Source organism: Motilibacter aurantiacus (genome assembly GCF_011250645.1).
Lineage (GTDB): Bacteria > Actinomycetota > Actinomycetes > Motilibacterales > Motilibacteraceae > Motilibacter_A > Motilibacter_A aurantiacus.
In genome coordinates this window covers 283,003-338,929 of record NZ_JAANNO010000003.1, presented here as the reverse complement: position 1 = coordinate 338,929, position 55,927 = coordinate 283,003, and the positions used below count along the sequence as shown (strand labels likewise).

Sequence of the window (55,927 nt, the reverse complement as noted above, 5' to 3'; positions counted from 1 at the left end):
GGCGTTCGTGCAGGCCGGGCCGTCCGTCGAGGCCGCGCTCGAGCGGTGCCGCCGGCTGGGCGCGGAGCGCGCGGTCGTCGTGCCGTACTCCCTCTTCACGCCGCTCGGGCCGATGCCGACCTCCGGGCTCGCCGACGTCCGGGCCGCTGCCCCGGTGGGCGACTGCGACGGGCTGGCCGACCTCGTGCTCGAGCGCTACGCCGAGGTGCTGGACGGGGACCTCAGGTCGAACTGCAATTCCTGTTTCTACCGTCCGAAGTTCACCGCGCATGCCCACTGACGTCGACCTGGGACACCACGGCGACAGGGACGTCGCCCCGGGGCTCGTCGACCTCGCGGTGAACGTCCGGGCCGGCGCCCCGCCGTCCTGGCTGCTCGCCCGGCTCACCGGCGCGCTCGGGCGGCTCGCGGCGTACCCGGACCAGAGCTCGGCCCGGGCGGCGGTCGCGGCCAGGCACGGGCGTCCGGCCGGGTCCGTGCTCCTCACCGCGGGCGCGGCCGAGGGGTTCGTGCTGCTGGCCCGCACGCTGCGCCCCCGCCGTGCGGTGGTCGTCCACCCGCAGTTCACGGAGCCGGAGGCGGCCCTGCGCGCCGCCGGTCATGAGGTGGAGCGCGTGGTGCTGGCGCCGCCCTTCAGGGTGGGCCCCGGCCTCGTCCCCGAGGACGCGGACCTCGTCGTCGTCGGCAACCCGACGAACCCGACCTCCGTCCTGCACCCCGCGTCGACGCTCTCCGCGCTCTGCCGCCCGGGGCGGGTCGTCGTCGTCGACGAGGCCTTCATGGACGCCGTGCCCGGGGAGGCGGAGTCCCTGGCCGGCCGCTCGGACCTGCCGGGGCTCGTCGTCGTCCGCAGCCTCACCAAGACGTGGGGGCTGGCCGGGCTGCGCGTCGGCTACCTGCTCGCCGACCCCGCGCTGGTGGCCCGGCTGCAGCAGGCGCAGCCGCTCTGGCCGCTGTCGGCACCCGCGTTGGTCGCCGTCGAGGCGTGCAGTGCCCCTTCCGCGGTCGAGGAGTCGGCGACGTGGGCCCGGGGCATCGTGGCCCACCGCGAGCACCTGGCGGAGGCGCTCGCGGGCGTGCCCGGCGTCGACGTCGTCCCGGATGCCCGGGGGCCGTTCCTGCTCCTGCGCACCCCCGTCGACGTCCGCAGCGCATTGCGTGACGTCGGCTTCGCCGTACGCCGCGGTGACACCTTCCCCGGCCTCGGGCCGGAGTGGGCCCGTGTGGCGGTCCGGGACCCGGACACGTCCGACGCCTTCGTCCGGGCCTTGCGCGGCGCGCTCGGGCAGCCCGCACCGGCCGGTGACGGCGGGCGCCCGGTCGGCTCGGTCGCCCTCGTCGGCGGCGGGCCCGGCGACCCGGCCCTGCTGACCGTGCGCGGCCTGCAGTTGCTCGCCGCCGCGGACGTCGTGGTCGCCGACCGGCTCGGCCCGACCACCGTGCTCGACGGGCTGGCCCCGGGGGTGAAGGTCGTGGACGCCTCGAAGACCCCGGGCGGTCGGACCGTTCCCCAGGAGGAGACCAACGCCCGCCTCGTCTCGCTGGCTCGCGAGGGCAAGCGGGTCGTCCGCCTCAAGGGTGGTGACCCGTACGTCTTCGCCCGCGGCTGGGAGGAGCTGGCGGCCTGCCGGGCGGCCGGCGTACCCGTCGAGGTGGTGCCCGGGGTCACCAGCGCGCTGGGCGCCCCGGCCGCCGCGGACGTGCCGGTCACCCACCGCGAGCTGGCCCAGGAGTTCGTCGTCGTCTCCGGCCACGTGCCGCCCGGGGACCCGCGCTCGACGGTCGACTGGGACGCGCTCGCCCGGCTGAACGGCACGCTGGTCCTGCTCATGGCGGTCGACCGGCTGCCCGCGATCAGCGCGGCCCTCGTCGCCGGGGGCCGGGGCGGGGACACACCGGTCGCGGTCGTGCAGCAGGGGACGCTGGAGGGCCAGCGCGTCCTGCGCACCACGCTCGCGGCGGCCGGGGACGACTGCGCCCGCGCGGGCGTACGGCCTCCGGCGGTCGTCGTCGTCGGCGCCGTGGCCGGGCTCGTCGCCGGCTGAGCAGCCCGGTCTGTGTCCGGTGTGAAAACTCTTCGCCCGCCGTGCCGCGCGGTCGCTTCCCGGCATTGACAGCAGTTCCGGGCGGCAACAGGATACGCGTGCTTCGTCCGGTTCGGCGGGATCGTGTGGCGCTTCTCCCGCAGGGCCGGGCTTTCCTCTGTGCCGACCCGCAGGGAGTTCCGCGTTGTCCCCGAGCACTCCGAACCCACCGGCTGCGCGGCGCTCACTGCGCCGGCTGCCGCTGGCCCTGGCCGCCGCTCTCGTCCTCACCCTGCTGACGCCGTTCGCCGGGGACCGGAGCGCGCAGGCCGCGGGCGGCACGTCGCTGCCGAGCGGCCGGACGGCCTACCGCACGCTGGACGACTTCAACGCGGAGATGTCCGCCCTCGCCGCCTCGCACCGCACGACGGTCAAGCACTTCACGCTGCCCTACCGCTCCAGCCAGGGCCGCCCCGTCCACGGCATCGAGGTCACGCACGGGGCGCACAGCACGTCCGACGGCAAGCCGGTGCTCTTCATGATGGGCGCCATCCACGGCAACGAGAAGCCCTCGGCCGAGCACACGTTCGAGTTCGCGCTCGACCTGGTGCAGAACGACGGCGTCGACCCCACGATCACCCGTCTGCTGGACGAGGTGCGGGTCGTCTTCGTGCCGATCGTGAACGTCGACGGCTACGCGCTCAACAAGCGGCAGAGCTGCCCGGCGCTGCCCGCGGAGTGCACCGCACGCAACGGCTACGACCTCAACCGGAACTACCCGTTCGGCTGGGGCGGGCAGCCGGCGGCCGCGGGGCCCGCGCCCGGCTCGGAGCCGGAGAACAAGAACGTCATGTGGCTGATCAGCAACCGGCAGGTCACGTCGTTCGCGACCAACCACACCTCCGGCCACATCCTGCTGCGCCCGGTGCTCGAGACGCGCGCCGGCTACGCGCCCGACGAGGAGCTCTACGCCGCGCTCAGCAAGGAGCTCGGCGACCTCAACGGCTACGTCCCCGGCGTCTCCGCCTACGACTACCAGACCACCGGGGAGACGATCGACTGGTCGTACTTCGCGACCCGCGGCTTCGCGTACACCTTCGAGATCGTGACCGGCGGGTCGGCACCGGCCTTCCAGCGGGTCGTCGACGACTACCTCGGCATCGGCCAGTACGCCGGCGGGTCGAACCGCGCGGCATTCCTCAAGCTCCTCGAGCAGACGGCGCGCACCAGCCTGCACTCGATCATCGAGGGCGACGCCCCGCGCGGCGCGACCGTACGGATCACCAAGGACTTCGACCTCTGGACCGCCCCCGAGGCGAACGCCGGAACTCCGCTTCGCGTGCCGACGCATCTCGAGTCCGCGCTGTTCGCCGCCCGCGGCTCGTTCCGCTGGCACGTCAACCCGTCGGTGCGGCCGCGCCCGGCGTACACCGGGACCGGGGTCGTCGCCACCGGCCCCGGTCAGTTCCTCCAGGAGCGCTGGACTCTGACCTGCGCGACACCGGACGGCGAGGTGCTGCAGTCCACGTCCGTCCTCGTCGACCTCGGCCGGCAGGCGGACGTCGACCTGTCCGAGTGCCGCTCGGAGTTCCCCTCCTACGAGGAGCTCGCCGCGACGATCCGGTCCTACGCCGACGCGGGGAGCTTCGGCGCGTCGACGGAGGCCGGCCTGCTCGAACGACTGCAGAAGGCTTCGGCCATGGCGGGCGCGGGCCGGGAGGAGCCGGCCATCGGCTACACCGGTCAGCTCATCGCCCGCGCCAAGAACCAGATCCGGCACGACACCGCGGCCCGCGACGCCATCGTCGCCGCGGCCGAGGAGCTCGTGCGGGTGCAGCAGGCGCTGGAGGACGAGGAGCTGCGCGTCTCCTGACCCCGGAGCAGACTCCGGAGCGCATGCGCACGGCCCCTCGGGTGCCTACCCGGGGGCCGCGCCGTGCCCTGCTGCACTGCGAGCGTCCCCTATAGGGTCCGGCCCGTGACGTGGCCCGCGCCTGCCGCCCTTCCCGTCGAGGCGTACGCGGCCACGCGGCGCGCGTGCTACACCGGCTACGTCACCCAGGCCATCGTGAACAACCTGGCACCGCTGCTCTTCATCGTCTTCCAGACGCGCTACGACGTGCCGCTGGAGATGCTCGGCCGGCTCGTGCTGCTCAACTTCGGCGTGCAGCTGCTGACCGACGTCGTCGCGGTCCGGTTCGTCGGCCGGGTCGGCTACCGGCGGCCGCTGGTCCTGGCCCACGTCCTCAGCGTCGCGGGCCTCGTCCTGCTCGCCGCCGCGCCCGCGCTCGCGCCGTCGGCGTACGCCGGGCTGGCCGTCGCGGTCGTGGTCTACGCGATCGGGGGTGGGCTGCTCGAGGTGCTGGTCAGCCCGGTCGTCGACGCGCTGCCCAGCCCCGCCGCGCGCAAGGCCGCCCAGATGAGCCTGCTCCACTCGTTCTACTGCTGGGGCCAGGTCGCGGTCGTGGCCGGCACGACGCTGCTGCTGGCCGTCGTGGGGGAGCGGGCCTGGCACGTGCTGCCGCTGCTGTGGGCGGCGGTCCCGCTGGTCAACCTGGTCGCGTTCCTGCGGGTGCCCATGCCGCCGACCGTGCCCGAGGAGCACCGCACCCCGCTGCGCTCGCTGTTCTCCGCGCCTGCGTTCCTGACCCTGACGCTGCTGATGCTGTGCGCCGGGGCGGCCGAGCTGACGATGGCGCAGTGGTCCTCGCTCTTCGCCGAGCAGGGGCTGGGGGTGTCGAAGGTCTGGGGCGACCTGGCCGGGCCGTGCCTGTTCGCCGTGCTGATGGGCGCGGGGCGGTTCGCGTACGGGCTCTGGGGCGAGCGCGTCCCGCTCGCGCCGGCGCTCGTCGGCTGCGGGGCGCTGGCCACCGCGTGCTACCTGCTCGCCGTGCTCTCGTCCGCCCCGGCGCTCAGCCTCGTCGGGTGTGCGGTCTGCGGGCTGGCCGTCAGCCTGCTCTGGCCCGGCACCTTCAGCCTGGCGTCCGCGCGCTTCCCGCTGGGCGGGGCCGCGATGTTCGGCGTGCTCGCGGTGTTCGGCGATGCCGGCGGGTCGGTCGGCCCCTGGCTGGCGGGCGCCGTCGGCGACGCGGCCGCCGGCGGGAGCGGGACGTTGGCAGCGCTGCGGGACGCGCTTCCCGTGCCCGACGCCTCCGGGCTGCGCGTCGGCCTGCTGGTCGGCACGGTGTTCCCCGTCCTGCTCGTCGTCGCCGGGGCCTGGTACGTCGTGGTGACCCGCCGCGCCGCCGCTGCCGCACCGCCCGCCGGCTGACCGTCCACAGGCCGTCGGCCGTCCCCAGATCCGCTCCGGCCGTCCCCGCCGCCCGCTCCCGGCCGCCATCGTCGGAGCCACGCCACCACGGTTCCGCGTGACCTGGCGCGACGAGGAGGAGACAGCGATGAACGACACGACGGTGACGTTGCGCGGCAACGTCGCAACCGACCCCCGGGCCGGCACGACGGACAAGGGGACGCCGGCGGCCGACTTCCGGCTGGCGGCCAACGAGCGCCGGCAGGCACCGGACGGCACCTGGGTCGACGGCGAGACCAGCTACTACACGGTCCGGTGCTTCCGCGCCCTCGCGCTGAACGCCGCGGCCTGCCTGGCCAAGGGCGACCCGGTCGTGGTGACCGGGACGCTGCGCGTGCGGCAGTGGTCCAGCGGCGAGCGCAGCGGGACGGCGGTGGAGATCGACGCGACGTCGCTCGGCCACGACCTGGTCCGCGGGACCAGCACGTTCGCCCGCACCGCGCGCGCGGCCCGCGACGAGGCCGGCGCTGTGCCTGCTGCCGCTGCGTCGGCCGGGGGCGAGGCCTCGGCGGGGGAGGGCGTGCAGCGCGAGCTGGCCGCGGCCGGCGCGGCGTAGGGCGAGCACGCGCCCGCCGCCCGGGGCCCCGGCGCTCGGGTGGCGGGCGGGACCCACCCTTCCCCGTAGGCTGGGGGGTATGGCGGAGTTCATCTACACGATGCGCAAGGCGCGCAAGGCGCACGGCGACAAGGTCATCCTCGACGACGTGACGCTCTCGTTCCTGCCCGGCGCGAAGATCGGCGTCGTCGGCCCGAACGGCGCCGGCAAGTCGAGCGTCCTCAAGATCATGGCGGGCCTCGACCAGCCGTCGAACGGCGACGCCTTCCTCTCGCCCGGCTACTCCGTCGGGATCCTGCTCCAAGAGCCCCCGCTCAACGAGGAGAAGGACGTCCTCGGCAACGTGCAGGAGGGTGTCGCCGAGACCAAGGCGATGCTCGACCGGTTCAACGAGATCGCCGAGCTCATGGCGACCGACTACAGCGACGAGCTGCTCGAGGAGATGGGCAAGCTCCAGGAGCAGCTCGACCACCGCAACGCGTGGGACCTCGACGCGCAGCTCGAGCAGGCCATGGACGCGCTGCGCTGCCCGCCGCCGGACGCGGACGTGACGGTCCTGTCCGGTGGTGAGCGGCGCCGCGTCGCGCTCTGCAAGCTGCTGCTCGAGGCGCCGGACCTGCTGCTGCTCGACGAGCCGACCAACCACCTCGACGCCGAGAGCGTGCTCTGGCTCGAGCAGCACCTGGCCAAGTACGCCGGCACCGTCGTCGCGGTCACCCACGACCGGTACTTCCTCGACAACGTCGCCCAGTGGATCCTCGAGCTCGACCGCGGGCGGGCCTACCCCTACGAGGGCAACTACTCGACCTACCTCGAGACCAAGGCGACCCGGCTCAAGATCGAGGGGCAGAAGGACGCCAAGCGCGCCAAGCGGCTCAAGGAGGAGCTCGACTGGGTGCGCTCCAACGCCAAGGGCCGCCAGGCCAAGCAGAAGGCCCGCCTCGCGCGCTACGAGGAGATGGCGGCCGAGGCGGACCGCATGCGCAAGCTCGACTTCGAGGAGATCCAGATCCCGCCGGGGCCGCGCCTCGGCTCGGTCGTGATCGAGGTCTCCAAGCTCACGAAGAGCTTCGGCGACCGCACCCTGATCCGCGATCTCTCCTTCACCCTTCCGCCGAACGGCATCGTCGGCATCGTCGGCCCCAACGGCGTCGGAAAGACCACGCTGTTCAAGATGCTCATCGGCGACGAGCAGCCCGACAGCGGCACGATCAAGGTCGGCGAGACCGTCAAGATCAGCTACGTCGAGCAGTCCCGCAGCGGCATCGACCCGAAGAAGACGCTGTGGGAGGTCGTCTCCGACGGCCTGGACTACATCAACGTCGGCCAGGTCGAGATGCCGTCCCGGGCGTACGTCAGCGCGTTCGGCTTCAAGGGCCCGGACCAGCAGAAGCCGGCGGGCGTCCTCTCGGGCGGTGAGCGCAACCGGCTGAACCTCGCGCTCACCCTCAAGCAGGGCGGCAACCTGCTGCTGCTCGACGAGCCGACCAACGACCTCGACGTCGAGACGCTCGGCTCGCTGGAGAACGCGCTGCTCGAGTTCCCCGGCTGCGCCGTGGTCGTCTCCCACGACCGATGGTTCCTCGACCGCGTCGCCACCCACATCCTCGCCTACGAGGGCACCGAGGAGGACCCGGCGAGCTGGTTCTGGTTCGAGGGCAACTTCGAGTCCTACGAGAAGAACAAGGTCGACCGGCTCGGCGCCGACGCGGCCCGCCCGCACCGGGTGACGTACCGCAAGCTCACCCGCGACTGACGAGCTCAGGCTCCGCCCCGAGGCGGCGGCCCCTCCCCGGGGCCGCCGCCTCGCGTCGTCCCGGTCGCCGGTACGGTCGCGCGCATGCCGCGCCACCGCGTACGCGTCCCCATGCGCTGGGGCGACATGGACGCCTTCCAGCACGTCAACAACGTCGCCTACCTCGGCTACCTGGAGGAGGCGCGCGTCGACATGCTGTTCGTCCTCGGCGAGGAGTCGGGCGTCGCGGCGCTGCGCGACGGGGTCGTGGTGGCCCGGCACGAGATCGACTACGTCTCGCCGCTGGTCTGGCACCCCCGCGGGATCGACATCGACGTCTGGGTCGAGCGGGTCGGCGGCGCGTCCTTCGAGCTCGCCTACGTCGTGCAGGACGAGGACCGGGTGTACGCCCGAGCACGCTCGACGCTCGTCGCGTTCGACCTCGCCGCCGGTCGGGCGCGCCGGCTGACCGCCGAGGAGCGCACGTTCCTGGAGCGTTTCGCCGACGCCCCGCTCCGCTGACCCGCCCCGCTGACCCGCCCCGCTGCCCCGCCCCCGCCGCGCCCCCTGGGGAGATGAACGCCGCACTCAGGCGTACCTAGCGCCTGAATGTGACGTTCACCCAGCAGAGGCTCGCCTCGATGCCACATTCACCCAGCGCGGCACGGGCCAGAGCCGCGGCCTCCACTCGCTGGACCCGTGCACGTGAATGCCGCATCCACGCGCACCTATCGCATGGATGCGGCATCCAGCCAGCCGGACTCATCTGGAAGGGGCATTCACCCAGCGGACTTGCCCGCATGCAGCATTCACCCAGCGGACTTGCCCGTGTGCAGCATTCAGCCAGCCGGACTCGTCTGGATGCGGCATTCACCCAGTCCCGCTCGCCTGAGTGCCGCATCCATGCGGCAACGCGCGGGCGCGCCGGAGGCGTGGTGCGCTGCAGCCGGGGACGCCGCCGGACTAGAACTCCCCCGCCTCTTTCTGCTCGAGCCGCGCCTCGGTGTCGCCGTCGCCGCCGCGGCCGAGGTTGTCCGCGTCGTCGATGGAGACGTACTCGCTGGGCGCGTCCGCCACCGGGGCGGGGGCGCTGTCCCCGCCGAACACCGCGCCGCTGCGCTCCTGGAACTCGTCGTCCGGGCCGGCGGTGACGCCGTACGGCTCGGCGTAGCCAGACTGGGGGGCCGTGCTGTCGGCGTCGCTGCCGCTGCCCTGCCGCTCGCTGGACCCGCGGATGGACGCGGGGCCGATGTCGCCGCCCATGTCCTGCACGTCGCCGTGCAGCCCCTCGCGGTCGCGCTCGGGAAGGTCTTCTCGCTGGTCGCTCATGCCCCCGACCCTGCCCGGTGTCGGTCTCGGTCATGCGCGTCACGCCGCGGGGAGCAGGCCCATCAGCTGGCGGGCGTTGACCTGGGCGTAGTTGCGGTAGCAGTTGTTCATCAGCACGTGCACCGTGTCGGCCTGCTCGGCCAGCCCCGCGACCCGCGGCGCCCACTCGCGCAGCTCGTCCTCGGCGTACTCGTAGCCGAACCGCTCGTAGATGTCCTTGCTCTCCCACTTGTCGCTGTGGCCGTGGAACCGGACGACCGCGAGGTCGGCAGTGGCCGCGACGACGGGCGGGATCGAGGAGGTGTGGCCCTGCGGCATGTCGACGCAGACGTAGGGGAGGGCGTACGAGCGCAGGAAGTCGAGCGTGTGCTCGCGGCTCTCCTCCGACATCCACGTCCGGTTGCGGAACTCGACGCAGACCCGGTACGGCGCGCACCGCTCCTTGACCTGCAGGAGGTACTCGCGGTTGCGGCTGCCGATGGGGAACCACTGCGGGAACTGGAACAGGATGGGTCCGAGCTTGCCGGCGTCCGACAGCGGGGCGAGGGCGGCCAGGAACCGCGCCCAGACCTCGTCGACGACGGCCGGCTCGAGGTCCTTGAGGTAGACGTTGCGCTTCGTCGTCTGCGGGCGCAGCTCCTTGTAGATCGCGCTGACCTTGGTGGGGTGCTCGGTCAGCAGCGAGAACGCCTTGATGTTGAAGGTGAAGCCAGCAGGCGTACGCTCCGCCCACGCCACGCTGTTCCGCTCGCTCGGCGGGGTGTAGTAGGTCGAGTCGACCTCCACCAGCGGGAACTGCGAGGCGTAGTACGCCAACCGTGCTTCAGCCGTCTTCGCGTCGGGCGGGTACCAGCCCGAGGCGAGCAGCGTCTTGTCCGTCCAGGACGCGGTGCCGACCAGGATCCTGCCCATGGGGGACAGCATGCCCCGGACCTGCCCCGGTCGGAACCGGACGCCGCTCGCCGACGGGAAGGTCAGGCGACAGGCACGGGGAGCTTCACGACCGCCTGGACGGGGAGGTGGTCGCTCGGGAACTGCCCGCTCTTGGAGAAGATGTTGATCGCCGCCGCCCGGGTGGTCACGCCCGCGCTGGTGAGGATCCAGTCGATGCGCGCGCCGTTGGCGGTCAGCGGGCGGTAGTTGTGGAACGTGCCGTAGACCGGGCTGCGCTCGGCCGCGTTGACCCAGGTGTCCTGCAGGACGCCGTTGGTGACGAGGGTCTGGTAGGGCACGCTGCTCGCCGTCGCGGCGACGTTGAAGTCCCCGGTGACGATCTTCGGCAGGGCCGGGTCGAGCGCGCGGACGCGCTGGTCGAGCAGTGCAGCGGCGCGGCGACGGGCGTTCTCGCTGGAGTTGTCGAAGTGCGTGTTCAGCGCGAAGAACTGCCGGCCCGTCACCTTGTCCAGGAAGCGGACCCAGGTCACCATGCGGATCGAGCCGCCGCCCCAGGTGTTCGAGCCGATGACGTTCGGGGTGTCCGAGAGCCAGAAGTGGTCGAACTCGAGCGGCTGCAGGCGGTCGGTGTTGTAGAACACGGCCATGAACTCGCCGCGGCTGCCGCCTTCGCGGCCGACGCCGATCATGCGGTAGTCGTTGCCGGGCAGGTCCTTCTCGATGTCCTGCAGCTGGCCGTAGAGGCCCTCCTGGGTGCCGATGATGTCCGGGCGCTCGCGCCGCAACAGGTCACGCATGACGGGGCGGCGCTCGGCCCAGGAGTTCGGCCGGCTGTTGCTGGCGTACCGCAGGTTGAAGGTCATCACGTTGAGCTCGTCGGCGGCGATCGTGCCGAGCGCGGGGGTGGTGCGCTGAGCGGCGTCCGCGGAGGAGCCAGGGAGGACGGAGAGGCCGACGGTCAGCACGACCGCGAGGGCCGCGGCGGCCAGCGCCAGGAGGCGGCGGGCGGGAAGGACGGGGATGGTCACGGACGCTCCCAGATCGGGGACGGGGTCGGCGCGACGCTAGGGACGGCCGGTGACCCGACAGGGAGCACAATGCGCACAGCGGGGAACGCGCACGTGACGAATCAGGGCTCTCCTGACCTACACTTCGGTCGACGTCTCCAGCAGGCGCAGCCTCAGCTCCACGACCTCGGTGTCGAGTGCGACTTCGCGCCCGATCGTCCTCCAGTACGCCAGATGGCCCGCGCGCCACTCCTCGACGGACGCGTCGCCCTCGTTCTCCGCCTGCACAAACGCCCAGTCGACGTCGCCGAAGGTGTTGTGCCGGACATCGGTGATCTCCACGGTCCCCACCGGATGGCCCTCGTCGTCGACCAGGACGAGTCGCTCCCCGACGTGCTCGACCTGCTCGCCCTCCTCCGCGTACTCCGCGAGCAGCCCGAGGGTGGCCGTCTTGTGTCCCTCCAGCACCAGGGCGTTGAGCCGGGAGCGGATGCCCCCGGCGTCGCCGAGCTCGAGCACACGCAGGTCACCGTGGCGCGGGAACACGCGTCGTCCCTCCGTTCGGACGTCGGTCAGCTGGCCGCGTACCAGACGGCGGTGTCGCCGGGGATCGTCCCGTCCCCGTCGAGCGGGCCGCTGGCCAGCAGCACCTCGCCGTCGGCGAGCAGCTCGTCCGGGATCGGCGCCGGGTCGGGGCCGAAGTTGACCACGCAGACGAAGCCGGGCTCGCGCCGGAAGGCGACCACGCCCTCGGCGGACGGGACCCAGCCGAGCGCGCCGTCCCCGAGCGCGGGCAGCTCGTGGCGCAGCCGGAGCGCGCTCCGGTAGAGCGCGAGCATCGACGCCGGGTCGCGCTCCTGCTTCTCGACGGTCAGCCGGGCCCATGCCGGCGGCTGTGGCAGCCAGGGCGTCCCGGAGGGGCCGAAGCCGTACGGCGGCTCCTCGCCCGACCACGGGATCGGCACCCGGCAGCCGTCGCGGCCGCGCTCCTCGCCGCCGGTGCGCAGGAAGGTCGGGTCCTGCAGCGCCTCGTCCGGCAGGTCCTCGACCTCGGGCAGGCCGAGCTCCTCGCCCTGGTAGACGTACGCGCCGCCGGGCAGCGCGAGCATCAGCAGCGCCGCCGCCCGCGCCCGCCGGGTGCCGGCCTCGCCGCCGCCGTAGCGGGTGACGTGGCGCACGACGTCGTGGTTGGACAGCACCCAGGTGGGCGGGGCGCCCACGCCGGTCAGCGCGCCGATGCTCGCGTCGATCGCGGTGCGGGCCGCCCCCGCGTCCCACGGGGCCAGCAGGAAGCTGAAGTTGAAGGCGGTGTGCAGCTCGTCGGGGCGCAGGTAGAGCGCCAGCCGCTCCGGGCTGTGCACCCACGCCTCGGCGACGAAGGTGCGGTCACCCGGGTACTCGTCGATGACCCGCCGCCAGCCGCGGTAGACCTCGTGGACCTCGTCCTGGTCCCAGTGCGGGTGGCCCTCGACGGCCTGCCCGGAGGTGGCGAAGCGGCCGGCGATGTCCGGCATCCCGGGGTCCTTCGCCAGCCCGTGCGCGACGTCGATGCGGAACCCGTCGACGCCGCGGTCGAGCCAGAAGCGCAGGACCGAGTGGAACTCCTCGACGACCTCGGGGTTCGTCCAGTCGAGGTCGGGCTGCTCGGGGGCGAACAGGTGGAGGTACCACTGGCCGTCCGGCACCCGGTGCCAGGCCGGCCCGCCGAAGACCGAGCGCCAGTCGTTGGGCGGCTCGGACCCGTCGGGCCCCTTGCCGTCGCGGAAGACGTAGCGCGCCCGCTCCGGGCTGCCCGGGGCCGCCGCGAGCGCGGCCCGGAACCAGACGTGCTGGTCCGAGGTGTGGTTCGGCACGAGGTCGACGATCACCCGCAGGCCGAGCTCGTGCGCCTCGGCGAGCAGGGCGTCGGCGTCGGCGAGCGTGCCGAACATCGGCTCGATGTCGCGGTAGTCGGCGACGTCATAGCCGGCGTCGGCCATCGGCGAGGGGTAGAACGGGTTGACCCAGATCGCGTCGACGCCGAGGTCGCGGATGTAGGGCAGCCGTGACCGGATGCCGGCCAGGTCGCCCATGCCGTCGCCGTTCCCGTCCGCGAAGCTGCGGATGTAGACCTGGTAGATGACGGCGTCGCGCCACCAGGGCGCCGTGCCTGCGTCCCGGGTCACGCGGGCGATCCTGGCACGACGGGGAGCGGGGCGCCCTGCGGCGCCTCGTTGACGAGGCTGTACGCAGCCATCACCAGGTAGTCCCAGAGCTGCTTGTCCTGCTCGGGCGGGAGCGCGACCTCGTCCAGCGCGGCGCGCATGTGCGTCAGCCAGGCCTCCCGCTCGCGCTCGCCGATGCGCCAGCCCCCGTGCCGCATCCGCAGCCGTGGATGGCCGCGGGTCTCGCTGTAGGCCCGGGGCCCGCCCCAGTACTGCTCGAGGAACATCCGCAGCCGGCCCTCGGCCGCCGTCAGGTCCTCCTCCGGGTAGAGCGGCCGCAGGACGGGGTCGTCGGCCACGCCGGCGTAGAACCGGGCGACGAGCCGCCGGAACGTCTCGGCCCCGCCGATTTGCTCGTAGAACGAGGCGCTGCTGTCGTCGGTGCTGCTCACGCGTTCTATCGTCGCACCGAGGCATCGCAGGCTCGCGCCGGCTCGGGCCTACCCCAGCGAGCCGACTCCGACGGAAGGACACCGCCATGGCCACGACGCGTATCGCGAACGCCCACTGGGAGGGCTCGCTCATGGAGGGCAAGGGGACAGTCTCCCTCGACTCCTCCAAGCTCGGGACGTACGACGTCACCTGGGCCGCCCGCTCCGCCGAGCCCAACGGCGTGACCAGCCCGGAGGAGCTCATCGCCGCGGCCCATTCCACCTGCTTCTCCATGGCGCTCTCGCACGCGCTCGCGGGCGCGGGCACTCCGCCGGAGAAGGTCGACACCAAGGCCGAGGTCGACTTCCAGCCCGGCAAGGGCATCACCGAGATCCGCCTCACGGTCCGGGCCACGGTGCCCGGCCTGGACGAGGACGGCTTCAAGGCGCAGGCCGAGCAGGCCAAGCAGAACTGCCCGGTGAGCCAGGCCCTCGCCGGCACGACGATCACGCTGGACGCCGCGCTCGCCTAGGGCGTACGGCTCCACCTGCACCGCACGGAGGGCACCTTCTCGCCGCTGGGTCGAGAGAGGGTGCCCTTCGTGTCGTCCGGCTGCAGGTGGGGGCGCCGCGCTCACCGCCGCGGGTTGCTCACCGCCCGCAGGTCGTCGGCGGTCGCGTGCTCCGGGTCCGGGTGCCGCCGCTCCAGCGCCTCGGCGGCGCGGGCCACGTTGCGCTGCATCTCGCCGAAGACGATCCCGTGGAACGGGAACACGCTCCACCAGTACGCCCGCCCGGCCAGGCCGTGGGGGTGGAAGGTGGCCTTCTGCCGGAACACCGTCCGCCCCCGGGACGAGCGCTTGACCTCCAGCTCGAGCCAGGCCAGGCCCGGCAGCCGCATCTCGGCCCGCAGCCGGAGCAGGACGCCCTCCTCGACCTCCTCGACCCGCCAGAAGTCGAGCGCCTCGCCCACGTGCAGGTCGTCGGGGTCGCGCCGCCCGCGGCGCAGCCCGGGGCCTCCGGAGACGCGGTCGAGCACGCCCCGCGCCCGCCAGGCGAGCGGGAACGAGTACCACCCCCGCTCGCCGCCGATGCCCTCGATCACCCGCCACAGCGCCGCGGGCGACGCATCGACCTCGCGCTCGCGCTCGTCGACGTAGAGGTCGCCGCCGGCCCAGGTGGGGTCGGTCGGCAGCGGGTCGCTGGGCGCGCCGGGCAGTGAGGCGGTCGTCCACGCGGTCGGGACCCGCAGCTCCCGCACGCGGGTGAGGGCCAGCTCGACGGCCCGGTCGAAGCCGATCAGGCCCTCGGGCGGGTCGGGGACGTACGCCGCGATGTCGTGCTCGCGGCAGACCACGGTGTTGCGCAACGACTCGACGAGGGGACGGGCGATGCTGCGCGGCACGGGCGTGACGACGCCGACCCAGTGGCTCGAGAGCGACGGGCTGAGCACCGGCGTCTTGAGGATGCGGCGACGCGGCAGGCCGGCCACCTCGGCGTACCGGTCCATCATCTGGGCGTAGGTCAGGACGTCGGGGCCGCCGATGTCGAACGACCGGTTCACGTCCGGGGGCAGGTCAGCGGCACCGACCAGGTAGCGCAGCACGTCCCGCACGGCGATGGGCTGGATGCGCGAGTCGATCCACTTGGGGGTGACCATGACCGGGAGCCGCTCGGTGAGGTGACGCAGCATCTCGAACGATGCCGAGCCCGAGCCCAGGATCACCGCGGCCTGCAGCACCGCCGTCGGAACGCCCGACGCCAGCAGGATGAGGCCGACCTCGGCGCGCGAGCGCAGGTGCGGGGAGAGCTCCTCGTGCTCGGGGAGCAGGCCGCCGAGGTAGACGATGCGGCCGACCCGCGCCTGCCGTGCGGCGGTGGCGAAGCAGCGCGCGATGGCCCGGTCGGTCGCCTCGAAGCGCGGCCCCGCGGCGAGGCTGTGGATCAGGTAGTACGCGACGTCGACGCCCGCGAGCGCCCGGCGCACGTCGGCCTCGACCGCGACGTCTCCCGGGACGACCTCCACGGCCCCGGCCCAGGGGTGGTCGCGCAGCTTCTCGGGGTGCCGCGCCAGCACCCGGACGCGGTGCCCGGCGGCCAGCAGCTCCGGGACGAGGCGGCCGCCGATGTAGCCGGTGGCACCGGTGACCAGGCACAGCTTCTCGCTCACCCGTCGATCGTCGCCCCTCCCTGGTGTCCGCGCATCTCCGCAACGATCAGGCGTCCCTTGCACAGTCAAGTTGGAGTACGGTGAACCGTGTCCTCCACCCGGCTCCTCGTGCTCGGCGTCGTCCGCTTCCTGCAGCCGGTGCACGGCTACGACGTGCGCCGCGAGCTCGTGTCCTGGCGGCTGGAGGAGTGGGCCAACGTCAAGGCCGGCTCTGTCTACTCGGCGCTGCGGACGCTGGAGAAGGACGGGCTGCTGCAGGTCACGGACCGGGTGCAGGGCGAGGGGCGGCCCGAGCGCACGGAGTACGTCCTCACCGCCGAGGGGGAGAAGGAGTACTTCGTGCTCCTGCGCGAGGCGTGGTGGACGGTGCGACGGCCCGCCGAGCCGCTCATACCGGCACTGACGTTGATGACGAGCCTGCCGCGCAACGAGCTGGTGAGCGCGGTCCGCGCCCGGATCGCCCAGCTCGAGGGCCAGGCGGACGAGCTGCGGTTCTTCCGCGCCTCGATCCAGGACGGCGCCACGGGGGCCGACGGGCAGGTGCCCGAGCACGTCCGCGAGATCCTCGACTTCGCCGTCTCGCGGGTGCGCGGCGAGCTCGACTGGTCCCGGGCCTTCGTCCGGCACCTGCGGGCCGGGCACTACGCCTTCGCCGGCGAGGAGGGCGCACCGGGGCCCGGCCAGCCGGGGCACCTTGACCATCCTAGTCAACCTTGACTAGCGTACGAGGTCGACCCAGGGAGCTCTGCATGATCGAAGCGCACGGCCTCGGCCGCACGTTCCGCTCGAAGACCGGCCCCGTCGAGGCGGTCCGCGGGATCGACTTCTCCGTCCGGGACGGGGAGATCGTGGGCCTGCTCGGTCCCAACGGCGCCGGCAAGACCACGACGCTGCGCATGCTGACGACGCTGCTCACCCCCACGGCGGGGACGGCCACGGTGGTCGGCGCGGACCTGCGCACCCAGTCGAGGGAGGTGCGCCGCCGGATCGGGTACGTCGCCCAGATCGGAGCGACGCCGGCCCCCGGCACCCGGCTGGGCGAGGAGCTGGTCGCCCAGGGCCGGCTGCACGAAATGTCGAAGGCCGCCGCCACCGCGCGCCTCGCCGCCCTGCTGCCACGGCTCGACCTGGACGGGTTCGCCGGGCGTGCGCTGTCGGAGCTGTCGGGCGGGCAGCGCCGCCGCTTCGACATCGCCCTCGGCCTGATGCACGACCCCAAGCTCGTCTTCCTCGACGAGCCCACCACCGGGCTCGACCCGCAGAGCCGGGCGAACCTCTGGCAGCACATCCGCTCGCTGCGCGAGGAGCACGGGGTCACGGTCGTCCTGACCACCCACTACCTCGAGGAGGCCGACGTCCTGGCCGACCGGATCCTCGTCATGGACAACGGCGCCATCGTGGCCGATGACACGCCGGACGCCCTGAAGACACGGGTCTCCGGCGACGTCATCACGCTGCAGGTGGACGGTGACCTGCACCGGGCCGCCCGGGTGGCCGGGCAGGCGCTGGCGCTGCGCAGCGCCTCCGTCGACGGCGACCGGCTCGTCCTGACCGTCGAGCGCGGCGACGTGGCCGTGCCGCCCCTCCTGCGCGCGCTGGACGGCGCCGGCCTGCCGCTGCGCTCGGTCAGCGTCAGCCGCCCCACCCTCGACGACGTCTTCCTCGAGCTCACCGGCCGGTCGCTGCGCGACGACTTCGCGGCCTGAGAAAGGGCGAACCAGTGATCAGCGAGACCTGGGTCATCTTCCAGCGGCAGATGCGCAGCCTGCTGCGCAACCCGGTGTGGGTCTTCTTCGGCCTCACCCAGCCGATCCTCTACCTCGTGCTGTTCGGCCCGCTGCTGAAGAACGTCAGCGGTGGCGGGCTGGGCGGCTCCGCCTCGTGGTCGGTCTTCGTCCCCGGCCTGCTGCTGCAGCTCACGATCTTCGGCGCCGGCTTCGCGGGGTTCGGCATCATCCAGGAGCTGCGCGAGGGGGTCGTCGACCGGCAGCGCGTGACCCCGGCGTCGCGCGTCTCGCTCATCCTCGGCCGGGCGCTGTCGAACGTCGTCACCATCGGCGCGCAGGCCGTCCTGCTGACGCTCGTCGCCATCCCGTTCGGCCTCGAGCCCAGCTGGGGCGGGGCAGTCCTGTCCATCCTGCTGATCGCCGTGCTCTCCCTGGGCATCTCGGCGGCCTCGTACGCCGCCGGCCTGATCCTGAAGGACGAGGACTCCTTCGCGCCGATGATCCAGGGCGTGTCGCTGCCGCTGTTGCTGCTTTCAGGAGTCCTGCTTCCGATGTCGTTCGCCCCGACGTGGCTGCGGCGGGCCTCGGAGGTCAACCCGCTCACCTACGTGATCGACGCGACCCGGGCGCTGTTCCGGGGCGACTTCGGCCAGGCGGACGTGGCCGTGGGCGTGGCCGTCACCGTGGCGTTGACCGCGCTGCTCTCGTGGTGGGGCGCCCGCGCCTTCCAGCGCCAGAGCGCCTGAGGAGCCCTTCGGGTCGTCGGCCACCGGGAGGCTGTACGACAATCGACCGATGGCCGACCCCATGATCGACCGCCCGTGGCTGCGCGCCTACGCGTCCGGCGTGCCGGCCGACGTCGAGGTGCCCGAGCAACCGCTGAGCGCGCTGCTCGACCGCGCTGTCACCGGGCACGCGGCGTCGACCGCCCTGGACTTCATGGGCGCGACGACGACGTACGCGCAGCTCGGGCGCCAGGTCGCCCAGGCGGCCGAGGCGCTGCGCCGGCTCGGCGTACGCCCGGGCGACCGGGTCGCGCTCGCCCTGCCCAACTGCCCCCAGCACGTCGTCGCCTTCTACGCCGTGCTGCGGCTGGGGGCCGTCGTGGTGGAGCACAACCCCCTCTACACCGCGGACGAGCTCGCGACCCAGCTGGCCGACTCCGGCGCCACGGTCGCCGTGGTGTGGGAGAAGACGGCGCCGGTCGTGGAGCAGGTGCGGTCCCGGACGAGCGTCGGGCAGCTGGTCACGGTCGACCTGTCCGCGGCGCTGCCCGCCGCCAAGCGCCTCGCGCTGCGGCTACCGCTCGCCAGGGCACGGCGGACGCGCGCCCAGCTGCGCGGCCCGGTCCCGGCGGGGTCGCTCAGCTGGGAGCGGCTGGTCGCCCAGGCGCCTCCGCTCGACCCCGCGACCGCGCTGCCCTCGGCCGGTGACCCCGCGCTGCTGCAGTACACCGGCGGGACCACCGGCATCCCGAAGGGCGCCGTGCTCACCCACCGCAACCTGGCGGCCAACGCCGAGCAGTCGGCCGCATGGGTGCCGGGGCTGAAGGTGGGCGAGGAGACGTTCGTCGGCGTGCTGCCGATCTTCCACGCCTACGGCCTGACCCTCTGCCTGACCGCGGCGGTCCGGCTGGCGGCCTGCGTCGTGCTGCTCCCGCGGTTCGACGTCGACTCGTTCCTCGCGGCCGCCAAGCGGCGCCCGCCCACGTTCCTGCCGGGGGTGCCCGGGATCTACGACCGGCTGGCCGATGCCGTCGAGGAGCGCGGCGCCGACCTCTCGTCGATCCGCTACGCCATCTCCGGCGCGATGTCGCTGCCGCCGGCCACGGTGGAGCGCTGGGAGAAGCTCACCGGCGGCATGCTGGTCGAGGGCTACGGCATGACCGAGACCTCCCCGATCACCATCGGCAACCCGATCTCCGACCGTCGCCGGCCCGGCACCGTCGGGCTGCCGTTCCCGTCGACGCGGGTGCGCGTCGTCGACCCGGAGGACCCGACGGTCGAGCGCCCGGTGGGGGAGGCCGGGGAGCTGCTGGTGCAGGGGCCGCAGGTCTTCGCCGGCTACTGGCAGCGGCCCGAGGAGACCGCGGCGACCCTGCTGCCCGGCGGCTGGATCCGCACCGGCGACATCGCGGTGATGGACGAGGACGGCTTCGTCAGCATCGTCGACCGGATCAAGGAGCTCATCATCACCGGCGGCTTCAACGTCTACCCCTCCGAGGTCGAGGACGTCCTGCGCCTGCACGCCAGCGTGCACGACGCGGCCGTCGTCGGGCTCCCCGACGCCGGAGGGGGCGAGCTGGTGGCCGCCGCCGTGCAGCCGGCCGAGGGAGGGGAGATCGACGCCGAGGCCTTGCGCGCCTGGTGCCGGGAGCGGCTGGCCGGCTACAAGACCCCGCGCCGGCTCGTGGTGATGGCGGACCTGCCGCGCAGCCAGGTGGGCAAGGTGCTGCGTCGCCAGGTCCGTGAGCGGCTCTCCCGCGAGGACTGAGCTGCGGGCGGTCGGGCGGCCGGTCAGCGCCGCCGGTCCGGCACCTGGGCGCCGAAGGTCCGGGTGACCGCGTCAATCACGTCCGTGGTGGGGTGGTCCCACGGGTCCTCACCCTCGGCCCACAGCGCGAAGTCGATCGTCCCGAGGCGGTCGTGCGCCACCCGGACGACGCTGCGCGGGTAGGACCCGTGCAGCTGCGCCGTGAACCCGGTGGGAACGGTCGCGCGGACGGCCCGCAGCGCGCGGGCCTCCGCCAGCGCGGCCTGCTCCGCGCTGTCGGGGCGGCAGCGCGCCCGGGCGAGCCGCAGCGGCTCGGTGAACTCGTCGTCGTCCCCGGCCCACTCGGCGGCGAGGCGCTCGAGCGGCTCGTGCAGAGCCGGGTCGGCCAGCAGCGCCGCCGCCTCGAGCTCCGGCAGCCGCAGGTCCTCCTCGCCGTCCAGGCGCCCGAGCAGCGCGTCGACGGCCCGTCGGTCGCCGGTCGCCGCGAGGGCGACCAGCGCCTCGCCGCGGGCTCCCGCGTCGGGGTCGTCCAGCCGAGCGGCGAGCGCGTCGCGTGCCGTCTGCTCGTCCGCGTCGACCTGGCGCAGGCCGAAGGCCGCCCAGTCACGGACACGGGGCTCCTCGTCGCGGGTCAGGCGGACCAGCTCGGCGACGACCCTGTCGCGCAGCGGGCCCGGCGTGACCACGCCGCCGGGCAGGGCCCGGACGAGCGCGAGCCGGACCGCGGCGCTCGGATGGTCGGCCGGTACGTCCGCCAGCAGGGCCTGCGCGGCGGCGGTGTCGTACGCCTTGCCCAGGGCGTCGACCGCCTCGACCAGCACCGCCTCGTCCTGCGCGCCCAGCGCCAGGATCTCGGCCAGGCGGGGCACGGCTGTCGCCGCGTGCTCGGGATCGCCCTCGACCCGCTCGCCGAGTCGGCGCGCTTCGTCCTGCAGCTGGGATGCCATGCCCGCCATCCTTCCCGAATCGGTGCACACGGGCCCCCGCTTGCCGTCGGCCGATCCCCGCAGGGCTCGTCGGCCGGGTCAGCGCAGCGGGAGGACCAGGGGCGCTCCGGTCCGCGGATGGACGAGGACCTCCACGGGATGGGTGTAGACGTGGCTCAGCAGCTCGGCGGTGAAGACCTCGGCGGGCGGGCCGCAGGCGGCGATGGCGCCCTCCGCGAGCACCGCCACCCGGTCGGCGTGGGCAGCGGCCGTCGCCAGGTCGTGCAGCACGATGACGACGGCGTCGCCGCGGGCCGCCCGCTCGCGCGCCACTCGCAGCACCAGCTCGACGTGGTGCAGGTCGAGCGCCGCGGTGGGCTCGTCCAGCAGCAGGACGGGCGTCTGCTGGGCGAGCACGCGGGCCAGCGCCACCCGCCCGCGCTCTCCCCCGGACAGGGTGGGGAACCCGCGCCCGGCCAGGCGGTCGACGTCGGTCTGGGCCATGACCTGCGCGACGACCCGGTCGTCCTCGTCCTCGGCGTCCGTGCCCGCCCATGGCCTGCGCCCCATGCGGATCACCTCGGCCACGCTGAACGGGAAGGCCAGCGCGACCTGCTGCGGCAGGACGGCGCGGCGCCGGCTCAGCTGTGCGGTCGACCACTCGCCCACCGGGCGGGCGAGCAGCTCGACCTCGCCGGTGTCCGGCACCCGGTCCCCGGACAGGACGCCGAGCAGCGTGGACTTGCCGGCGCCGTTCGGCCCGACGAGGGCGAGCACCTCCCCGCTGCGCACGTCCAGCGTGACCCCGTCGAGCACGGTGCGGGAGCCGAGGCGTACGCCGGCGCCCCGCACGGCGGCGGCCACGGTGCCCGGCTCGGGCCGGGCCGGCAGGTCGGGCCGCGGCGCCAGCCGGCCGAGCAGGCCCCTCATGCCCATCCGCCCTGCCGCGCCCGGGTGCGGTGCAGCAGCCAGAAGAAGAACGGCCCGCCGACGAGCGCGGTCAGCGAGCCGAGCGGGACCTCCGCCGGCGCGGCGATCGTGCGTGCCGCGAGGTCTCCGGCGATGAGCACGCAGGCCCCGGCCAGCGCGCTCGCCGGCACGAGCAGCCGGTGCCCCGGGCCGGCGACCATGCGGACCGCGTGCGGCACCACCAGCCCCACGAAGCTGATGATCCCGGCGACCGCCACCGCGGCGGAGGTCAGCAGCGCGACGACGACGACGAGCACGAGCCGGAGCCGCTCGACGTCGACCCCGAGGTGGCGCGCGGGCCGGTCGCCGAGCGCGAGGAGGTCCAGCCGCGCGGCGAAGCGGGGCGCGACGAGCAGGCCGGCCGCGGCCACCGGCAGCACGGCCCACACCGCGGGCCACGTGGCCGACCCGATGCTGCCGAGGTTCCAGAAGGTGATGCTGCGCAGCTCGGCGTCGTCGGCGAAGAACGTGAGCAGGCCGATGGCCGCGCCCGTCACGGCATTGACCGCGATGCCGGTGAGCACGAGGGTCACGACCTCCGCCCGGCCCTGGGAGCGGGAGAAGGCGTACACGCCGAGGGTCGTCACCAGGCCGCCGACGAAGGCGGCCAGGGTGACCGTCCAGCCGCCGAAGCCCGAGACGCCCAGGGCGATGGCCGCGACCGCGCCCAGGGCGGCCCCCGACGAGACGCCGATGACGCCCGGCTCGGCGAGCGGGTTGCCGAAGACGCCCTGCATCAGCGCGCCGGCGCACGCGAGGGAGGCGCCCACGAGCGCGCCGAGCACGACCCGGGGGAAACGGATCTCCCACAGGACGGTCTCGCCCGTCGGGTCGGGCAGCGTGCCCAGGTGGAGGCCGGCCCGGTGCAGCACCGACCCGAGGACCTGTCCTGGCGGCACCGAGTAGGCCCCGGTCGCGCAGGCGAGCAGGACCACGGCCACGAGCGCGACGGCCAGGCCGCCGAGCAGCACCGCCCCCCGCGTGCGGGCCGGGCCGCCGCTGCGGGTCCTCGCGCGCATCACGAGGCGTGCAGTTGCTCGACCAGGTCGCCGATGACCTGGGCCGTCCGCGGCCCGAAGCTCAGCAGCACGCCGTCCTCGACGCTCACCACCCGCCGGTCCCGCCCGGCCGGCGTCTGCGCGATGCCCGCGATCCTGACCATGCCGTCGACCCCGCCGACGGAGTCGAGCCCCTTGCTCATCACCAGGATCACGTCCGGCCGCGCGGCGACCAGGGCCTCGGTGGTGATCGGCGTGAACGCGTCGAGCCCGAGAGCCGTCCCGGCGTCCTCGCCGCCCGCGGCCGTGATCAGCGAGTCCGCACCCGAGCCCTTGCCGCCCAGCAGGTAGACGCCCGCCGTGCCGCGCAGGTAGAGGAAGGCGACGCGCGGCTTCGGCACGCCGGCCGACACCTTCGCCTGCGCGGCCTCGATCTCCGCCGTGGTCCTGGCCGCGAGCTCCGCGCCGGCCGTGGGGACGCCCAGCGCCTCCGCGACCGCCGTGATCCGCGGGAGGACGTCGTCCAGCCCCGTCGCCGTGTCCAGGACGACGACCGGCACCCCGGAGGCCCGCAGCTGGTCGAGCGCCTCGCTGGGCCCGGTGTCGGTGTCCGCCAGCAGCACGGTCGGCTTCAGGGCCAGCACGCCCTCGGCCGACACGTCGTGTGCGTGGGTGACGACGGGCAGGCCCTCGGCCTCCTGGAATGTGGTGGCGATGTCGCGCCCCACGACGTTGTCGCCGAGGCCCAGAGAGAAGACGACCTCGGCGATCGACCCGGTGAGCGGGATGATCCGGCTGGCGTCCTCGACCGTGACCTCGCGTCCGTCGGCGGAGGCCACCGTGACCGGGAGCTCCGGCGTGGGGACCGTGCCGAGCGTGTGCAGCGTGCGGGGGCCCACACCGCGCACGGTGCCTGCCGGCCCGGCCGAGGGCTGGACGCCGGCCGACGCCGGGCCGTGCGGGGTCGAGCCGCCGCTGCAGCCGGCGAGCAGCGCCACCGCGAGCACACCGGCGAAACCGGCTGCGGCGAACCGCGATTCACGCATCGGCAGTGCCCCGCCGCCTGCGTCGCGACAGCACGAGCACCGCTCCCACGGCTGCCGCAGCGGCCGCGCCACCGCCGGCGGCGAGCGCAAGGCCCGGGCCGTCGCCGTCGGGCTGCTCGTGCGCGGCAGTGGCCGCGGCCGGGGCCGTGGAGGCCGACGCGCCCCCCGGGGCGAAGCTGACCGGCACGAGCACGTCCTGGCTCCGGTCGGACGAGCGGGTGTGGTCGGCGCGGGTGACGACGGCGCACTCAGCCACCGTGCAGTCCACGTCCTCGCCGATCGTGCCGCTCACCGTCAGCGTGACGGAGAACCTCCCGCCGGGGGAGTAGGGCTTGGCGAGCGACCTGCCGTACTCGGGCGGGTCCGACGACACCCAGTGCGAGGCGCCGCTGGCGCCGCTGGTGTCGACGCCGCCACCGCACGGGGACGGTGGCTGCCCCACGGGCGGTACGACGCAGAAGGCGACGTAGACGCCCTTCTCCTCGTCGAACCCCTCGCCGGTGACCGTCACCTGCTCGCCGTTCGGGTCGAGCCCGTCGGCCCGGGAGACCGTCAGCGACTGTCCCTGCGTGCCCTGCCGGGTGACGGGCGCTCCGGTGGCGGCAGCGGCGGCCGGGACGGCGAGGCCCAGCGCGGCCGTCGCGAGGCCGAGGGCTGCGGCGACGCGCACGGCGGTCATCGCTGGAGCAGGGCCCGGGCTACGTCGTCGAGCGAGGCGAGCATCCGGGTGTTGTGGTCGTACGCGACGAGCACCTCGTCGATCACGCGCTCCTGCTCCTGCGCGTCCCATGGGGCGGCGTCCAGCAGGGCGCGGTAGCGGTCCTTGAACGCCTTCGGCTTGGGGATGCCCTCGAACCGGTAGAAACGGACGCCGTCCTCATCGAGGGAGTACGTCCGGGCGACCAGCGAGCCGATGATCTGCCCGCCGGACAGGTCGCCGAGGTAGCGGGTGTAGTGGTGGGCGACGAACCCTGCCGGCCAGTCGAAGCAGACCTCGCGCAGCCGGTCGCAGTAGTCGCGCGTCGCGGCCGTCGGCGTCGCCGCCTCGCGCCACCGCGGCCCGAGCAGGAAGGCCAGGTCGGCCTCGAGGGCGCCCAGCCGGCGCAGCTCGTCGGCGACGAAGAGGCCCGCGACCGGGTCCGCCCGCATGGCGTCGCCCGCCTCCTCCAGCACCGCGTAGACCGCGTGCTGCTGGGCGGCCAGCGCGGCGTACCCCTCGAGCGGGAGCTGCCCGGAGGTCAGCGCGCTCATGTAGCCCGAGTGCTCCGCCCCGGCGTGGCCCTCCCGGGTCCGCTCTCGCAGCCGGGTGGAGAAGGCCGTGTCGGAGCCGGCCTCGGTGCGGGTGGCCGTCATGGGAGCTCCTCTGTGGCAGTACGACGGGACGGACCGCTCCGGCAGGCGTCGGTGGCGCGGCCCGGTCCGGACGTCAGCCTAACCGGGGCGAGCTGCTTGCAGAGAAGGTTTGGCTGTCCTAACTTGCCGCTGACGCCGTGCGTACTGCCACGGCGGCACACCGGAGGAAGAGACGTATGACGCGCCTGTCCCGTTCGAGATCACTCTGCACCGCCGCCTTGGCTCTCGCGCTGCCTGTCGCGGCCGTGCCGGCCGCGGTGGTGCTCGCCGCGTCGCCGGCTATCGCCGCCCCCGAGGTCACCGTGACGCCCACGACGGGGCTGGACCCGGCCGGCGCCACGGTGACGGTGCACGGCCGGGGGTTCCCGACGACGGGCCTCTACGTCGGGCTGGGCAAGGCGACGCTCCCGGACGGGTGGTGGGGCGACGGCCAGTGGTTCAGCCCGGCCCTGTACGGCACCTCCAGCGGGGCGTTCGGCCTCAAGATCGAGGACAACGGCACCTTCACGGCGACCCTGTCGCTGAAGGCCGCCTTCAAGCCGGACACGAAGTACGCCACGGACTGCCTGGTCGAGCAGTGCGCGATCTACACCTTCGCCCACCGCGGCAGCCCTGACCGCAGCCAGGACACCAGGACGCTGGTGACGTTCCAGGCGCCGACGCCGACCCCCACGCCGACCCCGACACCGACCCCCACGCCGACCCCGCCCCCCACGCCGACGGAGACGGCGACCCCCACGCCGTCGGCCACCGCGACGCCGGCCGTGACCGCCACCACGACCCCCACCCCCACCCCCACGCCGTCGAGCAGCGCCGTCGCCCAGTCCCCGGCCCCGACACCGACGGCGGCCCCCTCGACGCCGGCCGGCGTGACGGTGACCGTCGGCTCGAAGAAGCTCACGGCGTCCAAGGCGACCGGCCTCGAGGCCGCCGGTGACACGGTCACGGTGACCGGCTCGGGCTACGACGAGGCCAAGGGCATCTACGTCTCTGTCTGCAAGGACAACGGCGCCGGCAAGCAGCCCACCCCCTGCGTCGGCGGCGCCGACACCGCGGGCAGCGGCGAGGGCACGGTATGGGTCTCCTCGAACCCGCCGGACTACGCCAAGGGCCTGGTGACCCCGTACGGCCCTGGCGGCAGCTTCTCGGTGAGGCTCGCGGTGAAGGCGGCCGACGGGGCCCTCGACTGCACCGAGGTCAGGTGCGCGATCGTCACGCGCGCGGACCACACCGCGAGCGGGGACCGCTCGCAGGACGTGCGCATCCCCGTGACCTTCGCCGGGGGCGCCGAGGGGACGACGGCCCCCGATGCCAGCCCGACCCCGTCGGACGACGAGGCCGCTGACGGTGGTGCCGACGGTCCCGCCGACAACGGCGCTGCGGACAGCGGTGCCGCCGAGGGCGACGACGTCCTCGCCGCGACGGGTGCGGGCGACGCCGGGGCCCTCGCCGGCTTCGCCGTGGCGCTGCTCGCCGCCGGCGCCGCCCTGGTCGTGGCCGCGCTGCGCCGGCCCGCCGGCGGCCGCCACCGCCTCGCCCGGCGAGGGGCCTCCGGCTGATGCGGGCCCCGGCACTTGCGGCGGCGGCCCACCTTCCCCGGCGGGCCGCCGCGGGCGCCGTGGCGCTCGTCGTCGCGAGCTGCCTGATCAACGCGGCTCACGCCCCGGCGGACGCCGCGCCGCGGCTGACGGTCTTCAAGACGACAAACCTCGAGCCCAAGGGCGAGACGGTGACGGTGTCGGGGCGCGGCTACGACGTGAAGAAGGGCATCTACGTCGCGCTCTGCGTCGACAACGGCCCCGGCAAGGCCCCCAGCCCCTGCGTGGGCGGGGTCGACATGTCCGGCCGGGGCGGCAGCTCGGTGTGGGTCTCGTCGAACCCCCCGGACTACGGCAGGGGGATCGCGAGGCCGTACGGCAAGGGCGGCACGTTCACCGTGCGGCTCCGGCTGCGGGCGAGCGACGGGTCCGTGGACTGCCGCAAGCGGAGGTGCGCCGTCGTCACGCGGGCCGACCACACCCGCAGCAGCGACCGGTCCCAGGACGTCCGCGTCCGGGTGACGTTCCGCAGGTAGGCCTGCGCGCCGCCGCCGCTGCCGGCGGCGGCGCGCTCAGTGGGCGCGGGGCTCGACGCCGGCCGCGGCGCAGGCCTCCTCGTACATCCGCACGACCTCCTCGCGGACCTGCCGGCGCTCGGTGAGCTGCCGGCTCCACGGGATCGCCACCCCGACCTCCTGGCCGCCGACGCGCGCGGTGAAGACCGCCTGGTCGGCGTCGAGCCCCGCCATCGTCGCGGCGCTGGCGTCGGGCTGCCCGCCCAGGTGGCGCACGATGAGCAGCGAGTCCTCGGCGTGGTCCTCGTTCATGTGACGGGTCACGGCAGCGATGACGTCGTCGGAGAACGGATTCGGCGAAGCCTGGCTCACGTGTCGTACGGTAGCCGACCCGATGCGGCTCAGCTGACCGCTCGCGGGGGCTGGCCGGCCGACGCCGCACCGACCCACATCTGCCGTGTCGCCGGCGGCATGACGCCCTCGGCGTCGAACCTGGCCTTGATGCGCTGGCGCAGCTCGCGGGCGACGTCCCACTGCTTGAGCGGCTGGGTCTTGATGACCACACGCACGACGAGCGCGTCGGCCGTGAGCTGCTCGACGCCCCAGACCTCGGGGTCCTCCATCACGAGCTCGGAGAAGGCCGGGTCGTTGCGCAGCTCGAGGGCCACCTCGCCGAGCAGCACCTTCACCCGCTCGATGTTGCTGTCGTACGCGACGGGCACGTCGAGCACGGCGCGTGCCCACCCCTGGCTCATGTTGCCGACGCGCAGGATCTCGCCGTTGCGGACGTACCAGACGGCGCCGTTCACGTCCCGCACGCGGGTGACCCGCAGGCCCACCGCCTCGACCACGCCGTTGGCCTCGCCGAGGTCGACCACGTCACCGACGCCGTACTGGTCCTCGAGGATGAGAAAGATGCCGGACAGGAAGTCCTTGACCAGCGTCTGGGCGCCGAAGCCCAGGGCGACGCCGACGATGCCGGCGCTCGCCAGCAGCGGCGCGATGTTCAGCCCGATCTCGGACAGGACCATGAGGAAGGCGACACCGGCCACCAGGCCCGTGGTCACGCTGCGCAGCACCGAGCCCATGGTCTGGGCGCGCTGCTTGCGCCGCTCGGACAGCAGCGGGTTGCCCTCGAAGAACGGTGAGGCCTTGCGCGCCCGCGCGATGACGCCGGGCACGGTCCCCTCGGCCGCCTGGTCGGCCAGCTTCGTGATGAGCCGGTGCAGGACGATCCGGATGAGGAACGCGACGGCGACGATCACCGCGATGGCGAGCGGCTTGGCGAGCAGCCAGTCGGCGAAGAGCCCGAGCCACCGCTCGCCGGTCCAGTCCCGGACCCTGTCGCACACCGAGCCTTCCTCGCAGCGCTGCAGCGTCTCCGACAGGTCAGCGGTCGGCGACGGCGACGGCGACGGCGACGGGGTGGGGGTGGGCGCGACGAGCGGAAGCACAGTCCTCCTCGGGAGTCCGATCGGGGTCCTCCCGACCGTACCCGCAGGAGCGGGCCGTGCCGACTACCGCGGGGCGGGTGTCCTCAGAGCGCCAGCCCGGTCCAGTGGGCGAGGAAGGCCGTGGTGTCGACGCCCAGCTCGACCGACTTGGACAGCGCGCGTGCGCCGTGGCCGACGCCCTTCTCCCGCCGCACGAGGATCGGCCGGTCGCCGGTGGTCGAGTGCTGCAGGGCGGCCGCCATCTTGCGCGCGTGGAACGTGTCGACCCGGGTGTCGCCGTCGAAGATGGTGAAGAGGGTCGCGGGGTAGTCCACCCCCTCGCGCACGTGATGGTAGGGCGAGTACGCCAGCAGCCACCCCAGCTCCTCGGGGTCGTCGGCGCGGCCGTACTCCTCGTTCCAGGTCGCGCCGAGGCCGAACTTCTCGTAGCGCACCATGTCCAGCAGCGGGGCCGAGCAGACGACGGCGTTGAAGAGCTCGGGGCGCTGCGTCAGGGCCGCCCCGACGAGCAGCCCGCCGTTCGACCCTCCGCTGATGCCGAGCTGCTGCGGCGTGGTCCAGCCGTCGGCGATGAGCCTCTCCGCCGCGCCGTGGAAGTCGTCGAAGACGTTCTGCTTGGCCCCGAGCATGCCCGCCCGGTGCCACTCCTCGCCCTCCTCGGAGCCGCCGCGCAGGCAGGCCACCGCGTAGACCCCGCCGGCCTCGACCCACTGCAGGTAGCTCGCGGAGTACCCGGGGGTGAGCGCGATGCCGAAGCCGCCGTAGCCGCTCAGCACGCACGGGCGCGGCCGGTCCGGCGTGGCCGTCCGCGCGATGACGAACATCCGGACGGTGGTGCCGTCCTTGGACTCGTACGCCACGTGCTGCACGGACACCTCGGGCACGGTGACCGAGCCGGGCGGCGAGGCGGACAGCGAGACCTCGCCGGTGCGGGCGTCGTAGTGGAAGATCGAGTGCGGGGTGACGTGGTCCGTATACCCGAACCACGCTTCGTGCCCGCCCTCGTGGCGCACCGAGAAGCCGCCGACGGAGCCGAGCCCGGGCAGCTGCATCTCGCCGGTGCGCTCGCCCGTGCGCAGGTCGTGGACGGTGACCTCCGAGACTGCGTGGCGGGTCCAGGAGCAGAGCAGCACCGGGCGGTCGCCGAGCTCGGGCCCGTCGAGCACCGCATGCGCGTCGAGCACCGCCTCCGGGTCCTCGGGCACGAGGTCGCGCCAGGACCCGTACGCCAGGTCCTCGGGGTCGGCGACGCAGAGCCGGCCGCGCGGAGCGTCACGGTCGGTGGAGATGTACGCCCGCCCGTCCCGTCCCACCTGGACCCAGGCCTGGGCGTCGACGCCCTCCTGGACGACCCGCAGCTGCGGGGCCTCCGGCGCGGACGTCGAGATGTCGGCGATCCAGAGGTCGTTGCGCGGGGCCGTGCCCGCCGCCGCGCTGACGACGAGCCAACGCCCGTCCATCGAGACCTGCACGCCGTAGTAGTTGGTGATCTCGCGGCCGGCGCCGAAGATCTCGACGTCCTCCGCGGGGTCCGTCCCGACCCGGTGCAGCCAGACCCGGCGGTGGTACTGGCGCTCGTCCTCCGGCAGCAGCTCGGGGTCGACGCGGCGGACGTAGTAGTAGGCCTCGTTGCCCGGCAGCCAGGCCACGGGGGAGTAGCGCGCCCGGTCGATCGGGCCGTCGACCAGCTCGCCGGTCGCGACGTCGATCACCCGCAGCACCGACTCCTCGGTGCCGCCCTCGGACAGCTGGTATGCGAGCAGCGCGCCGTCCTTGCTCGGCTGCCAGGAGTCCAGCGTCGTGGTGCCCGAGGGGTCGACCTGCATCGGGTCGAGCAGGACACGCTCGGTGCCGTCGGGCTCGGTGACGAGCAGCACGGCGTGCTCCTGCTCGGGCCCGCGCCGCATGAAGAACCGGCGCTCCCGGCGCAGCGTCGGCGTGCCGATCGAGCCCGAGCCGAGCAGGGTGAGCAGCCGCTCGCGGATGCCGTCGCGGCCCGGCAGGCCGTCGAGGTGCCCGCGGCAGAGCTCGTCCTGGGCGGTCGACCAGCTCTCCACCTCGGGGGCGGCGGCGTCCTCCAGCCACCGGTACGGGTCGGCGACCGCATGGGTGGGATGCCCCGCGGGAAGCTGCTCCACGAGGTCGAGACGGCGGGCCGAGGGGTAGCCGGGGCGGTCCATGGTCGAACCCTACGCAGCGGCGTGCCGGCCGGCGCACGGCCCTGGCCCCCGCCGTGACGCGTCGGCTGCGACGCTCTGCCCCCTGCACGGCACGCTCGGTGATCGTTCCGTGAACGTGTGGTGTCCGTCCCCGAATGTGTTGGCCGTCCGGCGTGCTGGCGTCCACACTGGCCTCAGGCCGACGCGAGCCACGCGTCGTGCGACGGTGGAGGCTTCCGTGGCCCATGCCCTGGTGTTGAACGCGACCTACGAGCCGCTCTGCGTCGTGCCGATGCGGCGGGCGGTCGTCCTGGTGCTCGCGGAGAAGGCCGTCGTCGTCGAGCGCTCGGACGGGATGCTGCACTCGGAGCGGCAGGCCGTCGACATCCCGTCGGTGGTCCGGCTGAGCCACTACGTCCGCGTGCCGTACCGCAAGGGCGTGCCGCTCACCCGTCGCGCCGTCCTCGAGCGCGACGCGCACCGCTGTGCGTACTGCGCGCGGCGGGCGGACACCGTCGACCACGTGGTCCCCCGCTCGCGCGGCGGCCAGCACGCCTGGTCCAACGTCGTGGCGGCCTGCTGTCGGTGCAATCACAAGAAGGGCAGCCATCTGTTGGCGGAGCTGGGCTGGGCGCTGCCCGCCAAGCCGGCCGAGCCGCCGGCCACGGTCGCGCTCCTCGTCGGCTGGGCCCGGCGGGACCCGGCGTGGGAGCCCTACCTGCTCCTCCCGGCACAGGCCGGCTGAGCCGGGCGGGATTGCCCGCGCCGCGAAGGGGGAGTGAGGTCCCTGACGCCCCCCTCCGTGCCCGAAGGACATCGGTGACCGCCACCCCACAGCTCGACCCCGTCCTGCGCGAGCTCGCCGAGGCCTGCTCGGTCTCGGTCGAGTTCCACGACTGGCAGGGCAACCCGCAGCCCGCGTCCGTCGAGACCCTGCGCGCCGTGCTCGGCGCGCTGGGGATCGACGCCTCGACGCCCGAGGCGGCGAAGGCCGCCCTGCAGGAGCTGCGGCTGCGCCCCTGGCGGCGGGTGCTGCCGCCCTGCGTCGTCGTCCGCTCCGGGCGCGCCGCCCGCGTGCCGGTCCACGTCGCCCACGGCGAGCCCGTGGCGCTCTCGGTGCGGCTCGAGGACGGCGGCACGCGCGAGCTGCGCCAGCTCGACGTGTGGGTCGACCCGCACGAGGTCGACGGGGGGCTCGTCGGCGAGGCCACGTTCGAGGTGCCGGAGGACCTGCCGCTGGGCTACCACGAGCTGCAGGCGTCGGGCGCCGCCGCCGGCACCGCCCCACTCATCGTCGTCCCCGCGTACGTCGGGGAGCCGCCCTCGCTCGGCCGGAGCCGCGCGTGGGGCTTCACGTCCCAGCTGTACGCCACCCGGTCGCGGGCCTCGTGGGGGCTCGGGGACCTCGGCGACCTGCGCGCGCTCGCGTCGTGGAGCGGCGGGCTCGGCGCCGGGTTCGTGCTCGTGAACCCGCTGCACGCCGCCGAGCCCTTCGCGCCGATGGAGCCCTCGCCGTACCTCCCGGCGACCCGGCGCTTCTTCAACCCCGTCTACCTGCGCGTCGAGGACGTCCCCGAGCTCGCCGCCGCGCCACAGCCGGTGCAGGAGCTCGTCCGGCGGCTCGCGTCGGAGCAGCAGCAGGCCAACACCTCGCCCGACCCGATCGACCGGGACGCCACGTGGGCGGCCAAGAGCGAGGCGCTCAGCGCGCTGCACGGCGTCGAGCGGAGTGCTGAGCGGGAGGCGGCGTACCAGGCCTTCCTCGCCCAGGAGGGCGAGGGGCTGGTCGACTTCGCCACCTGGTGCGCGATCTCCGAGGAGCAGCGCGCCCCGTGGCAGGACTGGCCGGAGGAGCTGCGCGACCCCGCGTCGCCGGGCGTGGCCGAGGTGCGGGACAAGCTCGCCCGCCGGGTCGACTACTACTGCTGGCTGCAGTGGCTGCTCGACGAGCAGCTCGCGGCCGCGCAGGGGGAGGCCTGCTCCTCGGGGATGCCGCTCGGGATCATGCACGACCTCGCGGTCGGCGTGCACCCGTCGAGCGCCGACGCCTGGGCGCTGCAGTCCGTGCTCGCGCTCGGCGTCACCGTCGGCGCGCCGCCGGACGCGTACAACCAGCAGGGCCAGGACTGGTCGCAGCCGCCGTGGCGCCCGGACCGGCTCGCCGAGACCGGGTACGCCCCCTACCGAGCGATGCTCCGGACGGTGCTGCGGCACGCGGGCGGCATCCGCGTGGACCACATCCTCGGCCTCTTCCGCCTCTGGTGGGTCCCGCAGGGGCAGGCCCCGACGGAGGGGGCGTACGTCCGCTACGACCCGGAGGCGCTCGTCGGCATCCTCGCCCTCGAGGCGCAGCGCTCCGGCGCCGTCGTCGTCGGCGAGGACCTCGGGACCGTCGAGCCCGGGGTGCGCGACTTCCTCAAGGAGCGCGGCGTCCTCGGCACCTCGATCCTGTGGTTCGAGCGCGACTGGGACGCGGGGGTGCCGCTGCGCCCGGAGCAGTGGCGCGAGCTGTCCCTGGCCTCGGTCACCACCCACGACCTGCCGCCGACCGCGGGCTACCTCGCCGGCGAGCACATCCGCATCCGCTCCGAGCTCGGGCTGCTCACCCGTAGCGTCGAGGAGGAGCGCCGGTCCGACGAGGCCGAGCAGCGCAGCTGGCTCGACGACTTGGTCCGGCGCGGGCTGCTCGCCGAGTCCGCGCGCGACGATGAGCAGTCCGTCGTCGAGGCGCTGCACAAGTTCGTCGTCAGCACCCCCGCGCGGCTGGTGGGAGTCGCGCTGCCCGACGCGGTGGGCGACCGCCGCGCGATCAACCAGCCGGGGACCTACCGCGAGTACCCGAACTGGAAGCTGCCGATGTGCGACGGGGACGGGCGGCCGGTCCTGCTCGACGACATCCCTGGCAACCCGCGGGCGGAGTCGCTGGCCCGGGTCGTCGCCGAGGGGGTGGCGCCTCGTGGCTGACCCGGCCCGGGCCGGTACCGTACGGTCCGTGACCAGCTCGAACCCTCGCTCGTGGTGGCGCCGGACCCCCGCGGCGGCAGCGCTCGCGTCGCTGCTGCTGACTCTCCTCCTCGTCCCGGCCGGGCCGGCGCACGCGCTCGAGCGCAGCGACGGCGACGACCCGGGCCCGCGCATGGAGACGCTCGAGGTGATCGGCGTCTTCATCGGCATCCCGTTGGCGATCTACCTGGTCGTCTGGGTGCTGACCTTCGCCCCCGGCACCACGCGCAAGCCGTCCCGCTCGCGGGCCAAGCACCGCTGAGCAGCTGACCTCCGGCTGCACCGGCCCACGCCGAGGGCGTGGCCGGTGCAGCCCCGGCACCGGTGCCCGCCGCCCACGGCCCGTCGCTGCCCGGCCCGTGAGCCTGGCTCGGGGCCGCATCGTTACCCCAAGCCATCGTCTGAAGCACTCTTCGCTGTTCGCTGCTTCGTCCGACCCAACCGTCGCCCTACGCCGCTGCGAATCCTCCGCGTGGCCGTCACCCGGACGGCCCTACCCGTAGGAGCAGCGCTATGCCGAACAGGACGCGTGCCACCGTCGCCGTCGGGACCGTCGTGGCGAGCCTCGCACTGGCCGTCCACCCCGCCTCCGCCGCGCACGAGGGCATCGAGGTCACCGGGCTCACGAACAACAACCGTCTGGTGACCTTCCTCGCGGACGAGCCCGGGACCCTGCTCGACAGCGTCAAGATCGCCGGCCTCAGCGGTGAGACCGTGCTCGGGATCGACTACCGGCCGGCGGACCGTGGCCTCTACGCCCTCGTCGCCGGCTCCGCGGAGGCGGCGCGCGTCGTCCGCCTGGACCCCGACACGGGGCGCACGCTGTCCAGCGTCGCGCTGCGGACCTCGGCAGGCGCGCCCGTGCGCCCGACGGGGGAGAACGTCGACATCGACTTCAACCCCGCCGCCGACCGGCTGCGCATCGTCAGCGACAGCGGCCAGAACCTCCGCGTCGACGTGTCGACGGGGGCCACCACCGTCGACACCCCGCTGCGCTACGCAACGGGGGCGGGCGCCCCGCGGGTGATCGCGGCGGCCTACACCAACAGCGACACCGACCCGGCCACCGGCACCACGCTGTACGACCTCGACAGCGCCACGGACACGCTGCACACCCAGGCCCCGCCGAACGACGGCGTCCTCAACGCCGTCGGAGGTGCTCTCGGGGCGCCGTTCTGGGCGCAGTCCGGCTTCGACATCTTCACGAGCGGGACGACCAACGTCGCCCTGGTCGCCCTGCGCTACCGCGGCTCCACGTCGCTCTCCGTGGTCGACCTGGCCACCGGCGCGATCAACCCGGCGAGCACCGAGCGCATCGGCGGCACCGCCGCGGTCCTGGACATCGCGGCGGCACCGCGCTGACCCGCGGCGGGCCGGGCGAGCCCATCGCCCGGCCCGCCGGCAGCACAGCCGGGCGCCTCGCCACGGGCCCTTCCTCGCTGGGCGAGGAGGATGGGGCGAAGGGCGCCGGCACGCAGGCGCCTCGTCGCTCAGCTCGAGGACGAGGATGCCGGGGCCGGCGTTCCCGGAGGCGACAGCAGCCCGGCAGCGGCCCCGTGCCGGGGACGGCCTCGACCGGGCCGCGCCCGCTCAGCCCTCCTGACGGTCGCGGGCCTGTGCCCGCAGCGCACGGGCGACGCCGTCGCGCGACTCCAGCACGAGCCGGCGCAGGGCCGGCGGCGCCGCGGACGCCTGCTCCAGCCAGGCATCGGTGCGCGCGAGCAGCTCCTCGTCGGCCAGCAGGGTCGGGTAGAGGCCGAGCACGATGTTCTGCGCGGTCTCGTTGGTCCGGGTGGCCCAGACGTGCTCGATGGCGTCGAAGTACGGCTCGACGAACGGGCGCAGCAGGTCCTCCTGGCCCGGGGTCGCGAAGCCGCCGATGGTCGCCGACTGCAGGGCGTTGGGCAGGTCGTCCCGGTCCACCACAGCGGCCCAGGCCTCGGCCTTGGCCTGCGTCGTCGGCCGGGCGGCGCGCGCCGCGGCCGCGTGCCGCTGGCCCGTGGCGGTGTTGTCGCGCTGCAGCTCCGCGTCGATGGCCGCGTCGCCCAGCACCCCCGCCGACACCAGGCGGTGCAGCAGCTCCCAGCGCAGGTCGGTGTCGATGATCAGGCCCTCGACCTGCTCGGTGCCCTCGTAGAGCGCCCGCACCAGGGCCAGCTGGCCGTCGTCCCGGGCGGCCGAGGCGAAGGCGCGCGCGAACTGCAGCTGCGCGTCGCTCGCGGGCGCCGCGCCACGCAGCAGCCGCTCGGTGCCCTCGGCGAGCGCCCGGCCGGCCTGCGCGCGGTGGCCCGGGTCGACGTACAGCCGGGCAACCGTCTCCAGCTGGCGAAGGACCGACCGGACCATCGAGCTGTCGGTCTCGGTGCGTACGCCGGCCAGGCCGAGGTCGAGGTAGGCCCGCGGGCGCATCTCGGCGTCCCGGCACATGTCCCAGGCCGCCGCCCAGCAGAGCGCCCGGGGCAGCGAGTCGGTGAAGGCGGCCAGGTGCTCGACGAGCGTGGCGAGAGACCGCTCGTCCAGCCGGATCTTGGTGTAGGCGAGGTCGTCGTCGTTGAGCAGGAGCAGGTCGGGGCGGTCCTCGCCGACGAGCTCGGGCACCTCGGTCCGCTCGCCGTCGACGTCGACCTCGACGTAGCGGCGGCGGGTCAGGGCGCCACCGTCGAGGTCGTAGAGCCCGATGCCGAGCCGGTGGGTGCGCAGCGTCGGCCACCCCTCGGGCGCCTCCTGGCGCACCGCGAAGGAGCTGATCGTGCCGTCGCCGGCGGCCTCCAGGACGGGCCGCAGCGTGTTGATACCCGCCGTCTCCAGCCAGAGCCCGGACCAGGCGGCGAGGTCGCGGCCGCTGCTGGCCTCCAGCTCGACGAGCAGGTCCGCGAGGGTGGTGTTGGCGTAGGCGTGCTTGGCGAAGTAGGTGCGGATGCCGGCGAAGAACTCCTCGTGCCCGACCCACGACACCAGCTGCTTGAGCACCGCGGCGCCCTTGCCGTACGTGATGCCGTCGAAGTTGACCTCGACGTCCTCGAGGTCGTTGATGTCGGCCACGATGGGGTGGGTCGAGGGCAGCTGGTCCTGGCGGTACGCCCAGGTCTTCTCGGTGTTCGCGAACGTCGTCCACGCCTGGGTGTACTTCGTCGCCTCCGCCGCGGCCAGGTGGCTCACGTACTCGGCGAAGGACTCGTTGAGCCACAGGTCGTCCCACCAGCGCATGGTCACGAGGTCGCCGAACCACATGTGCGCCAGCTCGTGCAGGACGGTGACCGCGCGCCGCTCGACCGCCGCCTCGGGCACGCGGGAGCGGAAGACGTAGTCCTCGAGGATCGTGACGCAGCCCGCGTTCTCCATCGCCCCGGCGTTGAACTCGGGGACGAAGAGCTGGTCGTACTTGTCGAAGGGGTACGCCCGGTCGAACAGCTCCTCGAAGAAGGTGAAGCCCTGCTGGGTCAGCTCCAGGATGACGTCGGCGTCGAGGTGCTCGGCCAGGGAGCGCCGGCAGAAGACGGCGGCCGGCAGGGAGCCCTTGCGCGAGACGACCTCTCCGCGGACGGCGGCGTACGCCCCGGCGACGATCGCGGTGACGTACGAGGAGAGCCGCGGGGTCGGCGCGAACCGCCAGACCCCGGTGTCGCCCGAGACCTCCGGGGCGGGCGTGGGGGAGACCGACACGACCTCCCAGTGGGCGGGCGCCGTGACGGTGAACGTGTAGGCCGCCTTGAGGTCCGGCTGCTCGAAGACCGCGAACACGCGCCGCGAGTCCGCGACCTCGAACTGGGAGTAGAGGTAGACCTCGCCGTCGACCGGGTCGACGAAGCGGTGCAGCCCCTCGCCGGTGTTCATGTAGGCGCAGTCGGCCACGACCACGAGCTCGTTGTCCGCGGCCAGCCTCTCCAGCGTGATGCGGGTGCCGTCGAAGACGGCCGCAGGGTCGAGCTCGGCCCCGTTGAGCGTCACGGACGTGACGGCGGGGGCCACCAGGTCGATGAACGTGGCCGCGCCCGGCTCGGAGCAGCTGAACCGCGCGAGGGTCCTGGAACGGAAGACACGGTCGGACCCGGTGAGGTCGAGCTCGATGTCGTAGGACGCGACGTCGAGCAGACTTGCCCTGGCGGCCGCTTCGTCGCGAGTCAGGTTCATCCCAGGCATGGGCGGAATCCTCGCACGCGGCCCGGGGCATAGTTCCGCCCGCTGCTCCGTTGTCGCCGCAAACGTCGAAAGGATCTCTGCCGTGGCTCCGTCCGCCCAGCCCTCGACCGCGACCGCCGGCTTCTGGTTCGACCCGCTCTGCCCGTGGGCGTGGATGACGTCGCGGTGGATGCGCGAGGTGGAGCAGGTCCGGGACGTCCGGGTCCAGTGGAACGTGATGTCGCTGGCGTACCTCAACGACGGCCGTGAGCTCCCCGAGGAGTACGTCGACCTGATGAAGCGCGCCTGGGGCCCGGTGCGCGTGGTGATCGCGGCCCGGCAGACGGCGGGCCAGGAGGTCGTCCTGCCGTTGTACGAGGCGCTCGGCCGCCGTATCCACGACGAGGGGCGCGGCAACGAGGCCGACGCGCTGGCAGCAGTCGTCGCGGAGGCGCTGGAGGAGGCCGGCCTGCCGGCCGGGCTCGCGGCCGCCGCCGAGTCCACCGAGTACGACGAGGCGCTGAAGGCCAGCCACCACGCCGGCATGGACCAGGTGGGCATGGAGGTCGGCACGCCCGTGATCAGCGTCGACGGCGTCGCGTTCTTCGGCCCCGTCGTCTCCCCGGCGCCGAAGGGCGAGGCCGCGGGCCGGCTCTGGGACGGCGTCCTGCTCGTCGCGGGGACCGACGGCTTCTTCGAGCTCAAGCGCACGCGCACCCGGGAGCCACAGTTCGGCTGAGGGCTGGTTGACTACGGCCATGCGCGTGCATCTCGGCAGCGACCACGCCGGCTACGAGCGCAAGGCGGCCATCGCCGCTTGGCTGCGCGAGCAGGGCCACGACGTCGTGGACCACGGCCCCCTCACCTACGACCCGCAGGACGACTACCCGCCGTTCGTCATGCGGGCGGCCGAGGCCGTGGTGGAGGAGCCCGGGAGCCTGGGCGTCGTGCTGGGCGGCAGCGGCAACGGCGAGCAGATCGCCGCCAACAAGGTGCAGGGCGTGCGCGCCGCCCTGGCCTGGGACGAGGACACGGCCTCGCTCGCCCGGCGGCACAACGACGCGAACGTCATCTCCCTGGCCGGCCGCAAGACCACCGAGCAGGAGGCGATCCGGCTCGTGGAGGTCTTCCTCGCGACCGGGTTCGAGGGCGGTCGGCACGCCCGCCGCATCGCGATGATCAGCGCCTACGAGCAGGGCGAGGGCCTCCCGCCGCTGCCAGCGTAAGAAAGGTGCATTAGGCACCGTTCTCACGATCTGCTGCTGTCTCGACACGGTTCGCGACCGTCGCGCGCACTTCCTGCCTGCTCGCTCGAAAACTGGCACTCCGTTCCGAACGTTCGCCCACACCGGGCCCGGTCCGCGTCCTAGCCTGCTCGAACGCACTGCCTGAGAGCCGCCTGAGAGACCGGGCGGCACGTCGTCGACGAGCGGACGGGACGCATGAGCGACGGGCACGACGCACGGACCGTGACCCTGCCGGCCACGCCGCGGGACGGCACCGCGGGGCCGGAGCCGCTGGTCAGCGTGGTCATCCCCACCCGCAACCGTGCCTCCATCCTTCCGCGGGCGCTCGGCGCAGCGCTCGGCCAGGTGCTCGACGTCCCGCAGTCGCTCGAGGTCGTGGTCGTCGACGACGGCTCGACCGACGACACCGCCCGGGTGCTCGCGGCGGTCGAGGACCCACGGCTGCGGGTGCTGCGGCGCCCGCGCGGCTCGGGGGTGTCCCGCGCCCGCAACGCGGGCACCCAGCTCGCCCGCGGGCGCTGGGTCGCCTGGATGGACGACGACGACGTGTGGTCGCCGACCAAGCTCAAGCTGCAGCTCGACGCGGTCCAGCGCACGCCCGGTGCCCGGTGGTGCAACGGGGGCGCGGTCATCGTCGACGGGAGCTTCCGCATCCTCTACACGCAGTTCTGCCCGTCGGCGGCCCCCGACCTGGGGCGGACGCTGCTGCGCCGCAACCACGTGACCGGCGGCGGGAGCGGCGTGCTCGCGGACCGCCGGCTCGTCCTCGACCTCGGAGGCTTCGACGAGGAGCTCTCCATCTTCGCCGACTGGCACATGTGGGTCCGGCTGGCGCTGGCCGCCCCGATCGCGGTGGTCGACGCGCCGCTGGTGACCTACGTCGACCACTCCGAGGGCATGTCCCACGACCGGCTCCGGCTCCTCGCCGAGCTGGAGGTGCTCCGTCCGAAGCTGCGCGCGCTCGGCCGTGCCGAGGGCGCGCAGGTCGAGATCGACGAGCAGCACCTGCTGCAGTGGATGCTGCGCCAGCAGGTCCGGGCCGGCCGCCGGCGGGACGCGGCCCTGCTCCACACCCAGCTGGTGCTCGCCGGCATCGTGCCGCTGCGGCACATGCTGCCCAGCACGGTCATCGGCATGGTCGCCCCCGGCTTCCGCCGGCGCCGCTGGGACCGCCGCGAGCAGACGCACACCGACCCGGAGTACGCCGCCGAGGCCGCGCCGTGGCTGCTGCCGCTGCAGCGCCAGGCCTCGCCCCGGCGGCAGCCGGCCACGGTCGGGGTCGAGGCGCCGTGACCGACCCGCTCGTCACGGTCGTCATGATCTTCCGCAACGCCGGCCAGTTCCTCGAGGACGCGGCGCAGAGCGTCCTCGCCCAGACGTACGAGCACGTCGAGCTGGTGCTCGTCGACGACGGGAGCACCGACGGCTCGGGACGGCACGCGCGCGACCTGGCCGCGCGCCACCCGCAGCGGGTGCGGGTGATCGAGCACCCGGGTGGGGCGAACCTCGGCATGAGCGCCTCGCGCAACGCCGGCGCCGCCGACGCGCGGGGTGAGCTGCTCGCCTTCCTGGACGCCGACGACGTGTGGGAGCCCGGGCACCTGACCGGGGAGGTGGCCCTGCTGCAGGCGGCCCCGGGAGCGCAGATGGTCTGCGGGCGGGCCGTGGTGTGGCACTCCTGGCGCCCGCCCGCTCCCGGTGAGCAGCGCCGGCGCGACGTGCCGACGCCGCTTCCTTTCGCGCCCGGGACAGTGGTCGACCCGCCCCAGCTGCTCGCCGCGCTCATGCGCCGGCCGGAGGTGCGCACGCCGATCTGCAGCCTGCTCGTCCGCACCGACGCCTTCCGGGCCGTCGGCGGCTCGGAGCCGGAGTTCCGCGGGATGTTCGAGGACCAGGTCCTGCTGGCCAAGCTCCAGCTGCGCCACCGGGCCGTGATCAGCGGTGCGCTCACGGCGCGCTACCGGCGCCACCCGGCGTCCGCCACCGCTGCCGCGGCGTCGGCGGGGGAGTACGAGCTGCGCCCCGGGACGGCGCGGGCGCGATTCCTGCAGTGGCTGCAGCGCCGGGTCGCGGACGAGGTCGGGCCGGGGGACCTGGCCGACGCCGTCGCGGCCGCGGCCGCGGCGGTGGGGCCACCGGCACGGGCAACCCGGGTCCGAACGGCCGTCCGGCAGCGGGTTCCCTCCCCGGTGCGGCAGCAGGCCCGCCGGGTCGTCCGCCCCCGCCGGCCCGGCCTGGTCCGGCTGGGCTCGCTGCGCTCCACCGAGCCGCTGAGCCGCTGGTTCGGCTACGACCGGGGCCGCTCCGGCGAGGCCGGCCAGCCGGTCGACCGGGTCTACATCGAGCGCTTCCTCGCCGAGTCCGCGCTCGACATCCGAGGCCGCGTCCTCGAGGTCGGCGACCCCTCCTACACCCGCCGGTTCGGCGGGGACCGGGTGCGCCGTGCCGACGTCCTGCACGTCGAGGCGGGCAACCCGGAGGCGACGTTCGTCGCCGACCTGACCGACGCCCCCGAGCTGCCCTCGGACGCCTTCGACTGCATCGTGCTGACGCAGACACTGCACCTCGTCTACGACATGCGGGCGGCCGTCCGCACCCTGCACCGGGTGCTCGCCCCGGGCGGCACGCTGCTGCTCACGGTGCCCGGGATCACCCCGCTGGCGGCGGACCGATGGGCGCAGGACTGGTGCTGGTCGCTGACGCCGGCAGCCGCCGAGCGGCTCGTGGGCGAGGTGTTCGGGGACGCGCTGGTCGAGGTGCGCGCCTGGGGCAACGTGCTGGCGGCCGTGGCGCAGATCGAGGGCATGGCCGCGTCGGAGCTCCGGGCCGAGCAGCTCGAGCCCGTCGACCCGCAGTACCCCGTCATCGTGGCGGTGCGGGCGTTCAAGGGGCCCGCCGCCGCAGCCGCGCCCGCCGCCGTGCTCGGGGCCGAGGGGCCGGCGGCGTGAGCGCGCCGTCCTGGGCCGCCCCGGCCGTGGGCCGGGCCGCGCGGGCAGCCGCGCTGGCCGCCCGGGCCGCGCGCAGCGCGAAACACCGCGCGTACGTCGGGCTCACGGCGGCCGAGCACGTGGTCGCGAGCGCGCGCTGGCGGGCCTCGCCCGGCTGCGTCGCCCTCACCTTCGACGACGGGCCGCACCCGGGGTCGACCGACCTCGTGCTCGACGTCCTCGGCGAGCTCGGGGTGCGGGCGACGTTCTTCTGCACCGGCGCCAACGCTCGGGCGCATCCGGGCCTGCTGCGGCGGATCGCCGCCGAGGGCCACGCGGTCGGCTCGCACAGCCGTACCCATCCGACCCCCAACGAGCTGGGAGCGCGCGTCCTCGCCGACGAGTACCTCGGCGGGCACGCGGAGGTCGAGCAGGCCCTCGGGGCGCCGGTGACGCTCTTCCGGCCCCCGCACGGGCAGCTCACGCCCGCCAGCTCGCTGCTCCTGCGCACCCGGCGCATGCCGCCCTGGCTCTGGACCGTCGACCCGCGCGACTGGGTGCCCGGCACGACGGCGGCCCACGTCGCCGCGGTCGGGTCGTCGGCCCGGTCCGGCGACGTGGTCCTGATGCACGACTGGGTGGAGCAGCCCGAGGCGCCGGAGGCCCTCGACCGGTCCGCGACCATCGCCGCGCTGCCCGCGATCGTCCGCTCGCTCCGCTCCGCGGGGCTGACCCTCGGAAGGCTGCCCGCGTGAACGTCCCGCTCGTCTCGGTCGTGATGATCTTCCTCGACCCGGGCAAGTTCTTCGACGAGGCCGTGCACAGCGTGCTCGACCAGACCTACCCGGCCGTCGAGCTGGTGCTCGTCGACGACGGCAGCACCGACGGGAGCTCGGCGGCCGCCCGGGCCTTCGCCGAGGAGTACCCCGGCCGCGTACGCGTCGTGGAGCACCCGGGGCACGTGAACCGCGGCATGAGCGCGGCCCGCAACCTGGGGGTCCGGGAGGCGCGAGGTGAGCTGGTCGCCTTCCTCGACGCCGACGACGTGTGGGAGCCCGGTCATCTGGCCGGCGACGTGGCGCTCCTGCAGGCGCACCCCGAGGCGGGCATGGTCTGCGGGCGCACGCTCCACTGGTGGGACGGAACCGGCGACGAGGACTTCCTGTCACCGTTGCCGTTCGCCCCGGGCAGCGTGCTGCCGCCGCCGCTGCTGCTGCGCAGCGTCCTGCGCTGGGGGGCCGTGAGCACCCCGATCTGCAACCTGCTCGTGCGGGCGGACGCGCTGCGGGAGGTCGGCGGGTCGGAGGAGAGCTTCCGCGGCGCCTACGAGGACCAGGTCCTGCTCTCCAAGCTCGAGCTGCACGTCACGGCGGTCGTCAGCGGCCAGGTGTCCTCTCGCTACCGCCAGCACGCCGGCTCGCACACGACGGCGGCCAACCCCCGGGCCGCGCAGATCGAGGCGACAGGGCGCGAGCAGTTCCTGCGATGGCTTTCCGGCTACGTCGCCGCGAGCCCGCACCGGGACGACGCGCAGCTGCGCGAGGCGCTCGACGCCGCCCTCGCTCCTGCCGCCGCCGGGCCGACCGTCGTCTCCCGGGTGCGCGGGGCGGGGCGCGCCGCCGTACGCCGCCTCCCACCGTCGGTCCCCCTGCAGCTGCGGCGCCTGGCCCGGCCCCGCCGTCCCGGGCTCGTACGCCTGGGCTCGCTCGCGTCCACCGAGCCGATCAGCCGTTCCTTCGGCTACGGGCGCGGGCTCCCCGTGGACCGGCACTACATCGAGGGCTTCCTCGCCGAGAACGCCGAGAACGTCCGCGGCCGTGTGCTCGAGGTCGGGGACCCGTCGTACACCCGGCGGTTCGGGGGCTCACGGGTGAGCCGCGCGGACGTGCTCAACGTCGACGCCTCCATGCCCGGGACGACGTTCGCGGCCGACCTCGCCGATGCCCCGGAGCTGCCCTCGGACACGTTCGACTGCATCGTCCTGACCCAGACCCTGCACCTGGTCTACGACATGGCGGCGGCCGTCCGCACGCTGCACCGCATCCTCCGCCCCGGCGGCACCGTGCTCGCGACCGTGCCGGGCATCAGCCCGGTCAGCGAGGACCGGTGGGCCGAGACGTGGTACTGGTCGCTCACGCCACGGTCCGCGCGGCTCCTGTTCGAGGAGGCGTTCGCCCCCGACCTCGTGGAGGTGCGCCACTGGGGCAACGTGCTCTCCGCGGTCGCCTTCGTCGAAGGGCTCGCGGCGCAGGAGCTGCGCCCGCACGAGCTGGCGACGGTCGACCCGCAGTACCCCGTCACCGTCGCGGTGCGCGCGTTCAAGCCGGCCTAGCTAGAGGTGCTCGTACGCCCAGCGGCGCAGCAGCCGCCGGCTCGCCAGCCCCGCGAAGCAGCGGTAGGTCTTCGACACCCAGGGGGCCAGGGCCACCGCGCCGAGCAGCAGCGGCACGGCACGCAGGCGGAGCCCGGCGTGCACGTGGAGATGGGCGAGGTCGCGCAGGACCATCGCCCGACGCTCGTGGTAGTCGCGCAGGCTGCGCCCCGTCGAACGGGGGTGGTAGCCGGCCAGCCGGTAGTCGCGCCGGTGCGCGAGCAGGTGCGCGAAGGCCTCGTCCCGGAGCTCCAGCGCGGTGGTGCGCTGCACCGCCGTGGACGTGCTCGTGATGCCGGCCGGGTTGTCGCGGTAGACGAACAGGCGCTCGGGCAGGTTGGCGATGCCGGCGACCCGCGAGACCCGGTTCCAGAGGTCCATGTCCTCCGCGGGAAGCCGCTCGGGGTCGTAGCCGCCCACCGCCCGGTAGACGTCCGCACGCACCATGACCGATCCGTGGGCGAACTGGTTGCCCACGACCTGCGCGACCTTGAGGTCGTCGGGGTGGGCGAGGAAGCCGGGCGCGTAGGACCGCCCGGTCGCGGTGTCGAGGACCGTGTAGTCGGTCCCCACTAGGGCGACGCCCGGATGGGCGTCGAGGAAGTCCACCTGCCGGCGCAGGCGTCCCGGCAGCGACACGTCGTCGGCGTCCATGCGGGCGAGGTAGGTCCCGCGCGCGAGCCCCGCCGCCTCGACCAGCGTCGGGACGAGGCCGCGGTTCTCCCGGGACAGCAGTCGGACCCGCGGGTCGTCGAAGGCCCTCAACGCGGCGAGCGTGCCGTCCGTCGAGCCGTCGTCGATGACGATGAGCTCGAAGTCGGTGAAGGACTGCCCGAGGACGCTCTGGACCGCCGCGCCCACGAAGCGCTCGGCGTTGTAGGCCGGCAGCAGCACGGAGACGACCGGCGGACGCCCGGTCACCGGAGCCGTACCCACCGGCGGGGAAGCAGGTCGCCGGTGTCGATCGAGGCGTCCCGGAACCACGTCCCCGGCGCCACGACGACGTGCGAGGGCTCGTCCTCGAGCCACGCGCCCCACCAGCTGAACGAGCTGTTGGCCAGGACGTGGTGCCGGCAGGCCGCCATGAGCCGCAGGTCCTCGAAGCCGCGCTCCGGCGGGTTGTGGTCGAGGTACGTCGTGGGCACGCCGAGGTCGAGGTTCTCCTTGCACCACGGGGGGTCGTCGGAGAAGACGTAGTAGTGCGCGTCCCCCACCGCGGCGGTGACGTGCTCCAGCGCGGCCGCGTAGTAGGCCGGGGAGCAGGTGCCGTGGTAGTCGTTCGTCGCCGGGCTGCTGACGTAGTCGCCCCGGCGCACGTGGACCGAGACCGCAGGCCGCGACCGGATCTCCGCCAGCAGTTGTGCGTTGCGGCCCGTGGGGGGCGAGGCGAAGGTGAGCTCGCGGCGCAGCGGGCCGGCCACGTCCGCGAAGTAGCGCTCGCTCTGCCAGTAGCCGTCGAGCAGAACCTCGTCGGGGGCGTCGAGCACGCTCGGGTCGAAGGCGAACGACGTCTCGCGCAGCACCCGGCGGCCGAGCCCGGCCCGGCGCCCCCACCGCGAGTGCCGCAGCGCGGCCAGCCGGTCGGGACGGGCCGTGAGGGCGAAGCAGCCGAGGGCGTACGTCCGCGGCGTGTCAGACCCCTGGGCCTCCTGGCTGGAGAACCAGCTGGTGTCGACCCGGAGGGGCACCCCGTGGTGCCGGGCCAGGCGGAAGCCGGCGGCGTACTGGAACATCTGGTTGCCGAGCCCGCCGACCAGCCGGGTCGCGATCATTCCGGCGCCGTCTCCGTCGCCGTCTCCGGGACCGGGGCGGAGTGGTAGTGGTGGAAGCTGAGCGTCTTGGCCCGTGGGCCGAGCCGTGCCAGCGCCTCCTGGACGCGGTCGGCCTCGGCCCGCGGCGCCGCCGCGTTGAACCAGTACGTGCGGAGCGCCTCCCGCGGCCGCGACCGGAGGAAGTAGTTGCCGTAGAGCTCGTACTCGGAGAAGCCGGAGGCGTCGTCGCGCACGACGGCGGCGAGGACCGCCTCGTACCACGGCAGCCCGCTCCTGGCCTCGAGGTCCGCGCGGAGCCGGCGCAGGACGTCGGCCTCGAAGAGCATGTGGTGGGCAACGAACGAGAGCCGCGAGGCCCGGCCGTGGCCGAGCAGCCGTTGCAGTGCCACGTCGTAGGCACGGTGGTACTCGTCGGAGGCGTCGAACACCGTCCGGTGCCCGGCGGTGAAGGCCTGCCGTCGGGCCGCCACGGTGTCGGCGTCCCACACCAGCACCCGGTCGTCGCCGGTGATCTCGTCCGCACGCAGCTTCACCAGTTGCTGCAGGAGCCACCCGGAGCGGTCGACGCCGTCCACGGTGTAGTCGATCCCGCTGCGGGGCAGCGGCGCCACGGCCTCCTCGTCGACGAGCATGCAGCCGTGCCGGCCGGCGAGCGCCCGGAGCCCGGAGGTGTCGTCGGTGACCAGATGGATGCCCTTGACCGGGTGTGCGAGGTTGGCGCGCAGGCTGGCGAGGACCGCGTCGAGGACGTCGACGTCCCGCCCCGCGGCGGGCACCAGGACGCTCAGCGGCCGGCCCGCGGGGACCTGTCGGCGCTGGTTGACGTCGGCCCCGAGCAGCGGCTTGCCCAGCTCCAGCCAGCCGAGCTCCAGTGCCCGGCGCGCCGTGAGGGCCGCACTGCCGGTCCGCGCCACGTCCAGCCGGGCGAAGTCGCGGTAACGGGTGTAGTGCCGTCGGGCCGCGGGGGGAGCGGCCCGGCGGGCGAGCCGGACGGGCCGGCTCGCCCGGGCCCGCTCGACGTGCCCGGGCAGCGAGCGGGCCCGGTAGAGCAGGGACCGGTCGTGCAACAGGGCGCCGGGCCGGTCGCGGGCGGGCAGCAGGCCCTTGTTGACGAAGACGGCGTCGGCGGCGAACTCGCCCATGGTGGTGAAGGCGTGCAGCAGGAAGCCGTTCGCGTTGAGGAAGCTCTTGACCTCCCCGAAGAGCGGCTGCCCCTCGTAGATGTCGAGGAACTCCACTTCGAGGTGGATGAGAGCCACGTCGCGGATGCGTGGGCCGAGCCCGCGCAGGGCGAGCAGCTCGGCCCCCTGGATGTCCATCCACATCAGGTCCACGCGGTCGATCCCCTGCGCGGCGAGGAAGGCCCGCAGGCTCGTCGTCGGCACCTCGATCTCGCGCTGGACGTACGTCTCGACCGGGTACTTCCCGCTGGCCCGGAACAGCGAGGACGCCCCGGGGTTGCCGTCCTCCCAGGTGGTCCGGGTCCGGTCGGGGTCGATGGGGAAGAAGGAGATCACGCCCTCGCGATCGGACACCGCCTGCTCGACGAGGTTGATCCGCGGGTTCCCTGCGACCTTGCGCCGGCACTCGGGCAGCGTGGCGGGGTTGCACTCGAAGGCATGGACCCGGGCCTGCGGCAGGGCGCGGGAGAAGGCCAGCGTCTCCTCGCAGTCGCGGGCCCCGAGCTCGAGGACGGTGCGGATGCGGTCGCGGCCGCCGAGGGCCCGCTCGGCGATCCGCAGGAAGGCCGCGAGCGACTGCTCCGTCACAGCGCGACCTTCCCCGGCGAGGACCACGTGGAGTCGGTGAAGTAGACGGCCTCTCGCTGGCTCAGGTGCAGCGGGCCGCGCCCGATGTCGGACACGGTGAAGAACAGCGCGCTCTCGACCACGTCGATGTGCCGGCTCTCCTTGCCCGGGTAGAGGATGCTGCAGTCGATCTTGTAGTCGCCCTCGGTCAGCGCGGTCGGCTCCACCTCGCACTCGATCTCGTTCACCCCGCGGCGGAGCAGGAACCCCTCCTCGCGGAACTCCGAGTGAAAGCGCAGCACCATCTGGCTGAGGTCGAACACCGCGAAGTGCAGGACGACGGGACGGTCGAAGTCGCGATCGGCCCTGACCTCGAACCGCACCCGCATGGGCTTGCCGGAGTCGACGGACTGCGCGCTCCCGGACACGAGGTCGACCCCGACGAAGCGGGCGTCGAGCGACAGGTCGTCGGGCCGCGGGCGGTCGGCCATCGGCAGCTCGGAGCTCATCTCCGCGTTGAGGGACGCGTACTCCATGACGGCGTCGTCGACCGGGCCGTCGAAGCGCACCCGGCCGCGGTGCAGGAGGACTCCCCTGTCGCAGAGGCTGCGCACGGTGGCCATGCTGTGGCTGACGAAGACGACCGTCCGGCCCTCGCGCGCGGCCTGGCTCATCCGCCCGAGGCTCTTCTTCTGGAACTGCGCGTCGCCCACGGCGAGCACCTCGTCGACGATGAGGATGTCCGGCTCGAGGTGCGCGGCGACACCGAACGCGAGCCGGACGTACATCCCGGAGGAGTAGAACTTCACCGGGGTGTCGAGGAACTGCTCGACCTCCGCGAAGTCGACGATCGCATCGAACTTCGCCCGGACCTCGCGCTGGGACATCCCGAGGATCGCGCCGTTGAAGAAGATGTTCTCGCGGCCGGTCAGCTCCGGGTGGAAGCCCGTCCCCACCTCCAGCAGGCTCGCGACGTTGCCGCGCAGCACCGCCCGTCCGGCCGTCGGCTCGACGATCCTGGAGAGGATCTTGAGCATCGTGGACTTGCCGGAGCCGTTGCGGCCGATGATGCCGACGACCTCGCCGGGCTGCACGTCGAGGTCGACCTCGCGCAGCGCCCAGAACTGCTCGTGCTCGACCCGGTCGCCGCGCAGCACGTCGACCGGCCGGCGGGCCAGCCGCAGCAGGGACTCGGCCATGGTGCCCGGCCCCGACCGCGCGGCCAGCTCGTGGTTGAGGCGGTAGACCTTGGACAGGCCCCGGATCTCGATGGCGGCTGTCATAGGTAGTCCGCGAACTCGCGTTCCCTGGACCGGAAGTACGCGAGGCCGGCCACGCAGGCCACTGCGGTGGTGAGCACGCCGAGCCAGATGAGCGCCGCGTTCACCTCGCCCTCGCCGAGAACCCACGCCCGGAACCCGTCGAGCACCCCGGTCATGGGGTTGAGGTAGAGCGCCCACTGGTAGCTGTCCGGGACGAGCGCGATGGGGTAGATGACCGGCGTGACGAAGAGCGCCGTCTGCACGAAGAACGGAAGGGCCTGCCTGACGTCGCGGTACTTCGCGTTGAGCGTCGCGAAGAGCAGGCCGAACCCGGTGGCGGCCGCCATCGTCAGCAGGATCGAGGGGATGAGGAAGAGCAGCCCCGCGACGCCCGGGGCGATCCCGTAGTAGGCCATCAGCGCCACCAGCAGCACGAAGGCCACCAGGAAGTCCACGAGGGCGACGATCGTGGAGGACACCACGGGGATCACCCGGGGGAAGTAGATCTTCGTGATGACCCCCTGGTTGTCGACCAGGGAGTTGCTCGCCCGCAGGAGCCCCGTGCTGAAGAGGTTCCAGTAGAGCAGGCCGCTGAACGAGAAGACGGTGTACGGCACGTCGCCGGACCCGATCCCGGCCACCTCGTGGAAGAAGAGCGTGAACACGAGCATGGTCGCCAGCGGCTGGAAGACCGCCCAGCCGACGCCCATCACCGACTGCTTGTAGCGGACCTTCAGGTCACGCCAGGCGAAGTAGTAGAAGAGCTCGCGGTACCTGTGCAGCTCGGCCCAGTCGATCCGGATGCGCTGCTTCGGCGAGATGACGGTCTCCTGCGTCATCGGCGCCCGCCCCGTCCGAGCCGATCGCGTGTTCGCGGGGCCATCGGGGCGCGGCACAGTGCCCCCCGAACCGCGCCCGGCTGCTCGCCCACGATCGAGACCCTAGCGGCGGCGCGGGCAGGTCGCGGCGGGTTTGCCCCACGTCGCGCAGGGCCGGCGAAGTGCTGGCCTCGGCCCGCCGGACTCGACAGACTGTGCCCATGACGGCAACCCAGGGCAGCGGCACGAGCATCGACGAGGTCGTGGCGCGGCTGCACACCATCGCCTCGACGCTGCCCGACGGGGACGGCGTCGACTGCTTCACCCGGATGTACCTCCAGGTGACCGAGCTCGTCCGGGACGAGCTGCGGAAGGGCTTCTTCCGTGACCCCGAGTTCATGGAACGCCTCGACGTCGTCTTCGCCGGGCTGTTCATCGAGGCGGTCGACGCACCCCGGGGGAAGTCCTTCCCCAAGGCGTGGGCGCCCCTGTTCGACGCCCGGGACCGCAACGGGGTCGAGCCCATCCAGTTCGCCCTCGCCGGGATGAACGCGCACATCAACGCCGACCTCCCGCTCGCGGTGGTCCAGACCTGCCGCCAGCTGGGCCGCTCCCCGCGCGAGGACGTGGTCGAGGAGGACTACGACCGCATCAACCAGCTGTTGGCGCGGGTCGAGGCCGACATCCGGCGCTCGTTCCTCGACGGCCTCGCGGCGGAGGTCGACCGCCGGGTCTCCCCGCTGGTCACGCTGGTGTGCAACTGGAGCATCGAGAAGGCGCGCGACGCGGCCTGGGCGCAGTCGCACATCCTGTGGGCGCTGCGCCACGTCCCGCCCATCCAGGACGACGCGGTCGGGGCGCTGCGCCGCACGGTCGGCATGGCCAGCTCGCTGCTGCTCGTCCCGGTCCAGCTCTGATCGCCTAGCGGGGGCCCGGCACCACCGGTCCGGCCGAGGCGGCCGCCGCGCGGCCGTCCACGACCTCCTCGAACAGCGCGGCGTACGCGTCGACGACGTCGCTCCACCGGTGCTGCTGCGTCCAGCGCTCGCGCCCGCGGGCGCCGAGCCGTCCGCGAAGCGCCGGGTCCGCCAGCAGCGTGCGCAGCCCGTCGGCCAGCCCCGCCTCGTCGGTCACGATCCCGGCGTCGGCGTAGTCGCGCGCGTTGCCGGCCGACGTCGTCACGAACGGCAGGCCGGCGGCCATCGCCTCGATGAGCACGAGGGGAGCGCACTCGATCCGCGAGCCGAACAGGAACACGTCCGCGTCCTTGTAGAGCTGCACGACCTCGGCGCGCGGGACGCCCTCGGCGAGGGTGACCCGCCGGTCGCGCAGCGCGGCCCATCGGCAGCGCGCCCACTCGCCGAGCTCGCTGCGCTGCGGGGACCGGTTGCCCACGATGACCAGGCGGTCGCGCGGGCCCGCGGACCGGCGGAAAGCGTCCAGCACGGCGTCGTGGCCCTTGTCCGGCAGGTGGTTCGCGACGCACAGGACGAGCCGCCCGCCGTCCGGCCGCCCGGTGCGGGCCGGTGCCTCTGCGAACTCCTCGTCCGAGGCGGCGTTGGGGATGAGGCGCATCCGGCTCCCCAGGCCGGCACGCTCGTCGTTCTCCCAGTCCTGGTAGGCCTTCGACATGTAGACCAGCGCGTCCGCCCGGGCGAGCTGCGCCGGCAGGCGGCCGAAGTAGGTGGCGTAGTCGGGCACGTCGAGGCCCGAGTAGCCGCACGGGACCACGACCGTCGCGGCCGGGATCGCGTCCAGCACCGGGAGCGCGAGGTCGGTGGACCAGATCTGCGCCGCGTAGAAGAGCCAGACGTCGCGGTCGGTCGCGCGGAGGAACTCCTGGTAGGCGACGCCGTCGCCGCTCACCCCGTAGACGGTGTTGCCACGCAGGGCGAACTCGTGCACCGGCACGACCATCCGGGCCGCGTCCCGGCGCGGGTCGGCGCCCGTCGCCACGACCACGTCGTGGCCGCGGTCGCGCAGGCCCGTGGCGAGCCGCTTGACGACCTCTTCGGAGCCCCCCACCTGGGGGTCGAAGTGGCCGACGGCCAGGCCGATCCTCACCTCGTCGTCCCTCCGCTGCGGGGCGTGCGCCGACGGCACGACCCTAGGCCTCGGCCCGGGTGCGTGGGCCGGGTTCCTCAGATGCGGGTGGCGACGTAGCGGCGGCCGCGCTCGGGCGCCAGGGCCAGCAGGACCGCGGCCTTGGCGTGCCGGCGGTGGGGGAAGTACCACGCCGCAGCCGTCGCGGCGAGCGCGGCGCGGCGCGGCGCGGCGGGCGCCAGCCGGCGTACCCGGTGGATCGCCCGGTCGCCGCGCAGCACCCGGAGCCCCTCCCGGGCGGCCCGCGACAGGGCCCGGTCGTGCCGGACCTGCCGGCGCCGGCGGCGCAGCAGCCGGATCTCGTCCGCCTTCATCCGCTCCACGCGGCTGCTGAGGGAGGCGTGCCCGCGCCGGTACCCGCTGAGCACCCGGGGGACGAGCGCCACCGAGCCCCCGGCCAGCAGCAGGGCCTGCCACAACGCCCAGTCCTCGGCCACACCCACGCCCGCCGCCGAGTAGCCGCCGACCTGCAGCAGCGCGTCCCGCCGGACCGCCGCCGTGGTCAGCACGAAGTTGTAGCGCAGGATCTGGGCCGCCTGGTCCTCGTGGGGGAACGGCAGTTCCTGGTAGTAGGTCAGCTCGGCCCGCTCGTCGCCGCAGAACACGAAGGCGTCGGTGACGGCGACGGTCGCGCCGGCGTCCAGGGCCGCGCAGACGGCCGCGGCCCACCCGGGCAGCAGGACGTCGTCGGCGTCGAGGAATGCGACGTACGCGGTGGCCGCGGCCCGCGCCCCCGCGTCGCGCGCCGCCCCCGGCCCGGCGTTCGCCTGCCGCAGGAGGCGTGCCCGCGGGTCGCCGATGCCTGCCACCACGGCGGCGGTGCGGTCGGCCGAGCCGTCGTCGACGACGACGACGGACACGTCGACGCTCTCCTGCGCGAGCGCGGAGCGGACGCTCTGCTCGACGTACGCCTCGGCGTCGAACGCGGGGATCACGACGGTGAGCGCGGGGCGCGGCAGGGCGGCGTCGCCGGGGAACATGGAGCCATGCTCCCGCCCGCGCAGGGCGCGCGGCAGCTGTTCGCGGGCGTCGGGCTCAGTCGAGCGCCGCGACGACCTCCGGCTCGTGCCGGACGGGGAACGCGACCGAGTTGGCGAGGAAGCACATGCGCGCCGCGTCGGCGTGCAGCGCGAGCGCAGCCTCCACCTGCGCCGGCTGCGCGACGGTCACCCGCGGGCGGAGGACGACCTCCGTGAACCGCCCCGACCCGTCGTCGCCCAGCTGCATCGTCCCGCCCGCGTCGTCGACGTAGCCCGCGACGACGACCCCCGCGTCGGCGCAGAGGTGCAGGTACCACAGCAGGTGGCACTGGGACAGCGAAGCGACGAAGAGGTCTTCGGGGGACCAGCGGGCGGGGTCGCCGCGGAAGGCGGGGTCGGACGAGGCCGCGACGGGGCTCTTGCCGTCCGCCGAGAGCTCCATGTCCCTGCTGTACGCCCGGTATCCCGAGGTCCCGGTGCCCAGGTCGCCCTGCCAGGTCACCCGGACTTCGTAGGAGTGCGTGTCGGCCACGAGGGCATCGTGGCAGCCGCGGCGGGACGGCCGCTCGCTCGTTCCTGCGTCGCCGAGGCGGCGGCCAGCTCCTCCCGGGTGGGGCAGAAGCCCGCGGCGGGGCCGGGGAAGCCCGGGGGAGCAGCGGGCGAGGTCGTCGACACGGCCGGGCTCACGTTGCTGTAGTACCAGGGCCCGGACCCGGGGGCGAGGACGTTGCCGGCGACGGTGCAGTACCACTCGGGCCTACCGGTGGACACGGTCGCGTTCTCGTGCGCCTCGTCCCACGTGACCGTCGCGCCCCCGCCGGGGCCGGAGGAGCGCTCATCCGCCGGGTGCCCGTGCTGACCGGCTCGGGCGGGCCCCGCCCCGAGGAGTACGCGTCGCCGCCGGTCCAGCCGGCCATCGGGTTGCTCGCGTAGGACATGTAGCCGGAGCCGGTGTGGGTGATCGTGCGGCGCCCCACGCGGCGGAGGCCGTGCGGGAGGCGTCCTGGCGCCCCCGTCGTGCCACCCCGTCGGCAGCCGCAGGCCGCTCCCGAGCCGACCGCCGGCGCGCGGGCCGCTGCCGGCCTCGGTAGCGTCGGGCCATGCCGAAGCCCCCGCTGCCCGCCACCGTCCTCGAGCTGCTGCGCAAGCCCAACCCCGCCGTCGTGACGACGCTGCGCCCCGACGGGCAGCCGGTCTCCGTCGCCACCTGGTACCTGTTGCAGGAGGGGGACGAGGGCGCCGAGCTGCTGGTCAACATGGACGAGGGGCGCAAGCGCCTGGACTACCTGCGCGGCGACCCCCGGGTCAGCCTCACCGTGCTCGACTCCGCCGACTGGTACACCCACGTCAGCATCCAGGGCCGGGTCGTGCAGATGTACGACGACGCCGGGCTCACGGACATCGACCGGCTCTCGACGCACTACACCGGAGCGGCGTACCCGACGCGGGACCGGGGCCGGGTGAGCGCCCGCATCCGGATCGAGCGGTGGCACGGCTGGGGCGCCGCGGAGAACACCGACGTCGAGCACGGCTGAACGGGTGGCCCGCGCCCCGACGGGGGCGGGCAGGAGAGCGGGTGACGGGAATCGAACCCGCATGGCCAGCTTGGAAGGCTGGAGCTCTACCATTGAGCTACACCCGCAGCGGGGACGGCTCGCGGAGCCGGCGTCGTCCGACGCGCGGCGCCGCGGGAGCGCAGCCCCTGCACGGGACAGCATGCCCCATGAGCTGGGCGGCCGGTGCACGAGCCCCGGCCGCGGGACGGGAGCGGCGCGCGACGAGCACCCGAGCGGCACCCGGGCAGCACCGGCACCGGGGAGGGCGCGGACCGGAGCGCGGGACCTGTGCACCCCCGGAAGGCCCTACACTGCCATGCGCGCCGCGGGGCGTAGCGTAGTGGCTAGCGCGCCTGCTTTGGGGGCAGGAGATCGGGAGTTCGACTCTCCCCGCCCCGACTTCGCCGCTCCGCCCGGCTCCGGTCCTCCGGACGCCGTGCCGGAGCGGCTCGGCCGTGCGCACCAGCCGCGACACCCGAACCCCGCGAGGAGAGCCCAGCAGTGAAGACCGACGTCGAGACCCTCAGCCCGACGCGGGTCAAGCTCACCGTCGAGGTCGGTTTCGACGAGCTGAAGCCCAGCCTGGACTCGGCGTACAAGAAGATCGCCGGCCAGGTGACGATCCCCGGCTTCCGTCGCGGCAAGATCCCCGCGCGGATCATCGACCAGCGCTTCGGCCGCGCCACCGTGCTGGAGGAGGCCGTCAACGAGGCACTGCCGAAGTTCTACGGGCAGGCGGTCCAGGAGAGCGGCACGCAGGTCCTCGGCCAGCCCGAGGTCGACGTGACCGAGTTCGCCGACGGCCAGCCGCTCAAGTTCACCGCCGAGGTCGACGTGCGGCCCGAGGTCGAGCTGCCCGACCTCGCCGGCGTGCAGGCGACGGTGGACGCGGTCACGGTCTCCGACGAGGAGGTCGAGGAGCAGCTCACGAGCCTGCGCGAGCGCTTCGGCTCGCTGCGCGGCGTCGAGCGCGCCGCCCAGCAGGGCGACTTCGTCTCCATCGACCTGTCCGCCGCGATCGGTGGCGAGGACGTGCCCGAGCTCGAGACCAAGGGCCAGTCCTACGAGGTCGGCAGCGGCATGCTCGAGGGCCTCGACGAGGCGATCGTCGGCCTGTCCGAGGGTGAGTCGCGCGCGTTCACGACCACGCTGGCCGGCGGCCCCCACGCGGGCGAGGACGCCGAGGTCACCGTGACGGTCGCCTCGGTCAAGGAGCGCGACCTGCCCGAGGCCGACGACGACT

54 protein-coding genes and 2 tRNA genes (2 of these 56 running past the window's edge) are annotated in these 55,927 nt (G+C 74.0%); 29 read left to right on the top strand and 27 right to left on the bottom strand.

The window, feature by feature from the left end:
• The 7 genes from G9H72_RS22880 to G9H72_RS07850 form a co-directional block, all read left to right on the top strand.
• Positions 1-280, top strand: partial view of a sirohydrochlorin chelatase gene (locus tag G9H72_RS22880; RefSeq protein ID WP_166169582.1) — the 3' end only. Its footprint begins 416 nt before the window's first position; the window shows 280 of its 696 coding nt (coding positions 417-696); the start codon falls outside the window, past its left edge; its stop codon occupies positions 278-280.
• Entirely contained in the window at positions 270-2,045 is a 1,776-nt protein-coding gene (gene cobC / locus G9H72_RS07875) for an Rv2231c family pyridoxal phosphate-dependent protein CobC (RefSeq protein ID WP_166169580.1), read from the top strand. The genes G9H72_RS22880 and cobC overlap by 11 nt, the downstream gene beginning before the upstream one ends.
• Positions 2,046-2,229: 184 nt before the next feature.
• The gene (locus G9H72_RS07870) at positions 2,230-3,897 is read left to right on the top strand and encodes a zinc carboxypeptidase (protein WP_166169578.1); all 1,668 of its coding nucleotides are present in this window, start codon (positions 2,230-2,232) and stop codon (positions 3,895-3,897) included.
• Positions 3,898-4,002: 105 nt separating this feature from the next.
• The gene (locus G9H72_RS07865) at positions 4,003-5,295 is read left to right on the top strand and encodes an MFS transporter (protein WP_166169576.1); all 1,293 of its coding nucleotides are present in this window, start codon (positions 4,003-4,005) and stop codon (positions 5,293-5,295) included.
• Between the two features lie 127 nt (positions 5,296-5,422).
• On the top strand, positions 5,423-5,890 hold the full coding sequence (locus G9H72_RS07860; protein ID WP_166169574.1) for a single-stranded DNA-binding protein: 468 nt from the start codon (positions 5,423-5,425) through the stop codon (positions 5,888-5,890).
• 79 nt (positions 5,891-5,969) lie between these two features.
• Complete coding sequence (ettA, locus tag G9H72_RS07855; protein ID WP_166169572.1) at positions 5,970-7,646, top strand: energy-dependent translational throttle protein EttA; 1,677 nt, start codon at positions 5,970-5,972, stop codon at positions 7,644-7,646.
• 84 nt (positions 7,647-7,730) lie between these two features.
• Complete coding sequence (locus G9H72_RS07850) at positions 7,731-8,147, top strand: acyl-CoA thioesterase (protein WP_166169570.1); 417 nt, start codon at positions 7,731-7,733, stop codon at positions 8,145-8,147.
• A 441-nt stretch (positions 8,148-8,588) separates the two neighbouring features.
• Here the strand turns inward: G9H72_RS07850 and G9H72_RS07845 are convergent, their stop codons facing one another.
• From G9H72_RS07845 to G9H72_RS07820, 6 genes are all read right to left on the bottom strand, one after another.
• The gene (locus G9H72_RS07845; protein ID WP_166169568.1) at positions 8,589-8,954 is read right to left on the bottom strand and encodes a hypothetical protein; all 366 of its coding nucleotides are present in this window, start codon (positions 8,952-8,954) and stop codon (positions 8,589-8,591) included.
• A gap of 39 nt (positions 8,955-8,993) precedes the next feature.
• Positions 8,994-9,866, bottom strand: coding sequence for a DUF72 domain-containing protein (locus tag G9H72_RS07840; protein WP_166169566.1), 873 nt, complete (start codon positions 9,864-9,866; stop codon positions 8,994-8,996).
• 62 nt (positions 9,867-9,928) lie between these two features.
• Positions 9,929-10,876 carry an endonuclease/exonuclease/phosphatase family protein gene (locus tag G9H72_RS07835; protein WP_331272088.1) on the bottom strand — a complete coding sequence of 316 codons (948 nt, stop codon included), beginning with the start codon at positions 10,874-10,876 and terminating at the stop codon, positions 9,929-9,931.
• Positions 10,877-10,993: 117 nt separating this feature from the next.
• On the bottom strand, positions 10,994-11,401 hold the full coding sequence (locus G9H72_RS07830) for an ASCH domain-containing protein (RefSeq protein ID WP_166169564.1): 408 nt from the start codon (positions 11,399-11,401) through the stop codon (positions 10,994-10,996).
• 26 nt (positions 11,402-11,427) lie between these two features.
• Positions 11,428-13,020, bottom strand: a complete 1,593-nt coding sequence (locus G9H72_RS07825) for a glycoside hydrolase family 13 protein (RefSeq protein WP_331272087.1) — start codon at positions 13,018-13,020, stop codon at positions 11,428-11,430.
• Positions 13,017-13,451 (bottom strand): globin, encoded by a 435-nt coding sequence (locus tag G9H72_RS07820; RefSeq protein ID WP_166169562.1) that lies wholly within the window; start codon positions 13,449-13,451, stop codon positions 13,017-13,019. Before G9H72_RS07820 ends, G9H72_RS07825 begins: the two co-directional genes overlap by 4 nt.
• Before the next feature lie 86 nt (positions 13,452-13,537).
• Between G9H72_RS07820 and G9H72_RS07815 the strand changes: the two genes are divergently transcribed.
• Positions 13,538-13,963 (top strand): OsmC family protein, encoded by a 426-nt coding sequence (locus G9H72_RS07815; RefSeq protein WP_166169560.1) that lies wholly within the window; start codon positions 13,538-13,540, stop codon positions 13,961-13,963.
• A gap of 101 nt (positions 13,964-14,064) precedes the next feature.
• Here the strand turns inward: G9H72_RS07815 and G9H72_RS07810 are convergent, their stop codons facing one another.
• Positions 14,065-15,600 (bottom strand): SDR family oxidoreductase, encoded by a 1,536-nt coding sequence (locus G9H72_RS07810; RefSeq protein ID WP_166169558.1) that lies wholly within the window; start codon positions 15,598-15,600, stop codon positions 14,065-14,067.
• An 87-nt stretch (positions 15,601-15,687) separates the two neighbouring features.
• Here G9H72_RS07810 and G9H72_RS07805 point away from each other — a divergent pair, with 87 nt between their 5' ends.
• From G9H72_RS07805 to G9H72_RS07790, 4 genes are read left to right on the top strand one after another with little or no spacing between them, the layout of a single operon-like run.
• Positions 15,688-16,317: a PadR family transcriptional regulator gene (locus tag G9H72_RS07805; RefSeq protein ID WP_166169556.1), complete on the top strand. Its 630-nt coding sequence runs from the start codon at positions 15,688-15,690 to the stop codon at positions 16,315-16,317.
• A 32-nt stretch (positions 16,318-16,349) separates the two neighbouring features.
• Positions 16,350-17,306, top strand: a complete 957-nt coding sequence (locus G9H72_RS07800) for an ATP-binding cassette domain-containing protein (RefSeq protein WP_166169554.1) — start codon at positions 16,350-16,352, stop codon at positions 17,304-17,306.
• A gap of 14 nt (positions 17,307-17,320) precedes the next feature.
• Positions 17,321-18,073 carry an ABC transporter permease gene (locus tag G9H72_RS07795; RefSeq protein WP_166169552.1) on the top strand — a complete coding sequence of 251 codons (753 nt, stop codon included), beginning with the start codon at positions 17,321-17,323 and terminating at the stop codon, positions 18,071-18,073.
• Positions 18,074-18,122: 49 nt separating this feature from the next.
• Positions 18,123-19,820 (top strand): long-chain-fatty-acid--CoA ligase, encoded by a 1,698-nt coding sequence (locus G9H72_RS07790; protein ID WP_166169550.1) that lies wholly within the window; start codon positions 18,123-18,125, stop codon positions 19,818-19,820.
• A 23-nt stretch (positions 19,821-19,843) separates the two neighbouring features.
• On the opposite strand, the gene G9H72_RS07785 is transcribed toward G9H72_RS07790, so the two are convergent.
• From G9H72_RS07785 to G9H72_RS07760, 6 genes are all read right to left on the bottom strand, one after another.
• On the bottom strand, positions 19,844-20,767 hold the full coding sequence (locus G9H72_RS07785) for a HEAT repeat domain-containing protein (RefSeq protein WP_166169548.1): 924 nt from the start codon (positions 20,765-20,767) through the stop codon (positions 19,844-19,846).
• 78 nt (positions 20,768-20,845) lie between these two features.
• A complete protein-coding gene (locus G9H72_RS07780; RefSeq protein WP_166169546.1) occupies positions 20,846-21,676 on the bottom strand; it encodes a heme ABC transporter ATP-binding protein in 831 nt (276 codons plus the stop codon).
• A complete protein-coding gene (locus tag G9H72_RS07775) occupies positions 21,673-22,734 on the bottom strand; it encodes a FecCD family ABC transporter permease (protein WP_166169544.1) in 1,062 nt (353 codons plus the stop codon). Before G9H72_RS07775 ends, G9H72_RS07780 begins: the two co-directional genes overlap by 4 nt.
• Positions 22,734-23,759 carry a heme/hemin ABC transporter substrate-binding protein gene (locus tag G9H72_RS07770; RefSeq protein WP_166169542.1) on the bottom strand — a complete coding sequence of 342 codons (1,026 nt, stop codon included), beginning with the start codon at positions 23,757-23,759 and terminating at the stop codon, positions 22,734-22,736. The genes G9H72_RS07775 and G9H72_RS07770 overlap by 1 nt, the downstream gene beginning before the upstream one ends.
• On the bottom strand, positions 23,752-24,438 hold the full coding sequence (locus G9H72_RS07765; RefSeq protein ID WP_166169540.1) for a hypothetical protein: 687 nt from the start codon (positions 24,436-24,438) through the stop codon (positions 23,752-23,754). The genes G9H72_RS07770 and G9H72_RS07765 overlap by 8 nt, the downstream gene beginning before the upstream one ends.
• Positions 24,435-25,112: a biliverdin-producing heme oxygenase gene (locus G9H72_RS07760; RefSeq protein ID WP_166169538.1), complete on the bottom strand. Its 678-nt coding sequence runs from the start codon at positions 25,110-25,112 to the stop codon at positions 24,435-24,437. The genes G9H72_RS07765 and G9H72_RS07760 overlap by 4 nt, the downstream gene beginning before the upstream one ends.
• A 218-nt stretch (positions 25,113-25,330) precedes the next feature.
• Here G9H72_RS07760 and G9H72_RS07755 point away from each other — a divergent pair, with 218 nt between their 5' ends.
• Both G9H72_RS07755 and G9H72_RS07750 read left to right on the top strand, forming a co-directional pair.
• Positions 25,331-26,671 carry a hypothetical protein gene (locus G9H72_RS07755; protein ID WP_166169536.1) on the top strand — a complete coding sequence of 447 codons (1,341 nt, stop codon included), beginning with the start codon at positions 25,331-25,333 and terminating at the stop codon, positions 26,669-26,671.
• Positions 26,671-27,186 (top strand): hypothetical protein, encoded by a 516-nt coding sequence (locus G9H72_RS07750; protein WP_166169534.1) that lies wholly within the window; start codon positions 26,671-26,673, stop codon positions 27,184-27,186. The genes G9H72_RS07755 and G9H72_RS07750 overlap by 1 nt, the downstream gene beginning before the upstream one ends.
• Positions 27,187-27,222: 36 nt before the next feature.
• Here the strand turns inward: G9H72_RS07750 and G9H72_RS07745 are convergent, their stop codons facing one another.
• The 3 genes from G9H72_RS07745 to G9H72_RS07735 all read right to left on the bottom strand — a co-directional run bounded on the left by G9H72_RS07745 (position 27,223) and on the right by G9H72_RS07735 (position 30,799).
• A complete protein-coding gene (locus G9H72_RS07745; protein ID WP_331272086.1) occupies positions 27,223-27,537 on the bottom strand; it encodes a DUF2470 domain-containing protein in 315 nt (104 codons plus the stop codon).
• A gap of 29 nt (positions 27,538-27,566) precedes the next feature.
• Positions 27,567-28,619, bottom strand: coding sequence for a mechanosensitive ion channel family protein (locus tag G9H72_RS21400; protein ID WP_331272085.1), 1,053 nt, complete (start codon positions 28,617-28,619; stop codon positions 27,567-27,569).
• Positions 28,620-28,702: 83 nt separating this feature from the next.
• Positions 28,703-30,799, bottom strand: a complete 2,097-nt coding sequence (locus G9H72_RS07735; RefSeq protein ID WP_166169532.1) for a prolyl oligopeptidase family serine peptidase — start codon at positions 30,797-30,799, stop codon at positions 28,703-28,705.
• Positions 30,800-31,016: 217 nt separating this feature from the next.
• On the opposite strand from G9H72_RS07735, the gene G9H72_RS07730 reads away from it, so the two are divergent.
• From G9H72_RS07730 to G9H72_RS07715, 4 genes are all read left to right on the top strand, one after another.
• A complete protein-coding gene (locus G9H72_RS07730; protein ID WP_166169530.1) occupies positions 31,017-31,523 on the top strand; it encodes an HNH endonuclease in 507 nt (168 codons plus the stop codon).
• A gap of 74 nt (positions 31,524-31,597) precedes the next feature.
• The gene (gene malQ, locus G9H72_RS07725; protein WP_166169528.1) at positions 31,598-33,742 is read left to right on the top strand and encodes a 4-alpha-glucanotransferase; all 2,145 of its coding nucleotides are present in this window, start codon (positions 31,598-31,600) and stop codon (positions 33,740-33,742) included.
• Between the two features lie 28 nt (positions 33,743-33,770).
• Positions 33,771-34,043 carry a hypothetical protein gene (locus G9H72_RS07720; RefSeq protein ID WP_166169526.1) on the top strand — a complete coding sequence of 91 codons (273 nt, stop codon included), beginning with the start codon at positions 33,771-33,773 and terminating at the stop codon, positions 34,041-34,043.
• Positions 34,044-34,294: 251 nt separating this feature from the next.
• Positions 34,295-35,143: a DUF4394 domain-containing protein gene (locus tag G9H72_RS07715; protein WP_166169524.1), complete on the top strand. Its 849-nt coding sequence runs from the start codon at positions 34,295-34,297 to the stop codon at positions 35,141-35,143.
• A 228-nt stretch (positions 35,144-35,371) separates the two neighbouring features.
• On the opposite strand, the gene pepN is transcribed toward G9H72_RS07715, so the two are convergent.
• Positions 35,372-37,921 (bottom strand): aminopeptidase N, encoded by a 2,550-nt coding sequence (gene pepN, locus G9H72_RS07710; protein ID WP_166169522.1) that lies wholly within the window; start codon positions 37,919-37,921, stop codon positions 35,372-35,374.
• Positions 37,922-38,003: 82 nt separating this feature from the next.
• Here pepN and G9H72_RS07705 point away from each other — a divergent pair, with 82 nt between their 5' ends.
• The 6 genes from G9H72_RS07705 (at position 38,004) to G9H72_RS07680 (ending at position 44,406) form a co-directional block, all read left to right on the top strand.
• Entirely contained in the window at positions 38,004-38,639 is a 636-nt protein-coding gene (locus G9H72_RS07705; protein ID WP_331272084.1) for a mycothiol-dependent nitroreductase Rv2466c family protein, read from the top strand.
• 19 nt (positions 38,640-38,658) lie between these two features.
• Positions 38,659-39,126, top strand: coding sequence for a ribose-5-phosphate isomerase (locus tag G9H72_RS07700; protein WP_166169518.1), 468 nt, complete (start codon positions 38,659-38,661; stop codon positions 39,124-39,126).
• Between the two features lie 216 nt (positions 39,127-39,342).
• Positions 39,343-40,440, top strand: coding sequence for a glycosyltransferase family 2 protein (locus G9H72_RS07695; protein ID WP_166169516.1), 1,098 nt, complete (start codon positions 39,343-39,345; stop codon positions 40,438-40,440).
• Complete coding sequence (locus G9H72_RS07690) at positions 40,437-42,095, top strand: glycosyltransferase (RefSeq protein WP_166169514.1); 1,659 nt, start codon at positions 40,437-40,439, stop codon at positions 42,093-42,095. The genes G9H72_RS07695 and G9H72_RS07690 overlap by 4 nt, the downstream gene beginning before the upstream one ends.
• On the top strand, positions 42,092-42,829 hold the full coding sequence (locus tag G9H72_RS07685) for a polysaccharide deacetylase family protein (protein ID WP_166169512.1): 738 nt from the start codon (positions 42,092-42,094) through the stop codon (positions 42,827-42,829). Before G9H72_RS07690 ends, G9H72_RS07685 begins: the two co-directional genes overlap by 4 nt.
• A complete protein-coding gene (locus tag G9H72_RS07680) occupies positions 42,826-44,406 on the top strand; it encodes a glycosyltransferase (protein WP_166169510.1) in 1,581 nt (526 codons plus the stop codon). Before G9H72_RS07685 ends, G9H72_RS07680 begins: the two co-directional genes overlap by 4 nt.
• Here the strand turns inward: G9H72_RS07680 and G9H72_RS07675 are convergent, their stop codons facing one another.
• Genes G9H72_RS07675 through G9H72_RS07655 form a run of 5 tightly spaced genes read right to left on the bottom strand, consistent with a single transcriptional unit; the run spans position 44,407 to position 50,066 of the window.
• Positions 44,407-45,366, bottom strand: a complete 960-nt coding sequence (locus G9H72_RS07675; RefSeq protein WP_166169508.1) for a glycosyltransferase family 2 protein — start codon at positions 45,364-45,366, stop codon at positions 44,407-44,409.
• Positions 45,363-46,217 (bottom strand): alpha-1,2-fucosyltransferase, encoded by an 855-nt coding sequence (locus G9H72_RS07670; protein ID WP_166169506.1) that lies wholly within the window; start codon positions 46,215-46,217, stop codon positions 45,363-45,365. Before G9H72_RS07670 ends, G9H72_RS07675 begins: the two co-directional genes overlap by 4 nt.
• Positions 46,214-47,986, bottom strand: a complete 1,773-nt coding sequence (locus tag G9H72_RS07665; protein ID WP_166169504.1) for an FkbM family methyltransferase — start codon at positions 47,984-47,986, stop codon at positions 46,214-46,216. Before G9H72_RS07665 ends, G9H72_RS07670 begins: the two co-directional genes overlap by 4 nt.
• Complete coding sequence (locus G9H72_RS07660) at positions 47,983-49,248, bottom strand: ABC transporter ATP-binding protein (RefSeq protein WP_166169502.1); 1,266 nt, start codon at positions 49,246-49,248, stop codon at positions 47,983-47,985. Before G9H72_RS07660 ends, G9H72_RS07665 begins: the two co-directional genes overlap by 4 nt.
• On the bottom strand, positions 49,245-50,066 hold the full coding sequence (locus G9H72_RS07655; RefSeq protein WP_166169500.1) for an ABC transporter permease: 822 nt from the start codon (positions 50,064-50,066) through the stop codon (positions 49,245-49,247). The genes G9H72_RS07660 and G9H72_RS07655 overlap by 4 nt, the downstream gene beginning before the upstream one ends.
• A gap of 200 nt (positions 50,067-50,266) precedes the next feature.
• On the opposite strand from G9H72_RS07655, the gene G9H72_RS07650 reads away from it, so the two are divergent.
• Positions 50,267-50,962 carry a DUF5995 family protein gene (locus tag G9H72_RS07650; RefSeq protein ID WP_166169498.1) on the top strand — a complete coding sequence of 232 codons (696 nt, stop codon included), beginning with the start codon at positions 50,267-50,269 and terminating at the stop codon, positions 50,960-50,962.
• A 4-nt stretch (positions 50,963-50,966) separates the two neighbouring features.
• Here the strand turns inward: G9H72_RS07650 and G9H72_RS22875 are convergent, their stop codons facing one another.
• From G9H72_RS22875 to G9H72_RS07630, 4 genes are all read right to left on the bottom strand, one after another.
• Entirely contained in the window at positions 50,967-52,109 is a 1,143-nt protein-coding gene (locus G9H72_RS22875; protein WP_166169496.1) for a glycosyltransferase family 4 protein, read from the bottom strand.
• A gap of 77 nt (positions 52,110-52,186) precedes the next feature.
• Positions 52,187-53,128, bottom strand: coding sequence for a glycosyltransferase (locus G9H72_RS07640; RefSeq protein WP_166169494.1), 942 nt, complete (start codon positions 53,126-53,128; stop codon positions 52,187-52,189).
• A gap of 55 nt (positions 53,129-53,183) precedes the next feature.
• Positions 53,184-53,660 (bottom strand): OsmC family protein, encoded by a 477-nt coding sequence (locus G9H72_RS07635; protein WP_331272083.1) that lies wholly within the window; start codon positions 53,658-53,660, stop codon positions 53,184-53,186.
• A complete protein-coding gene (locus G9H72_RS07630; protein ID WP_166169492.1) occupies positions 53,627-53,899 on the bottom strand; it encodes a hypothetical protein in 273 nt (90 codons plus the stop codon). The genes G9H72_RS07635 and G9H72_RS07630 overlap by 34 nt, the downstream gene beginning before the upstream one ends.
• Positions 53,900-53,911: 12 nt before the next feature.
• Between G9H72_RS07630 and G9H72_RS07625 the strand changes: the two genes are divergently transcribed.
• A complete protein-coding gene (locus tag G9H72_RS07625) occupies positions 53,912-54,061 on the top strand; it encodes a hypothetical protein (protein WP_166169490.1) in 150 nt (49 codons plus the stop codon).
• A 167-nt stretch (positions 54,062-54,228) separates the two neighbouring features.
• A complete protein-coding gene (locus tag G9H72_RS07620) occupies positions 54,229-54,663 on the top strand; it encodes a PPOX class F420-dependent oxidoreductase (protein ID WP_166169488.1) in 435 nt (144 codons plus the stop codon).
• A 36-nt stretch (positions 54,664-54,699) separates the two neighbouring features.
• Here G9H72_RS07620 and G9H72_RS07615 read toward each other — a convergent pair.
• Positions 54,700-54,770, bottom strand: a tRNA-Gly gene (locus tag G9H72_RS07615).
• A 240-nt stretch (positions 54,771-55,010) separates the two neighbouring features.
• On the opposite strand from G9H72_RS07615, the gene G9H72_RS07610 reads away from it, so the two are divergent.
• Both G9H72_RS07610 and tig read left to right on the top strand, forming a co-directional pair.
• Positions 55,011-55,083, top strand: a tRNA-Pro gene (locus tag G9H72_RS07610).
• Between the two features lie 102 nt (positions 55,084-55,185).
• A protein-coding gene (tig, locus tag G9H72_RS07605) for a trigger factor (protein WP_166169486.1) crosses the window boundary here: on the top strand, positions 55,186-55,927 show its 5' portion. The gene runs 689 nt beyond the window's last position; 742 of the gene's 1,431 nt are visible here — the first part of the coding sequence; it begins with the start codon at positions 55,186-55,188; the stop codon falls past the right edge of the window.

Bases quoted from the DNA above. Each gene is read 5' to 3' on its own strand.
- G9H72_RS07750 (WP_166169534.1), top strand. From the start codon at position 26,671: ATGCGGGCCCCGGCACTTGCGGCGGCGGCCCACCTTCCCCGGCGGGCC.
- G9H72_RS07715 (WP_166169524.1), top strand. From the start codon at position 34,295: ATGCCGAACAGGACGCGTGCCACCGTCGCCGTCGGGACCGTCGTGGCG.
- G9H72_RS07735 (WP_166169532.1), bottom strand. From the start codon at position 30,799: ATGGACCGCCCCGGCTACCCCTCGGCCCGCCGTCTCGACCTCGTGGAG.
- G9H72_RS07860 (WP_166169574.1), top strand. From the start codon at position 5,423: ATGAACGACACGACGGTGACGTTGCGCGGCAACGTCGCAACCGACCCC.
- G9H72_RS07670 (WP_166169506.1), bottom strand. From the start codon at position 46,217: ATGATCGCGACCCGGCTGGTCGGCGGGCTCGGCAACCAGATGTTCCAG.
- G9H72_RS07800 (WP_166169554.1), top strand. From the start codon at position 16,350: ATGATCGAAGCGCACGGCCTCGGCCGCACGTTCCGCTCGAAGACCGGC.
- G9H72_RS07640 (WP_166169494.1), bottom strand. From the start codon at position 53,128: ATGTTCCCCGGCGACGCCGCCCTGCCGCGCCCCGCGCTCACCGTCGTG.
- G9H72_RS07815 (WP_166169560.1), top strand. From the start codon at position 13,538: ATGGCCACGACGCGTATCGCGAACGCCCACTGGGAGGGCTCGCTCATG.
- G9H72_RS07700 (WP_166169518.1), top strand. From the start codon at position 38,659: ATGCGCGTGCATCTCGGCAGCGACCACGCCGGCTACGAGCGCAAGGCG.
- G9H72_RS07770 (WP_166169542.1), bottom strand. From the start codon at position 23,759: ATGCGTGAATCGCGGTTCGCCGCAGCCGGTTTCGCCGGTGTGCTCGCG.
- G9H72_RS07850 (WP_166169570.1), top strand. From the start codon at position 7,731: ATGCCGCGCCACCGCGTACGCGTCCCCATGCGCTGGGGCGACATGGAC.
- G9H72_RS07785 (WP_166169548.1), bottom strand. From the start codon at position 20,767: ATGGCATCCCAGCTGCAGGACGAAGCGCGCCGACTCGGCGAGCGGGTC.
- G9H72_RS07650 (WP_166169498.1), top strand. From the start codon at position 50,267: ATGACGGCAACCCAGGGCAGCGGCACGAGCATCGACGAGGTCGTGGCG.
- G9H72_RS07695 (WP_166169516.1), top strand. From the start codon at position 39,343: ATGAGCGACGGGCACGACGCACGGACCGTGACCCTGCCGGCCACGCCG.
- G9H72_RS07840 (WP_166169566.1), bottom strand. From the start codon at position 9,866: ATGGGCAGGATCCTGGTCGGCACCGCGTCCTGGACGGACAAGACGCTG.
- G9H72_RS07760 (WP_166169538.1), bottom strand. From the start codon at position 25,112: ATGACGGCCACCCGCACCGAGGCCGGCTCCGACACGGCCTTCTCCACC.
- ettA (WP_166169572.1), top strand. From the start codon at position 5,970: ATGGCGGAGTTCATCTACACGATGCGCAAGGCGCGCAAGGCGCACGGC.
- pepN (WP_166169522.1), bottom strand. From the start codon at position 37,921: ATGCCTGGGATGAACCTGACTCGCGACGAAGCGGCCGCCAGGGCAAGT.
- G9H72_RS07660 (WP_166169502.1), bottom strand. From the start codon at position 49,248: ATGACAGCCGCCATCGAGATCCGGGGCCTGTCCAAGGTCTACCGCCTC.
- G9H72_RS07765 (WP_166169540.1), bottom strand. From the start codon at position 24,438: ATGACCGCCGTGCGCGTCGCCGCAGCCCTCGGCCTCGCGACGGCCGCG.
- G9H72_RS07780 (WP_166169546.1), bottom strand. From the start codon at position 21,676: ATGAGGGGCCTGCTCGGCCGGCTGGCGCCGCGGCCCGACCTGCCGGCC.
- G9H72_RS07655 (WP_166169500.1), bottom strand. From the start codon at position 50,066: ATGACGCAGGAGACCGTCATCTCGCCGAAGCAGCGCATCCGGATCGAC.
- G9H72_RS07775 (WP_166169544.1), bottom strand. From the start codon at position 22,734: ATGCGCGCGAGGACCCGCAGCGGCGGCCCGGCCCGCACGCGGGGGGCG.
- G9H72_RS07790 (WP_166169550.1), top strand. From the start codon at position 18,123: ATGGCCGACCCCATGATCGACCGCCCGTGGCTGCGCGCCTACGCGTCC.
- G9H72_RS07845 (WP_166169568.1), bottom strand. From the start codon at position 8,954: ATGAGCGACCAGCGAGAAGACCTTCCCGAGCGCGACCGCGAGGGGCTG.
- G9H72_RS07620 (WP_166169488.1), top strand. From the start codon at position 54,229: ATGCCGAAGCCCCCGCTGCCCGCCACCGTCCTCGAGCTGCTGCGCAAG.
- cobC (WP_166169580.1), top strand. From the start codon at position 270: ATGCCCACTGACGTCGACCTGGGACACCACGGCGACAGGGACGTCGCC.